Origin of the sequence: Tenacibaculum agarivorans, assembly GCF_001936575.1 — a bacterium.
GTDB classification, from domain to species: domain Bacteria; phylum Bacteroidota; class Bacteroidia; order Flavobacteriales; family Flavobacteriaceae; genus Polaribacter; species Polaribacter agarivorans.
The window spans coordinates 1-57,671 of sequence record NZ_MSMP01000016.1 but is presented as its reverse complement, the minus strand read 5'-3'; the positions used below and the strand labels follow the sequence as shown (position 1 = coordinate 57,671).

The 57,671-nt window shown below is 31.2% G+C and carries 45 protein-coding genes (1 of these 45 running past the window's edge); 20 read left to right on the top strand and 25 right to left on the bottom strand.

Going from position 1 to position 57,671, the window contains the following annotated elements; all coding sequences use genetic code 11:
• The 6 genes from BVC87_RS13360 to BVC87_RS13335 all read right to left on the bottom strand — a co-directional run.
• A protein-coding gene (locus BVC87_RS13360) for an AAA domain-containing protein (RefSeq protein ID WP_075342891.1) crosses the window boundary here: on the bottom strand, positions 1-165 show its start. It extends 2,814 nt beyond the left edge of the window; 165 of the gene's 2,979 nt are visible here — the first part of the coding sequence; the start codon lies at positions 163-165; its stop codon lies off the left edge, out of view.
• Between the two features lie 143 nt (positions 166-308).
• A complete protein-coding gene (locus BVC87_RS13355) occupies positions 309-722 on the bottom strand; it encodes a lipocalin-like domain-containing protein (protein WP_075342890.1) in 414 nt (137 codons plus the stop codon).
• A gap of 83 nt (positions 723-805) precedes the next feature.
• On the bottom strand, positions 806-1,141 hold the full coding sequence (locus BVC87_RS13350; protein WP_075342889.1) for a CCC motif membrane protein: 336 nt from the start codon (positions 1,139-1,141) through the stop codon (positions 806-808).
• A 13-nt stretch (positions 1,142-1,154) separates the two neighbouring features.
• Positions 1,155-1,454, bottom strand: a complete 300-nt coding sequence (locus tag BVC87_RS13345) for a DUF2752 domain-containing protein (RefSeq protein WP_075342888.1) — start codon at positions 1,452-1,454, stop codon at positions 1,155-1,157.
• 22 nt (positions 1,455-1,476) lie between these two features.
• Positions 1,477-2,463: a hypothetical protein gene (locus BVC87_RS13340; protein WP_075342887.1), complete on the bottom strand. Its 987-nt coding sequence runs from the start codon at positions 2,461-2,463 to the stop codon at positions 1,477-1,479.
• A 60-nt stretch (positions 2,464-2,523) separates the two neighbouring features.
• Complete coding sequence (locus BVC87_RS13335; protein ID WP_075342886.1) at positions 2,524-2,847, bottom strand: YbaB/EbfC family nucleoid-associated protein; 324 nt, start codon at positions 2,845-2,847, stop codon at positions 2,524-2,526.
• 64 nt (positions 2,848-2,911) lie between these two features.
• Here BVC87_RS13335 and BVC87_RS13330 point away from each other — a divergent pair, with 64 nt between their 5' ends.
• The 3 genes from BVC87_RS13330 to BVC87_RS13320 all read left to right on the top strand — a co-directional run bounded on the left by BVC87_RS13330 (position 2,912) and on the right by BVC87_RS13320 (position 7,090).
• A complete protein-coding gene (locus BVC87_RS13330; RefSeq protein ID WP_394331638.1) occupies positions 2,912-5,086 on the top strand; it encodes a S9 family peptidase in 2,175 nt (724 codons plus the stop codon).
• Positions 5,087-5,198: 112 nt separating this feature from the next.
• Entirely contained in the window at positions 5,199-6,194 is a 996-nt protein-coding gene (locus BVC87_RS13325) for a PLP-dependent cysteine synthase family protein (protein WP_075342885.1), read from the top strand.
• Positions 6,195-6,229: 35 nt separating this feature from the next.
• Positions 6,230-7,090 (top strand): glycosyltransferase family 2 protein, encoded by an 861-nt coding sequence (locus BVC87_RS13320; RefSeq protein ID WP_083629457.1) that lies wholly within the window; start codon positions 6,230-6,232, stop codon positions 7,088-7,090.
• A 169-nt stretch (positions 7,091-7,259) separates the two neighbouring features.
• Here the strand turns inward: BVC87_RS13320 and BVC87_RS13315 are convergent, their stop codons facing one another.
• Positions 7,260-8,534, bottom strand: coding sequence for an exo-beta-N-acetylmuramidase NamZ family protein (locus BVC87_RS13315; RefSeq protein WP_075342884.1), 1,275 nt, complete (start codon positions 8,532-8,534; stop codon positions 7,260-7,262).
• A gap of 4 nt (positions 8,535-8,538) precedes the next feature.
• Here BVC87_RS13315 and BVC87_RS13310 point away from each other — a divergent pair, with 4 nt between their 5' ends.
• From BVC87_RS13310 to BVC87_RS13300, 3 genes are all read left to right on the top strand, one after another.
• A complete protein-coding gene (locus BVC87_RS13310; protein ID WP_075342883.1) occupies positions 8,539-9,771 on the top strand; it encodes an ABC transporter permease in 1,233 nt (410 codons plus the stop codon).
• A 135-nt stretch (positions 9,772-9,906) separates the two neighbouring features.
• Positions 9,907-10,701 carry a helix-turn-helix transcriptional regulator gene (locus tag BVC87_RS13305; RefSeq protein ID WP_075342882.1) on the top strand — a complete coding sequence of 265 codons (795 nt, stop codon included), beginning with the start codon at positions 9,907-9,909 and terminating at the stop codon, positions 10,699-10,701.
• A gap of 63 nt (positions 10,702-10,764) precedes the next feature.
• Positions 10,765-12,099: a serine hydrolase domain-containing protein gene (locus BVC87_RS13300; RefSeq protein WP_075342881.1), complete on the top strand. Its 1,335-nt coding sequence runs from the start codon at positions 10,765-10,767 to the stop codon at positions 12,097-12,099.
• 53 nt (positions 12,100-12,152) lie between these two features.
• Here the strand turns inward: BVC87_RS13300 and BVC87_RS13295 are convergent, their stop codons facing one another.
• Positions 12,153-13,766, bottom strand: a complete 1,614-nt coding sequence (locus BVC87_RS13295; protein WP_075342880.1) for a CTP synthase — start codon at positions 13,764-13,766, stop codon at positions 12,153-12,155.
• A gap of 218 nt (positions 13,767-13,984) precedes the next feature.
• Here BVC87_RS13295 and rpmH point away from each other — a divergent pair, with 218 nt between their 5' ends.
• The 6 genes from rpmH to BVC87_RS13265 all read left to right on the top strand — a co-directional run bounded on the left by rpmH (position 13,985) and on the right by BVC87_RS13265 (position 23,336).
• The gene (rpmH, locus tag BVC87_RS13290) at positions 13,985-14,146 is read left to right on the top strand and encodes a 50S ribosomal protein L34 (protein ID WP_075342879.1); all 162 of its coding nucleotides are present in this window, start codon (positions 13,985-13,987) and stop codon (positions 14,144-14,146) included.
• A 104-nt stretch (positions 14,147-14,250) separates the two neighbouring features.
• Positions 14,251-17,103 carry a carbamoyl-phosphate synthase large subunit gene (gene carB / locus BVC87_RS13285; protein ID WP_075342878.1) on the top strand — a complete coding sequence of 951 codons (2,853 nt, stop codon included), beginning with the start codon at positions 14,251-14,253 and terminating at the stop codon, positions 17,101-17,103.
• 145 nt (positions 17,104-17,248) lie between these two features.
• Positions 17,249-17,704, top strand: a complete 456-nt coding sequence (locus BVC87_RS13280) for a MarR family winged helix-turn-helix transcriptional regulator (protein ID WP_075342877.1) — start codon at positions 17,249-17,251, stop codon at positions 17,702-17,704.
• An 8-nt stretch (positions 17,705-17,712) separates the two neighbouring features.
• Positions 17,713-18,837 carry an efflux RND transporter periplasmic adaptor subunit gene (locus BVC87_RS13275; RefSeq protein WP_075342876.1) on the top strand — a complete coding sequence of 375 codons (1,125 nt, stop codon included), beginning with the start codon at positions 17,713-17,715 and terminating at the stop codon, positions 18,835-18,837.
• 3 nt (positions 18,838-18,840) lie between these two features.
• Entirely contained in the window at positions 18,841-21,999 is a 3,159-nt protein-coding gene (locus tag BVC87_RS13270) for an efflux RND transporter permease subunit (RefSeq protein ID WP_075342875.1), read from the top strand.
• Between the two features lie 11 nt (positions 22,000-22,010).
• Positions 22,011-23,336 carry a TolC family protein gene (locus BVC87_RS13265; RefSeq protein WP_075342874.1) on the top strand — a complete coding sequence of 442 codons (1,326 nt, stop codon included), beginning with the start codon at positions 22,011-22,013 and terminating at the stop codon, positions 23,334-23,336.
• Between the two features lie 80 nt (positions 23,337-23,416).
• On the opposite strand, the gene BVC87_RS13260 is transcribed toward BVC87_RS13265, so the two are convergent.
• Positions 23,417-25,885, bottom strand: a complete 2,469-nt coding sequence (locus tag BVC87_RS13260) for a TonB-dependent receptor domain-containing protein (protein WP_075342873.1) — start codon at positions 25,883-25,885, stop codon at positions 23,417-23,419.
• A gap of 360 nt (positions 25,886-26,245) precedes the next feature.
• On the opposite strand from BVC87_RS13260, the gene BVC87_RS13255 reads away from it, so the two are divergent.
• On the top strand, positions 26,246-27,547 hold the full coding sequence (locus tag BVC87_RS13255) for a hypothetical protein (RefSeq protein ID WP_143569783.1): 1,302 nt from the start codon (positions 26,246-26,248) through the stop codon (positions 27,545-27,547).
• 80 nt (positions 27,548-27,627) lie between these two features.
• Here the strand turns inward: BVC87_RS13255 and BVC87_RS13250 are convergent, their stop codons facing one another.
• The 5 genes from BVC87_RS13250 to pyrR are packed head-to-tail and all read right to left on the bottom strand — an operon-like array spanning position 27,628 to position 30,734.
• Entirely contained in the window at positions 27,628-28,569 is a 942-nt protein-coding gene (locus tag BVC87_RS13250) for a ribonuclease Z (protein WP_075342871.1), read from the bottom strand.
• A complete protein-coding gene (locus BVC87_RS13245; protein ID WP_075342870.1) occupies positions 28,566-28,886 on the bottom strand; it encodes a T9SS type A sorting domain-containing protein in 321 nt (106 codons plus the stop codon). Before BVC87_RS13245 ends, BVC87_RS13250 begins: the two co-directional genes overlap by 4 nt.
• Positions 28,887-28,907: 21 nt before the next feature.
• A complete protein-coding gene (locus tag BVC87_RS13240; RefSeq protein WP_075342869.1) occupies positions 28,908-29,243 on the bottom strand; it encodes a hypothetical protein in 336 nt (111 codons plus the stop codon).
• A 4-nt stretch (positions 29,244-29,247) separates the two neighbouring features.
• Entirely contained in the window at positions 29,248-30,180 is a 933-nt protein-coding gene (locus tag BVC87_RS13235; RefSeq protein ID WP_075342868.1) for an aspartate carbamoyltransferase catalytic subunit, read from the bottom strand.
• Complete coding sequence (pyrR, locus tag BVC87_RS13230) at positions 30,180-30,734, bottom strand: bifunctional pyr operon transcriptional regulator/uracil phosphoribosyltransferase PyrR (RefSeq protein WP_075342867.1); 555 nt, start codon at positions 30,732-30,734, stop codon at positions 30,180-30,182. The genes BVC87_RS13235 and pyrR overlap by 1 nt, the downstream gene beginning before the upstream one ends.
• A 139-nt stretch (positions 30,735-30,873) precedes the next feature.
• On the opposite strand from pyrR, the gene BVC87_RS13225 reads away from it, so the two are divergent.
• Positions 30,874-32,502 (top strand): SulP family inorganic anion transporter, encoded by a 1,629-nt coding sequence (locus tag BVC87_RS13225; protein ID WP_075342866.1) that lies wholly within the window; start codon positions 30,874-30,876, stop codon positions 32,500-32,502.
• Between the two features lie 59 nt (positions 32,503-32,561).
• On the opposite strand, the gene BVC87_RS13220 is transcribed toward BVC87_RS13225, so the two are convergent.
• The gene (locus tag BVC87_RS13220; protein WP_075342865.1) at positions 32,562-33,269 is read right to left on the bottom strand and encodes a LytR/AlgR family response regulator transcription factor; all 708 of its coding nucleotides are present in this window, start codon (positions 33,267-33,269) and stop codon (positions 32,562-32,564) included.
• Between the two features lie 3 nt (positions 33,270-33,272).
• Positions 33,273-34,376, bottom strand: coding sequence for a sensor histidine kinase (locus BVC87_RS13215; protein ID WP_234974669.1), 1,104 nt, complete (start codon positions 34,374-34,376; stop codon positions 33,273-33,275).
• A 182-nt stretch (positions 34,377-34,558) separates the two neighbouring features.
• On the opposite strand from BVC87_RS13215, the gene BVC87_RS13210 reads away from it, so the two are divergent.
• A complete protein-coding gene (locus tag BVC87_RS13210; protein WP_075342864.1) occupies positions 34,559-36,877 on the top strand; it encodes an outer membrane beta-barrel family protein in 2,319 nt (772 codons plus the stop codon).
• Positions 36,878-37,204: 327 nt separating this feature from the next.
• Here BVC87_RS13210 and BVC87_RS13205 read toward each other — a convergent pair whose 3' ends face one another.
• From BVC87_RS13205 to BVC87_RS13180, 7 genes are all read right to left on the bottom strand, one after another.
• A complete protein-coding gene (locus tag BVC87_RS13205; protein ID WP_075342863.1) occupies positions 37,205-38,008 on the bottom strand; it encodes a class I SAM-dependent methyltransferase in 804 nt (267 codons plus the stop codon).
• 15 nt (positions 38,009-38,023) lie between these two features.
• Positions 38,024-38,677 (bottom strand): PA3715 family protein, encoded by a 654-nt coding sequence (locus tag BVC87_RS13200; protein ID WP_075342862.1) that lies wholly within the window; start codon positions 38,675-38,677, stop codon positions 38,024-38,026.
• A 78-nt stretch (positions 38,678-38,755) separates the two neighbouring features.
• The gene (locus BVC87_RS13195) at positions 38,756-39,199 is read right to left on the bottom strand and encodes a toxin-antitoxin system YwqK family antitoxin (RefSeq protein ID WP_075342861.1); all 444 of its coding nucleotides are present in this window, start codon (positions 39,197-39,199) and stop codon (positions 38,756-38,758) included.
• A 2-nt stretch (positions 39,200-39,201) separates the two neighbouring features.
• On the bottom strand, positions 39,202-40,953 hold the full coding sequence (locus BVC87_RS13190; RefSeq protein ID WP_075342860.1) for a M14 family metallopeptidase: 1,752 nt from the start codon (positions 40,951-40,953) through the stop codon (positions 39,202-39,204).
• A gap of 48 nt (positions 40,954-41,001) precedes the next feature.
• A complete protein-coding gene (coaD, locus tag BVC87_RS13185; protein ID WP_075342859.1) occupies positions 41,002-41,454 on the bottom strand; it encodes a pantetheine-phosphate adenylyltransferase in 453 nt (150 codons plus the stop codon).
• Between the two features lie 153 nt (positions 41,455-41,607).
• The gene (locus BVC87_RS23410; protein ID WP_159439356.1) at positions 41,608-41,778 is read right to left on the bottom strand and encodes a hypothetical protein; all 171 of its coding nucleotides are present in this window, start codon (positions 41,776-41,778) and stop codon (positions 41,608-41,610) included.
• A 27-nt stretch (positions 41,779-41,805) separates the two neighbouring features.
• A complete protein-coding gene (locus BVC87_RS13180) occupies positions 41,806-42,777 on the bottom strand; it encodes a D-alanine--D-alanine ligase (protein WP_075342858.1) in 972 nt (323 codons plus the stop codon).
• A gap of 110 nt (positions 42,778-42,887) precedes the next feature.
• Here BVC87_RS13180 and BVC87_RS13175 point away from each other — a divergent pair, with 110 nt between their 5' ends.
• Together BVC87_RS13175 and BVC87_RS13170 are read left to right on the top strand one after the other, a co-directional pair.
• Positions 42,888-43,445, top strand: a complete 558-nt coding sequence (locus tag BVC87_RS13175) for a PASTA domain-containing protein (protein ID WP_075342857.1) — start codon at positions 42,888-42,890, stop codon at positions 43,443-43,445.
• A 53-nt stretch (positions 43,446-43,498) separates the two neighbouring features.
• On the top strand, positions 43,499-44,527 hold the full coding sequence (locus BVC87_RS13170) for an RluA family pseudouridine synthase (protein ID WP_075342856.1): 1,029 nt from the start codon (positions 43,499-43,501) through the stop codon (positions 44,525-44,527).
• A gap of 593 nt (positions 44,528-45,120) precedes the next feature.
• Here BVC87_RS13170 and cmk read toward each other — a convergent pair.
• On the bottom strand, positions 45,121-45,816 hold the full coding sequence (gene cmk, locus BVC87_RS13165) for a (d)CMP kinase (RefSeq protein ID WP_075342855.1): 696 nt from the start codon (positions 45,814-45,816) through the stop codon (positions 45,121-45,123).
• A gap of 223 nt (positions 45,817-46,039) precedes the next feature.
• Positions 46,040-47,086 (bottom strand): type IX secretion system protein PorQ, encoded by a 1,047-nt coding sequence (gene porQ, locus BVC87_RS13160; protein WP_075342854.1) that lies wholly within the window; start codon positions 47,084-47,086, stop codon positions 46,040-46,042.
• A gap of 171 nt (positions 47,087-47,257) precedes the next feature.
• On the opposite strand from porQ, the gene BVC87_RS13155 reads away from it, so the two are divergent.
• The 3 genes from BVC87_RS13155 to BVC87_RS13145 all read left to right on the top strand — a co-directional run.
• On the top strand, positions 47,258-49,570 hold the full coding sequence (locus BVC87_RS13155) for a T9SS type B sorting domain-containing protein (RefSeq protein WP_083629455.1): 2,313 nt from the start codon (positions 47,258-47,260) through the stop codon (positions 49,568-49,570).
• A gap of 4 nt (positions 49,571-49,574) precedes the next feature.
• Positions 49,575-51,467, top strand: a complete 1,893-nt coding sequence (locus tag BVC87_RS13150) for a PorP/SprF family type IX secretion system membrane protein (RefSeq protein ID WP_075342852.1) — start codon at positions 49,575-49,577, stop codon at positions 51,465-51,467.
• Positions 51,468-51,586: 119 nt separating this feature from the next.
• On the top strand, positions 51,587-57,671 hold a 6,085-nt coding region (locus BVC87_RS13145), incomplete at its 3' end, for a hypothetical protein (protein WP_143569782.1).

Sequence of the window (57,671 nt, the reverse complement as noted above, 5' to 3'; positions counted from 1 at the left end):
TTCCGCATCAATTAATTGAGTGGCTTGTTTAGCATTGATAAAAGCATTGCTAAGATCCGAATTGTTTTGATGTTGTAAGTTTTTAATTTTAGCAATATCTACAGCTAAATTCTCGCTGTCTGTTAAACTATTTTTATAGTACTGTAGCCAGTTTTTATCATTCATTATAATCCCCCTTAATCTTATAAAAGATGGCGAAAATAATATAATTAGGAAAAGAAAATCTGTTTGTTGTTTTAGTTTTATTAACAAAAAAGCGAATTTAATTCAATTTAAATTCGCTTATTAAATATGGTAAATAACTTTATTTACTGTTTTCTCCAAGTAACAGAGCCTGATGTAAATTTAGTGTTATTATCTTCAAATGTGATAGTGAAAACTTCAGGGGTAGTTTCTCCTTCTTCTAAAACTTGATATTCATTATTACCATTGTTTAGCCAAGTTCCCGTTTTTTCTCCATCTGACTGACATTTTCCATCCATATCTGGTCCACCAACTAATTCAGATGTTGTAATTCCGTTAGCATTGAATACTAACTTAGATTGAGTAGTACATGTATTAGTACCATCAATTTCATCACCATTAGTATCTGTTTCTACTAATTTTTCTAATTTCCATGTTCCTATAATAGGGTCCAAATTATCTGCTTTTTCAGTATCATCAGAATCAGAACATGATAAAAAACTTAAAGCCGCCAGAGATAAAATTAAAAATCTTTTCATTATTACTTTTTTAAATTGGCGGCAAAAATACATTGTATCGAATTAAGATTTATTTTAAATTAGAATCTTAATTATTGAGTAGGTTATTGTAATTGCTCCAATTTTTCTCGCATTAATTCTGGATTTTGAAAAGCTTCCCAACCAATATACGCGAACATCCATATTATAATCATTAGATATAATATACTTAATACAAGACCTATGATTGCCAAAATACGTCCAGCATTTAAGTTGGAATAGTTACTATAGATACTAGGATTTGCATCATATAATGCTTTATCTTTTTTAAATAAAACAAGAGCTACAACTCCTAAAATAACACCGAAGATACCATAGCATATACAGCTCAAAATAGACAGTATTCCTAAGATTAAAACGGCAGTAGCATTGGGTAAATTTCTTTGTTCAAATTCAAACATGGAGTAAAATTTTTTAATTTAAAAATAAGTTTTTCATTTTCGCAATATAGGTAATAATTAAAATTAATACGTTAAGTATAGCAATTATGAGTATTAACTTTAAAGTGATTTTCTTTTTTAAAAGAAAATGGAGACCAACAACTAGTAATAAAGCTAAAGTAGAATACACGGCAGGAAACATTTGAAATGCATTAGAGAATTCGCCTTTTGAAACCATAATAACTGATCTTTGAAAACCACAACCAGGGCAATCTACACCAAATAATTTTTTATTTGGGCATGCTAGCATGTGATTTTCTGGTTTTACTTGCATAGGATTAGTTATTACTTAAATGTTAAAGACTGCATTTTCCTGTTTTAATATCATTATAGCTAAGGTTGAATTTGTTTCCATCAAAATAAACTCCGCCATTTTCGTAAAAGGTTTGCAATTGATTAAATATGGCACAGTAATTAGTTAGATTGATATTCTCTTTAAACTTTACATATTGTAAAGTGTTCAAATTTTCTAACCCGTTTAAATCAACTAAAGAATTATTAAAGGAAATCTCTAAGGAATTACATGTTTTTAACTTATTAAAACTTTTTAAAGAGTTTAAATTTTCATTAAAAAATAATTCTAAATATCCTATCTCTTTAAGGTTAGCTAGAAAATCAAAGTTTATTAGTTTTGTACTACTTAAACGTACTCGACCAGATACTGATTCTAATTGTGTAAAAGCATCCATTTTTTCTATAGAAACTTGATCTATAAAAATACTTAAACAAGTTTCTAATTGATTAAATCCTTCAACTTTTCTTAAGTTTGGATTACTAAGTATTTGTATATCACTTAATTTTTCAATTTGATTAAAACCTTTTATTTCTTGGAGGTTATAGTTGTACTCTATAAATACATAGATAATTGATCCATCTTGATATTTAGGATTTTCATCAAGAATATTATTAAAACCGATAATTCTTTGGAGATTAGTATTGCTTTCAATTCGCACACCTCCTTTTATAACCGTGTTATTAAAACCATTAATCTCAGTAACTTTATCATTATTGATTATAGTAAGTCTTCCTGTAATTTCTTCAATCTTATTTAAAGGAGATAAATCATAAATATCTGCAATTTTTGAATGTGGGTTAACTACAGGTTGATCAACAATGGAAAGAGATCCATCTATTCTAGTATAATTTTTAGAGGCAAAGTCTTCAATTTCTTTTTGAGAAGTTAATTTTACTTTACCTACAAAGGTTTGGTTTGTTAGATCATTTTCATTTGTGCAATTAGTAAATAATACTATCAGAAGAGATAATAAACTTAATTTTTTCATTGTTATTTTTAGTTTTTTACAATGTAAATGTAATTTTTTACTTCTTTTAATAAGTAAAAATTATTTAAACATATCCATTCCTGGAATATTTGGCATTCCACTTTTAGCAGCAATCGCCATTTCTTGCTCATTTATCTCACCAGCTCTTTTTAAGGCTTTATTTAAGGTTAAGATTAAATAATCTTCTAACTCTTCATTGTCTTGTAATAAGCTATCATCTATATTAATAGCTCTTATTTCTCTATTGGCAGTAACTGTAACTTTTAGTTTACCATCTGCACCACTTTCATCAATTAAAACAGAGTTTAAACGCTGTTTAGTTTCCTCAACTTTTTGTTGTGCTTGTTTAAGCTTATCCATCATTCCTGATAAATCTCCGAACATAACTGTTTGTTTTATAAAAAATTCTATGCAAAATTAGTATTTTACGGCTCTAAAATTTAACCAGATGAGAAAAAATCTAATAAAAAGTATTGCTGTTGGTATTACATTAAGTATTATTTTAGCGTCCTGCAAAAAAGGAAAGATGAAGAATATTGATACTATGCCTGTAGCTGAAAAAAAAGCTCACAAACTAGAGAAACACGGAGATGTTAGAGTCGATGATTATTTTTGGATGCGTTTAACTGATGCACAAAAAAATGCTGAAAATAAAGACGAGCAGACTCAAAAAGTATATGATTACTTAAATGCCGAAAATAAATACTTTGAAGATGTAATGGGGTATACCAATGATTTTCAAAAAGAATTATTTGAGGAAATGAAAGGTAGAATCAAAGAAGATGATGAGTCTGTGCCTTATAAAAGTAATGGCTATTTTTATATTACTCGATATGAAAAGGGTCAACAATATCCTATTTATTCTAGAAAAAAAGGAAGTTTAGAAGCTGATGAAGAAATCATGTTTAATGTAAATAAAGAAGCAGAAGGACATGATTATTTTCAGTTAGGTGGATTGAATGTTTCGCCGGATAATAAATTAGTAGCTTTTGCTACGGATACAGTGAGTAGACGTCAATATTTTATCAAAATAAAAAACCTTGAAACAGGAGAAATTTATGCTGATAAAATAGAAAATACTACTGGAGGTAGTGTATGGGCAAATGATAATAAAACATTATTCTATACCAAGAAAGATCCTGTTACCTTACGTAGTTCTAAAATATACAAACATGTTTTAGGAACAGATGCAAGTGAAGATGTATTAATCTTTGAAGAGAAAGATGATACATTCGGAACATTTGTAACGAAAACTAAATCTAAAAAATATATAGTAATTGGTTCTTATAGTACGGTATCTAGTGAGTATCAGGTATTAGAGGCTGATAATCCAAGTGGTACATTTCGTGTAATTCAACCACGTGAGCGTGATTTAGAATATGATATTGCACACTACGGAGATCACTTTTATGTAAAAACCAATAAAGACGGAGCAACTAACTTTAAGTTGATGAAAACTCCTGAAGACAAAACTACTAAAGAGAATTGGGTAGATGTAATTCCTCATAGAGAGGATGTGTTTTTTGAAGATTTCTCAATTTTTAAGGACTATTTAGTTTTAGAAGAGAGAAACAACGGGTTATTTAAGATTAGAATAAAGCGTTGGGATGGTAAAGAAGACTATTATTTGCCATTTGATGAAGAAACATATTCTGCTGGAGTGTACTCTAATCCAGATTTCGATACTGATGTGATCAGATATTCTTATAACTCAATGACTACTCCAAGTTCTGTGATTGATTTCAATATGAAAGATCAATCTAAAGAGATTAAAAAGGAGCAAGAAGTATTGGGAGGAAAGTTCAATAAAGAGAACTATGTAAGCAAGAGAATTTGGGTCACTGCTAGAGATGGGAAAAAGGTAGCATTATCAATCGTACATAGAAAGGATACGAAGATTGATAAGAATACTCCTATACTACAATATGCATATGGTTCATACGGATATACAATTCCTGATGGATTCTCAACTACACGTTTAAGTTTATTAGATCGTGGATTTATATTTGCTTTAGCACATATTAGAGGAAGTCAATATTTAGGAAGAGAATGGTATGAAGACGGCAAAATGTTACATAAAAAGAATACATTCAACGACTTTGTAGATTGTTCTAAGTATTTAATAGATAACGGTTATACTTCACCAGAACATTTATATGCAATGGGAGGTTCTGCAGGTGGTTTATTAATGGGAGCTATTGTAAACATGAATCCAGAATTATATAATGGAGTTATTGCAGCTGTTCCTTTTGTTGATGTAATTTCTACAATGCTAGATGATAGTATTCCGTTAACTACAGGTGAGTATGACGAATGGGGGAATCCTAATGATAAAGAGTATTACGATTACATTAAAACATATTCTCCTTATGATCAAGTAGAAGCAAAAGGATATCCAAATATGCTAGTAACTACTGGATTACATGATAGTCAGGTGCAATATTGGGAACCTGCAAAATGGGTAGCGAAATTAAGAGAGTTAAAAACAGATGATAATTTACTGTTTTTACATACTAACATGGAAGCTGGTCATGGAGGAGCGTCAGGAAGATTCGATGCTTTAAAAGAAACTGCTAGAGAATACACATTCTTACTGTCTTTAGAAGGTAAGTTAGAAAAATAATTATATTTTTGCGCTCGATTGAGTGAATGTGAATGGTATTATAAAATTATTAGTACACTCGATATTAAGTATATTAATGATTTTATAATACCATTTCTTCTTTAGATAAGGAATGAATAGAAATAAAGCAATAGTAAATTCGATTTTAGATTTAGTAGGGGAAACTCCAATAGTTAAATTAAATACCATTACTAAAGATCTACCAGGTGACTATTTTGCAAAACTAGAATCATTCAACCCAGGGCAATCTGCAAAAGATAGGATTGCACTTCATATTATAGAGAATGCAGAAAAGAAAGGTATTCTAAAACCAGGAGACACCATAGTAGAAACCACTTCAGGAAATACAGGTTTTAGCTTAGCTATGATTAGTTTGGTTAAAGGATATAAATGTATTTTAGCAGTAAGTGATAAATCATCTAAAAATAAAATAGATGTATTAATTACTATGGGAGCAGAAGTTCACGTTTGTCCTGCAAATGTGGCTGCAGATGATCCCAGATCTTATTATGAAACGGCTAAGAGAATTCATAGAGAAACACCAAATTCTATATATATCAATCAATATTTTAATGAGCTAAACATTGAAGCACATTATAATACTACCGGTCCTGAAATTTGGGAACAAACGGAAGGTAAGATTACACATTTAGTTGCTGCGAGTGGAACAGGAGGGACTATTTCAGGAACAGGAAGATATTTGAAAGAACAAAATCCAAATATTAAAATATTAGGAGTTGACGCTGTAGGTTCGGCTATTAAAAAGTTTCATGAAACAAAAGAATTTGATCCTAAAGAAATTGCTCCATATAAAATAGAAGGTTTAGGAAAAAATTTAATTCCAACTTCTACAGATTTTGATGTTATTGATATTTATGAAAAAGTCACAGATAAAGATGCTGCTTTTTCAGCTAGAAAATTAGTGAAAGAGGAAGGATTATTATGCGGATATACTTCAGGAGCAGTGGCACAAGCTACGCAACAATTTGCCGCAAAGAATATGTTTACTGAAGATAGTTTCGTAGTAATAGTACTACCAGATCATGGAATTCGTTATATGGATAAAATCTATTCTGACGATTGGATGAAAGAACAAGGTTTTTTATAATAAGTTAGATTTCTACAATACATTTCATACTTACAATGGCTAACGATTTAATTTTTTCGGTAATTATTCCTTGTTATAATGAAGAAAAATTTATAGTCTCTTGTATTCAATTGATTATTCAACAAACAGTAGTACCATATAAATTAATCATTGTAAATGATGGATCAACAGATAATACAGTTGCTGTAGTTAAGGAGTTTCAAAAACAAGTTGATTTTATTGAAATTGTAGATACACACAAACAACCAAGTTTTGAACCGGGAGCAAAGATTGTTCAAGCTTTTAACGTAGGTTTACAGCATCTTGATCATTGGGATGTGGTTTTTAAACTAGATGCAGATGTGAATTTACCCTCAAACTATTTTGAAAAAGTAATAGCTACCTATCAAGAAAACCCTAAGATAGGAATGGTAGGAGGTTTAATATATGTAGAAAAAGACGGAGAATGGATTTACGAAACTATCTCAGATAAAAATCATCTTAGAGGCCCTATAAAATCGTATCGTAGATCTTGTTTTGAAGCCATGAATGGAATTCGGGAATCGATTGGTTGGGATACGGTAGATGAAATCTTAGCACAGTTTTATGGTTACGAATTAAAGGTAATACAAGACTTGAAAGTAAAGGTGAATAAACCAACAGGGGCATTGTATAAAAAATCTCATGCAAAAAAAATGGGATTAGCTATGTATAAAATGAATTATGGTATAATAATAGCATTAATAGCTGCATTAAAATCCTCATTAAATAAAAAGAGTATTAAAGATTTTTTTGTAATCATAAACTCTTTTAATAAGGCCTATTTTTCAAAAGTTCCTAAAATTGTAAATAGAGAAGAAGGAAAGTTTATCAGAAACTATAGATGGAAAAACATTAAAGCTAAACTTAGGAATTAAAAAAATAATGTCAGCTCGATTGATTTTTACCGGTGATTGAGATTATCGAAACCAAAAGTAAAATTGTGCTGAATCAAGTCCTGAAAAGTTACCGAGAACATTGTAAAATGAATACATCTTTTTATAATAGATATTCAAATTCACATTAATTTAGCCTTGTGGTTACAATCTATTTATAAATTAAATACTTAGCACGAACTTTCTTAAAGTCTTTAAGGTCTTCTTCCCAAAATCCACGAATTTCTTTAGCCGTTAATCCACTTTCTATCTGAGCCTGTAATTTTTTCGTTCCTGCTAATTTTGTGAAAAATGGATTGAAAAATTTACTTGTTGTATTTTTAGTCGTATACTTTTTATAGAAATGCACTAGCCATTTGAGTTCTAAACGATCAAGCTGCTTTTCTTTACTTAGATCATATCCAAAGCATTCTTTTCCTTTATGTTTAGGATGTCTTGCTCCTTCTTTGGGTACAGGAATAAATGAATAAGGAGAGCTTCTAAATTGTTTATTAGGACTTCCAATTACTTGAAATTGTTGATCAGTTCCTCTTCCTACAGAAACTACAGTACCTTCAAATAAGCATAAACTAGGATATAAATTGATTGATGTACTATTAGGTAAATTAGGAGAAGGTTTAATAGGCAGGTTATATGCTGTGTTATGTGTATAGTTTTTTAGAGAAACAACGGTTAAATCGCATTGTATTCCATTCTTAAGCCATTGTTCTCCATTAATCATTTTTCCATACTCACCAATAGTCATTCCATAAACTATAGGAACTGGATGTAAACCCACAAAACTCTTGTAATTGCTTTCTAAAACAGGTCCATCTACATAATGAGCGTTTGGGTTTGGTCTATCTAATACAATTACGGGAATGTTATGTTCAGCACAAGCTTCCATTACGTAATGTAAAGTAGAAATATAGGTATAAAAGCGAACACCAACATCTTGTATATCAAAAACGACAACATCTATATCTTCCAGTTGTGTTGCGCTGGGTTTTTTGTTTTTTCCGTATAAGGATATGACTGGTAAACCTGTTTTAGTATCTATACCATCTTTAATAGATTCTCCAGCATCAGCTTTTCCTCTAAAACCATGTTCTGGGGCAAATACTTTCTTTACATGAATTTTATCAGAATTATGAATATAATCAACAAGATGGATAGAAGTAATGTCAGGGTTAAATTTTGATTTTTTATTAATTACAGAAGTTTGATTAGCCACAATCGCTATATTTTTACCAAATAGTTTAGGAATATAAATAGATGTTTGATCTGCACCAGTAAGAATAGAGGGAACGGAAACTGAAGAAACTTCCTTTTTTATATCTTTTTTATTGATATTGATTTTTGAGTTTTCACTCTTACAAACATTAAGAAAAAAAAGGATTGATATTAACAAGAATAAATATGTACTTTTGATTTGGTAAAAAAACATTTCTTTGAATTACGAATTATTTATTGCTAAACGTATAATAGCTGGTAAAGCGTATAAAAATAGTATATCATCTCCAATAATAAAAATAGCTATAGTAGCTATAAGCTTGGGGATTGCTATAATGTCCGTTTCTGTATCAGTTACTTCTGGTTTTAAACAAAAAATACGTGATAAAATAGCAGGTTTTAAAGGGCATGCTCAAATTACGAATTACGACAATAATAATTCTGATGTTTCTACAGTATCAATCGATTTGAATCAAGATTTTTATCCTGATTTTTCATCAGTTTCAGGAATTAAAAAAGTACAGCCTTACATTAACAAAGGAGGTATTATTAGAACAGCAACAGATTTTCAGGGAATTATATTTAAAGGAGTAGATGCAGCCTATGACTTTTCTTTTTTTAAGGATTTTTTAGTTGAGGGTAGGTTACCTAATTACAATCAACCAAGAAATAGAGAGATTTTGATTTCTAAACATATCACTGATCGTCTCAATTTAAAACTAAACGATACAATCCAAACTTGGTTTGAAAGTAAAACGGCATCGGGTTTTAAGATGAGGAAACCAGTAATTGTTGGGATTTATGAAACAGGTTTTGAAGAATTTGATGCCACTATTCTTGTTGGAGATTTAAAAGAAGTGCAACGTATTAATAAATGGAAGGAAAATGAAGTAGGAGGATTTGAAGTATTATTAGATGATTTTGATACGTTAAGAGAAAAAGGAGAGAAGATCAATCAAAATATAAGTCCCTTATTACAGTCTACTACATTATTACAAAGTTTCTTTCATATTTTCGATTGGTTAAAGCTATTTGATAATAATGTTTGGTTTATTATTGGTATTATGATTCTAATAGCTGGAATAAATATGATAACAGCTTTGTTAGTTTTAATATTAGAACGTGTGCAAATGATCGGAATTCTTAAAGCTTTAGGTAGTAAGAATTGGGAAATACAAAAGATATTTTTATACAATGCATCCTATCTAATTCTAAAAGGGTTATTTTGGGGGAATTTAATTGCATTTGCGCTATTGTTTATCCAAAAGTTCTTTAAAATAATTACGTTGAACCCCAAAACATATTACGTTTCTATTGTACCAGTAAAAATAGATGCTTTTTATGTAATTGCGTTAAATATAGGTACCTTACTATTATGTATGTTAATGTTACTCATTCCTTCAATAATAATAGCGAAGATTAAGCCTTCTAAATCTATAAAATTCGAATAAAAATTTCTGTCAGATTTTCATTTAATACTTTTAGAAGCAAGAAATTTTATTTTCTAGTTAGGTGAGGTATTGAAATTAGTTAATCTTTATTACTAATTTGATTGTCTTAATTCTCTATTAATTTTAAAATATACCATGTATATACAAAGTGTTAATCCTGATCTTAATATAAGTCATTTGGTCAAAGAATATTATTATTTTTCTAACCATGAAGTCTCTTCTAAATTTGTCCCTATTATTGATGATTGTTGTTATGATTTTATTTTCTTTAAAGAAGCAAATACTATTTTAGAATATGGTGTTAATAAAAAGCAAATTAGAATTTCCAAGAAAATATTCACTATTCATAATCTTACTCCACCTTATAAAATTAAATTTGAAAATTCACTAACCTTTTTCACCATTAAATTACAACCTTGGGCTAAAAATTACTTTTTCTCTTTCATAGAAGAGCCTGGAGTTATTGATTTGGAATATCTAGATAACGAATTCACTCAATTTTATGATGGGATTTTCACCATTGAAAGCATTGATAAAAAATTTAAATTGGCTGATCAACTTATGAGTAAGAAAAGTATAGTATTAAATGAAGTCTCTTTTTTTATTAGGGAGATATGTGAGTATATATATGTTGAAAAAGGTATAGTTACAGTGGAAGATATAAGTGAAAAGTTTCAAAAATCACGACAGTATATAAATAAATTATTTAAACAAAATGTAGGTTATACTTTAAAGAAGTTTATAACAACTGCTAGAATACTAGACTTAGTTAAATTCAAAATAAAACAGCAAGATATTTCTTTAGTAACACTTTGTTATCAATACAATTATTTTGATCAATCTCATTTTATAAAAGATTTTAAACAAGTTTGTGGAGTAGCACCAAGAGCTTTTTTTAATGATCTTCCAAAATTTTTGCAGAGGCATTGAGCTATGTTCCATTTTTACAATTTAATGAGAAAAAATCATTTTTAATTTGTGAAAAAACATATCATGAAAATACTTTTAAAAATAACTTTTTTGAATTTGATTTTAATGTCATGCTCATTAGGAAAAAAAGAAAACAATTTAACTACTATAAAAAATGAAAATATAGATAGTCTCTTTTGGTACTCGAATGTCTATTTAACTGAACTTACAAGGTTGAATAAATTTAATGGAGTCGTGTTGCTAAAAAAGAAAGGGAAAGTTGTACTGAAAAAGTCTTTTAACATGACTACAGATACTAATGCTAAAATATATGTTACTAATGATAGTCAGTTTGATATACGATCTATATCTAAATTATTTGCTAAGGCAAGTATCATAGTGTTAGAAAGAAAAGGAAAACTAAAAAAAGAGGATAACCTTATTAAATATGTACCTAGTTTTCCAAATGGACATAAAATAACTATTGAACATTTAATGAGTAATACTTCTGGCTTACCCAGAGAGTTTAGTCAAACTAATAAAGCAAATATCTTACTTACTTCAGATGATGTTATATACTATGCATCAAAAGAAAAATTAGAATTTGAACCAGGTAAGCAAGAACTGTATTCCAATGTAGGTTTTCAACTACTTTACTATATTATAGAGCAAGTAACTCATAAATCGTATGCGTCTTTTATTAAAGATACATTTTTTACTCCTCTAAAAATGAACAGTTCGGGGGATAATTTTGATAGAGAACTAAAATATTTATCGAATTATGCATACGGTCACTTTTGGAATGAAGATAAGCGTTTACAATGTGAAGAACACCTCCCAGAAGATGATATGCGAATGGGGAATTTTTATTCTACAGTCAACGATCTATCTAATTTTCTTTTGAGTTTAGAGGATAATAAGTTTAGGTCTTTACGTCACGATAAGATTATTGCTCATGCAGGCGGAACTAGAGGAAAAAGAGCATATGTTGAGAGAGATTTTAAAAATGACCATACTATTGTTTTTTTAGCAAACTATGATGGTATACCTTTTGAGCAATTGGTAAAAGATTTACAAAATATACTACGAGGAAAAAAAGTAGTTATGCCAAAAGCAGTAGATAGAAAATCAGTTTTTGTTGCTGAAAGTATTTTAAAAAAGTATATAGGAACCTACGATTTTGTTGATATTGGTCATTTACTGATAACATTAAAGCTTGATAAAGGTAATTTATATTTATATCAAAAAGAAAAGAATAAAGGGATGCTATATTCAGAAAATGATACTATTTTTTTTCATGATAAAAATTCTGATGAATCTTTACAGTTTATAAAAAACTCTTCTGGATCATTTGATGTATTGATGGATTTTCAGGGTATACAATGGAGGGGAATTAAGGTGAAAAACACGCTTAAATAAAAAAGCTCACAAGTTTAAAATCTTGTGAGCTTTTTGTATTTCAAATGTATTTATTATTGTTTTGAATATTCAATAGCAGCTGTAATAAAGCTCAAGAACAAAGGATGTGGATTTAAAACAGTACTCTTATATTCTGGGTGATACTGTACTCCAACAAACCAAGGGTGTGAAGGTATTTCAACAACCTCAACTAAGCCAGTCTTAGGGTTAATACCTGTGGCTTTCATACCAGCAGCTTCTATTTGTGCTTTAAATTCACTATTGAATTCATACCTGTGACGATGTCTTTCACTGATATCGGTAGTTTTATACGCATCAAACGCTTTAGATCCTTCAGTTAATTGACAATCCCAAGCACCCAAACGCATTGTTCCTCCCATATTGGTAATATCTTTTTGCTCTTCCATTAAGTTAATAACAGGAGAAGAGGTATCTTCATTCATTTCAGTAGAATTTGCATCTGAGAGTTGTAATACATTTCTAGCAAATTCAATAACGGCCATTTGCATGCCTAAACAAATCCCTAAGAAAGGAATATTGTTTTCTCTTGCATATTTTACAGCTTCAATTTTTCCTTCAATACCACGCTCTCCAAAACCAGGAGCAACTAAAACACCATCTAAATCTTTTAATTGTTCATTAATGTTTTTAGTTTCTAATTCTTCAGAGTGAATCCAACGAACATTTACTTTAGTTTCATGAGTTGATCCCGCATGAATAAAAGCTTCTGTAATGGATTTATAAGAATCATGGAGTTCAACATATTTTCCAATTAAACCAATTTCAATAGTATGTTTTGGATTTTTATACTTTTTTACAAAGCAATTCCATTCTACAAGTTCTGGTTGCTTATCAGTAGAAAGATTTAGTTTCTCTAATACTACTCGATCTAATCCTTCTGCAAACATCAAATTAGGTACATCATAAATCGTTTCAGCATCCAAAGATTGGATCACATCTTGTTTCTTAACATTACAGAATAAGGCTAATTTACGTTTAATGTCTTGAGAAATCTCATGTTCAGATCGACACACTAAAATATCAGGTCCAATACCACTTTGCATTAATAATTTTACAGAGTGTTGTGTAGGTTTTGTTTTTAACTCACCAGCAGCAGCAAGGTAAGGTACAAGAGTTAAATGAATAACAATAGCATTGTCTTCACCTAGTTCCCATTGTAATTGGCGAACCGCTTCTATGTAAGGTAACGATTCAATATCACCAACAGTACCACCTATTTCAGTAATTACAATATCATAATTACCAGTATTTCCCAATATTTTAATACGATGTTTTATTTCATCTGTAATATGTGGAATTACTTGAACCGTTTTTCCTAAAAACTCACCTTTACGTTCTTTATCAATTACAGATTGATAGATTCTTCCTGTAGTAACATTATTAGCCTGTGAAGTAGGTATGTTAAGAAAACGTTCGTAGTGACCTAAATCTAAATCAGTTTCTGCACCGTCATCAGTAACATAACATTCACCGTGTTCATATGGATTTAAAGTTCCAGGATCTATATTAATATATGGATCTAACTTTTGAATTGTAACAGAATATCCTCTTTCTTGTAGTAATTTAGCTAATGAGGCTGCAATGATACCTTTTCCAAGTGAAGAGGTTACACCACCAGTTACAAATACATATTTAGTGTTGTTCATGTAGTATTATGTTTGGGCAAAAGTAAGAACAATGACAGATTTAGCAATAAAAAATGATAGAAAAATGACTGCTTTTGGAACTGAAAAAAAATAATCGAAAAAAAAATGTTTCAGTACTTGTTAAAATGAAAAACTGTTGTATATTTGCCCACGCTTTTAGCAGTCGGAATTTCACTATTAGCAAAGTAAAGTTTAGAAGATAATAAGATTTATTTACAATGAGTAAAAGAACCTACCAACCATCAAAGAGAAAGAGAAGAAACAAACACGGTTTCCGAGAAAGAATGGCTTCTGCTAATGGTAGAAAAGTATTAGCTAGAAGAAGAGCGAAAGGAAGAAAAAAATTAACGGTTTCATCTGAATCGAGACCGAAGAAATAATGATTATGATCATTTATATATAAGGTGTTACTTTTTATTAGTAACACCTTTTTTTATACCTAGTCAAATTTTATATTTTTACATAAACACGAAAAACAACACAAATGCCTAAGAGAGAAGAGCTAAAATCGATTTTAATTATTGGATCAGGACCTATTGTAATTGGTCAAGCATGTGAATTTGATTATTCTGGGTCGCAAGCCTTACGTTCTTTAAGAGAAGATGGAATTGAAACTATTCTAATCAATTCTAACCCTGCTACAATTATGACGGACCCGTCAATGGCTGATCATGTATACTTATTACCATTGAATACGAAGTCAATAATTAAGATACTTAAAGAACATCCGCAGATTGACGCAGTTTTACCTACAATGGGTGGTCAAACAGCACTTAATTTATGTATTGAGGCTGATGAAAAAGGTATTTGGGAGGATTTTGGAGTAGAAATTATTGGAGTAGATATTGATGCTATTAATATCACAGAAGATAGAGAGAAGTTTAGAGAGTTAATGGGTACAATTGATGTTCCTATGGCACCTCAAGCTACAGCTACTTCATATTTAAAAGGAAAGGAAATCGCTCAAGAGTTTGGTTTTCCATTATGTATTAGAGCTTCTTTTACATTAGGAGGAGCGGGAGCTTCTATAGTATATGATGAAGAAGAGTTTGAAAAGTCATTAACTAGAGGTTTAGAGATTTCTCCAATCCACGAAGTGATGATTGATAAAGCAATGATGGGATGGAAAGAATACGAGTTAGAGTTATTACGTGATGATAATGATAACGTAGTAATTATTTGTTCTATCGAGAATATGGATCCAATGGGAATCCATACGGGAGATTCAATTACAGTAGCTCCAGCAATGACATTATCTGATAAAACCTATCAGAAAATGCGTGATATGGCGATTAAAATGATGCGTAGTATTGGTGAATTTGCAGGTGGATGTAATGTTCAGTTTGCAGTGTCTCCAGATGAAAAAGAAGATATTATCGCTATTGAGATTAACCCACGTGTATCTCGTTCTTCTGCTTTAGCAAGTAAGGCTACTGGATATCCAATTGCAAAAATAGCGTCTAAGCTAGCTATAGGATATACATTAGATGAATTAGATAACCAAATTACAAAATCTACTTCAGCATTATTTGAGCCAACGTTGGATTATGTAATCGTAAAGATTCCACGTTGGAATTTTGATAAATTCGAAGGTTCTGATAGAACTTTAGGATTACAAATGAAAGCTGTTGGAGAAGTAATGGGAATTGGGCGTTCTTTCCAAGAAGCATTACACAAAGCAACTCAATCTTTAGAAATTAAACGTAATGGTTTAGGAGCAGACGGAAAAGGGTATAAAGAGTATAACCAAGTAATTGAGAAGTTAACTTATGCAAGTTGGGATCGTGTTTTTGCAATCTACGATGCTATTGCAATGGGGATTCCTTTAAGTAAGATTTATGATATCACAAAGATTGATATGTGGTATTTAAAACAATACGAAGAGTTATTCAACTTAGAGAAAGAAATTTCTACATATACAATTGATACTTTAGACAGAGAATTATTACTTGAAGCTAAACAAAAAGGATACGGAGATCGTCAGATTGCTCACATGTTAAACTGTTTAGAGAGTGAAGTATATAAGAAGCGTGAAGAGTATAAAATTAAGCGTGTTTATAAATTAGTAGATACTTGTGCCGCTGAATTTAAAGCGCAAACTCCTTATTATTACTCAACATTTGAGCAAGAAATAGAAACGGCAGATGGTGAAAGATATGTTGCTAATGAGAGCGTAGTTTCTGATAAGAAAAAAATCATCGTTTTAGGTTCTGGACCAAACCGTATCGGTCAAGGTATCGAGTTCGATTACTGTTGTGTTCATGGAGTATATGCTGCTAAAGAAGCAGGTTACGAAACGATTATGATTAACTGTAACCCTGAAACGGTTTCTACAGATTTTGATACAGCTGATAAGTTATACTTTGAGCCTGTATTCTGGGAGCACATCTATGATATCATCAAACATGAAAAACCAGAAGGTGTTATTGTACAGTTAGGTGGGCAAACTGCCTTAAAATTAGCTGAAAAATTAGATCGTTACGGAATTCCAATAATTGGAACAAGTTATAAGTCTTTAGATTTAGCAGAAGATAGAGGAAGTTTCTCTACTTTATTAAAAGATAACAATATTCCTTACCCAAGATTCGGTGTAGCAACAAATGCAGATGAAGCTTTGGCTTTAGCTGATGAGTTAGATTTCCCAATCTTAGTTCGTCCCTCATATGTATTAGGAGGTCAAGGAATGAAGATTGTAATCAATAAAGAAGAATTATTAGAGCACGTAGTAGATTTATTACGTAAAATTCCTAATAACAAATTATTATTAGATCACTATTTAGAAGGAGCAATTGAAGCAGAAGCTGATGCAATTTGTGATGGAGAAAATGTGTATATCATTGGTATTATGGAGCACATTGAACCATGTGGAATTCACTCAGGAGATTCAAATGCAACATTGCCACCGTTCAACTTAGGAGAGTTAGTAATGGAGCAAATTAGAGAGTATACAAAGAAAATCGCTTTAGAATTAAATACGGTTGGTTTAATCAACATTCAGTTTGCAATTAAAGACGATAAAGTATACATCATTGAAGCAAACCCAAGAGCTTCTCGTACGGTTCCATTTATTGCTAAGGCATACAAAGAACCATATGTAAACTATGCAACTAAAGTAATGTTAGGAGATAAGAAGGTTACTGATTTTGATTTTAATCCAGAATTAGAAGGATATGCAATCAAACAACCAGTATTCTCATTTAACAAATTCCCTAACGTTAATAAGAAACTAGGACCAGAGATGAAGAGTACAGGAGAGAGTATCTTATTCATTGATAGTTTACGTGATGATGATTTCTACGATTTATATTCTAGAAGAAAAATGTATTTAAGTAAATAATTACTTAATTATGATTTATAATTTAAACCTGAAGAATACTCTTCAGGTTTTTTTATGCCGTTTTTTAACAGAAAGTTAACTTGTTGTATATGCAACTAAATTAAACCTTAGCTGTAATTTTGCATCTTATAAGTTAGAATCTTTTATGGGATTAGAAAAGACATTGGCGCCTTGGTTAGGAAAAACAATGAAGATGATAGACAATCATATTCAGGAGATATTTCATGAGAAAAATATTCGTTTGACCAAAACACAATGGGTGCTTTTAAAAAAACTACATGAGAAAGATGGAGTGCCACAACAGGAACTGGCTTTTTTAACAGGAAGAGATAAAACATCACTGACAAGGCTAGTAAATACCATGGAAAAGAAAAATTTAGTTGCTAGAATTCCTTCAAAATTAGACAAAAGAATAAATCATATTTTTTTAACTAAAAAAGGAGAATCTTTATTTAAAGAAACATTACCCATTATAGAAGATTTTGTAACGTCATTGCAGAGAAATATTTCTGAAGAACAAATAGAAGCAACTATAGAAGTCATAAAACGAGTACAAGAAAACTTAATAGCTAATTCAATAAACAGTTGTAGTAACAACTAAATATACACATGAGAAAACTAATCATTTCTGGAATAGGGCTTGCCATATTGGCCTTATCGCTTTTACTATCTAATTATTTTAAAAATAGTAAGAAAAACTTTAAACCAAAAGCGACAAAAATAGAGAAAACAGTTTTTGTTGAAACAGTAAAAAATGAAGAAATTCCAATCAAAATTACAGCAAATGGTAATTTAATAGCAAAGCATAAAGTAGAGATTTATTCTGAAGTTCAGGGAGTTTTACAAACAGCAGGAAAAGATTTTAGAGTAGGTATTGCATATAAAAAAGGGCAAACATTATTGAAAATCAATAATCAAGAATTTTATGCGTCGATTCAATCTCAACGAAGTGCTTTACAGAATTTAATAGCTTCTATTATGCCCGATATTCGATTGGATTATAATGAATCATTTGTGGCTTGGGATGCTTATTTAAAAAACTTTGATATTAATGCTATCCTTAAACCATTACCAGAGCCAAAGTCAGATAAAGAAAAGTACTTTATTTCAGGAAAAAATATTTACACTACCTATTACAATATCAAAAATTTAGAAGTTCGATTAGGGAAATATAATATCAGAGCACCTTTCAATGGGGTTTTAACTGAAGCTTTAGTAACTAACGGAACATTAGTAAGGACGGGACAGAAGATGGGAGAATTTATTGATACTTCAGTTTTTGAATTGCCTTTAGCGGTAAGTGCAAGTTTTGCTGATATTTTGAAAAAAGGTAAAAAGGTAGTATTACATAATCTTGAAAAAACAAAAACATGGGAAGGTAGCGTAACAAGAATTAATGGTAAGATTGACCAAACTTCTCAAACAGTACAAATCTTTATAGAAGTAAAAGGAGAAGGATTACGAGAAGGAATGTATTTAGAGGCTAGTGTTGCTACGCAATCTGTGCCAAAAGCTATAGAAATTAATAGAAAGTTATTAGTAGAAAATAAATCATTATATGTGGTGAAAGATAATGTACTAGATCTAGTAGATATACAACCTGTTCATTTCAATGAAAATACGGTGGTTATAGAAGGATTAGTTGATGGAATGCAATTAGTATCTAAACCAGTAGCAGGAGCTTATATTGGAATGCCAGTGAAGCTTTTTTCTGAAACTAAAGCTAAAGAATAAGAAATGAGGAAAACAATAGCATATTTTATTAAATACCCTGTAGCAGTTAACATTATTATTATTGCTTTTGTAATTCTAGGGTATTTTGGATTTTCAACACTAAAATCTTCTTTCTTTCCATTAACTAGGGCAAAGTTTATTACAATTAATGTAGTATATCCAGGAGCTTCTCCTCAGGAAATAGAAGAAGGTGTAGTACTAAAAATAGAAGATAATTTAAAAGGTTTAGTCGGTGTAGATAGGGTAACCTCTACATCATCAGAAAATACAGCCAATATTACCGTAGAAACCTTAAAAGATTATGATATTAATGTAGTTTTAGCAGATGTAAAAAACGCAGTAGATAAAGTGCCTAACTTTCCTACAGGTATGGAACCACCTGTAGTAGCCAAAGTAGAGAATGTGGCAGAAACCATAAGCTTTGTGGTTACAGGAGATAAAATTCCATTAAAATCGTTAAAAGACATTGCAAGAAATATAGAAAACGATATCCGTAGAATTAATGGAATTTCTCAAATTACAGTTTCAGGTTATCCAGATGAAGAAATTGAAATTGCAGTACGAGAGAATGATTTAATTGCTTACAATTTAACATTTAATGAAGTGGCTAATGCAGTGTCATCTGCAAATATTTTAACCACGGGTGGATCGGTTAAAACTGATGCTGAAGAATATTTAATTCGTGCCAATAATAGATCATATTATGGAGATGAATTAGATAATTTAGTGGTACGGGCTGATGCATCTGGTAGGATTATCCGATTAAAAGATGTAGCTACAGTTCAGGATATTTGGAATGAAACACCGAATCGAAATTTTTATAATGGAAATTTAGCAGTAAGAGTTCAGGTTAGCAATACCAATAGTGAAGATTTATTAAGCTCAGCAGCAAAAATTAATACCTACGTAGAGAAGTTTAATGAAGAACATCAAAATGTAAAAATAGAAATTACTCGTGATTCATCTATAACACTAAATCAACGTACAGCATTATTATTTAAAAATGCATGGCAAGGAATGTTATTAGTGATGTTGTTTTTATCCTTATTCCTACGACCACGATTGGCATTTTGGGTAGCAGCAGGGTTACCTGTAGCATTCTTCGGAATGTTTATGCTAGCAGGATATTTCAATATTACCATTAATGTATTATCATTATTCGGAATGATTATCGTAATTGGAATTTTGGTAGATGATGGAATTGTAATTTCTGAGAATATTTATCACCATTTTGAACAAGGAAAAAATCCGATTCGAGCAGCTATAGACGGGACTTTAGAAGTTGTACCACCAATTATTTCAGCAATAACAACTACAGTGTTAGCATTTTCAGTTTTCTTCTTTTTAGATGGAAATATTGGAGAATTTTTTGGAGAAGTAGCCACGGTAGTTGCATTAACATTAATACTGTCGTTGGTAGAAGCATTAATTATTCTTCCAGCTCACGTTGCACATTCAAAGTCTTTAGATAGAAATCAGAAATTATATAAATTCAATAAGTATGCAGAAGATGTCATGGATTTTATGAGAGATAAACTCTATGCTCCAGCATTAAAATTTGTTTTAGAATTTAAATTGTTTGGTTTAATTATACCTATAGCATTATTCATGATTACGATAGGCGCATTTAGAGGAGGTATTATAAAAGGAACATTTTTCCCTTCAATTGCTAGTGATCGTGTATCTGTGAATTTGACGATGCCTCAAGGAACTAATGAGAAAATTACCGATAGTATTATTTCCGTAATTGAAGATAAGGTTTGGGAAGTTGAAAAGGAATTTACTAAAAAGTATGGTAATAATGGAGAGCCTGTAGTAGAGAATGTATTAAAGCAAATCGGACCTGGATCAGCAAGAGCGTCTTTACGAATTAATCTATTGCCAGGGGAAGAAAGGACATTTGGCTCAAGAGAAATTACTAATGTAATAAGAGATAGAGTAGGAGAAGTATATGGAGTTGAATCATTAACCTTTGGTTCTGGAGGAAATTTTGGAGGTAGTCCAGTTTCTGTTTCATTATTGAGTAATAATATTCAAGAATTGAAAGCAGCTAAATTGGAGTTAAAGGAAGAACTGAAAAAAAATCAGGAGCTTAAAGATGTTACCGATAATGATCCACAAGGGATCAAGGAGATTAAAATTCAGTTAAAGGATAACGCATATCTATTAGGGCTGAATTTAAATGAAGTAATGTCTCAAATACGAAGTGGTTTCTTTGGAAGACAAGCGCAACGTTTTCAGAGAGGACAAGATGAGATTAAAGTTTGGGTAAGGTACGATAGGAAAGAACGCTCATCTATTAAAAACTTAGATGATATGCGTATCGCTACACCATCAGGGAATCGAGTGCCTCTAGAAGAAATAGCTACTTATGAAATAGAAAGAGGAGAAATATCAATTAATCACCTAGAAGGACAGAGAGAAATTAAAGTAGAGGCTGATATGAAAGATGCGCAAGCTAGTGCTACAGATGCATTAACTGATATTCAAGGAAGAATTATGCCTCAAATCACAGCAAAGTATCCATCTGTAACTGCATTATACGAAGGACAAAATAGAGAAGCATCAAAAGTTTCTGGATCAGCTAAAATAGTCGGGCCAGTAATTTTATTATTAATTTACATAGTGATTGTATTTACATTCCGTTCCTATGGTCAGCCTTTTATGCTACTGGTTATGGTGCCATTTAGTTTGATTGGTGTGGCTTGGGGACATTGGATACATGGTTTTGCTGTAAATATTTTATCTATGTTAGGTATCATTGCTTTAATTGGTATCATGGTAAATGATGGTTTGGTACTGATTAGTAAATTCAATAGCTATTTAAAAGAAGGTATGGAATATGAAGAAGCGTTATTTGCAGCAGGGAAATCAAGATTTAGAGCTATTTTCTTAACTACAATTACTACGGTAGCAGGATTAGCACCTTTGATCTTTGAAACTAGTAGGCAAGCACAATTCCTAATTCCGATGGCCATTTCAATAGCTTATGGAATTATGATCGCTACATTTTTAACCTTATTGACATTACCCGTGTTATTATCTATTTCAAATTATGTTAAAGTATATATTACTTGGTTCTGGGAAGGTCAGAAACCGACTAGAGAAGAAGTAGAAAGAGCAATTAAAGAATTACACTCAGAAAACGAAGAGTTAGCATAAAAAGATTTTAAATGAAAAAAACGATAGTAGTTATACTTGGACTTTTAGGAATGGGCAACTCTTTATATGCTCAAGAGTTACTAAGTAAAGAAAAAGCTGTAGCGTTAACCTTAGAAAACAATTATGATATACGTATTACTAAGAATAATGTAGCAACAGCTAAGAATAATAAAAGTATTTATAATAGTGGTTATTTACCTACGGTAACAGGTGATGCTGGAGCTAATTATAGTAATAATGATTCAGATTTAGAATTTCAGGATGGTACTGTAAATTCTGTAACAGGTGCAGAATCTAAATCTTACAATGCTTCAGTAGGTTTAAATTATATTCTTTTTAATGGGTTTAATAGACAAAATACCTTTAAAAGATTAAAAGAGAGTTATAATCTAACAGAATTACAAGCGCGTCAAGTAATGGAAAATACTCTAATTACATTATTTATTGCGTATTATGAAGTAGGTAGGTTAACGGAAAATGAAATAACTCAGAAGCAAGCTTTGGAAATTTCAAAACAACGCTTACAAAGAGCTGAATATGGTTTTGATTACGGGCAAAGAACAAAACTAGACGTATTAAATGCGAAAGTAGATGTAAACAATGACAGTATTACTTATATCGATATTCAAAGACAATTGAAAAATGCTAAACGTGATTTAAATGTAGTATTAGGGAGACAAGTGAATACTCCTGTTGTTGTAGATACAAATGTTTTATATAATGAAGATTTAGTATTAAATACTATAGTAACTGAGGCAAATAGGAGTAACGCAAGTTTATTACAATCTCAAAAAAATATAGAATTAAGTAAATTAGATGTAAAAATTAATCGATCAGGTTGGATGCCTAATGTAAGTTTAACGAGTTCTTATGCGTGGAATAGAAGCAATAGTGATGCAACTAACGCATTTAGCCCAATAAGCAATACCCGTACAGGTTTAAATGCAGGAGTAAATTTATCTTGGAATCTTTTTGATGGAGGTCGAACTAAAACGAGTGTTACAAACGCTAAAATTACCTTAGAAACCCAGCAAATTCGTAAAGAACAATTACAAGAGCAGTTATCACGTGATGTGAATAACGCTTGGGAAACGTATCAGAATAGTCTATTTTCTCTAAAAGTACAAGAGCAAAATATAACTACAAATACACTAAATTTTGAACGTTCTAATGAACGTTATAAACTAGGACAGATTTCTTCAATAGATTTTCGACAAGCACAGATTAATCTTATTAACGCTAAATTGAATAGAAATAATGCTAAATATGTTGCTAAAAATGCAGAATTACGTTTGCTTCAATTAGCAGGTAGTTTATTAGATAATACTAACTTTTAAGTTAACTCTTTTAGTTACTTCAACAAAAAAACCGAAGCATATGCTTCGGTTTTTTAGCGTATTGTTTTAACCCTTCAAAATTAAAAGAAACCTCCGCCACCTTGTTTCTCGTTATTGTCTCTTCTTCTTCTAGATTTCGCTTTGTTTTTTCCTCCACCAAATCTATAGTTGAAGCCTAAATATGCAGTTCTACTTTCCCATTTAAATCGTCCATTTTGTACAAATGGATTATCAGAATCAAACTTAAACTGCATTGTGTTAAAAATATCATTAACTCTAAATGTTAAGTTACCTTTTCCTTTAAAAACAGAATAATTAGCGCCAATATTTACCATTTTCATAGGCGCAACTTCCCATTGAATATCTTTTTGTCTACCGTTATACATAGCAAATAATTGTAAACGTAATTTCTTAGATAGAGTAAAGCTATTACTAATTCTAGCATTAAATACTTCGTTTTGAACTTCTAGTCTAGGTGCAGATGGATTAGATAAATCAGCTATACCAAACTGTTTTTGAGAATAAAAATCCATACTTGCATTAGCTCTCCACCATTTCGCTATTTTGTAATTTGAAGAGAGTTCAACTCCATAGGCATCAGTGTCATCAAAATTTTGGAATGTTAATATCTGACGAACATTAGAGACATCAGTAGGATCACTAAATGTTACTCTAGAGATTACATCGTTTATATTTCTATAGAATGTCCCTAAAGTAATCGAACCTCCTTTGATTTTTCTAGTATAATTAACTTCTAATGAGTTGGTAAATTGTGGTACTAAGTTTTCGTTACCAATAGAAGTAATTAAAGGAGTACTCCATTCTCTAATAGGGTTTACTTGTTGTATACTTGGTCTATCAACTCTTCTACTATAACTGAATTGAAATTGGTTTTTTTCTGAAGGATTATAGGTGAAGAAAGCTGAAGGATATACGGTGAATATATCATCTGTTACTACTTCAGTGGTTAAAACTGAGTTGTTGTTTAATCCAGTAAAATTAGCCACAATATCATATTGTTCAATACGAGCACCTAATTGCATAGTAAGTTTTCCAAATTGGTGTCCATAATTTACATAACCAGAATAAATCTTTCTGTCGTAAGTAAAATCAGAATTTCCAATAGGAGTTACACCAGTAATTGTATTTCCACTTATAGTATGCCTTTCTTGGTTTGTAATATTTGTATTGTTTGTTTCATTACTTCTATATTCTAAACCTAACTCTAATTTTCCTTTTTTTGAAATTGGATTGGTGTAGTCTAAATTGATTAATACATTTTCTCTTTCATTATTAATGTCATTGAAATAGTTTAAAAGTCTATAATCTTGATCTGTAGGGTTTAAGAATGAATCTGAATTTGTTAAAAATTGAGGAGAATCATTAATAGAATATGTAGATTCGAACTCTATGTTATGTCCCTTATCATCAAAATCATGTTTATAATTTACATTATAAATTTGGTTGTGACTTTCGTTATCTTGAGAGTTAGGAGAATTATTAGTAAGTACTCCTGTATTATCTGTAATTAAAACTCTACCAATGGCTAAATTATCAGACCAATTTTGTGTTGTGTAGAAAGAAAAAGTATTCTTATCGTTGATATACACATCTGCACCTAACTTTAGTAAGTGAGATTCATTATCACTATCGAAAATAAAATCTTGAAAGTTTGTACCGGGTCTGTCAACAAAACCAAAATTGTATCTGTCACCACCATTAAAACCATAATTACCGAAGAAATTAACATTTCCAGTTTTATAATTCATGTTAGTAGATGCATTATATCTTACAAAATGTCCAGTTTCTATTCCTGTATTTATAGTTCCATTGAATCCCATATTGGCATTCTTGTTTAGAATAATGTTTATAATTCCACTCATTCCTTCAGGGTTATATTTAGCAGAAGGATTGGTAATTAATTCTACACTTTTAATTGAAGTAGAAGGGAGTTGACGTAGTAATTGAGCAGCTGGTATGTTGGTTGGTCTTCCATCAACTAATACACGAACATTTTCATTTCCTCTCAAGCTAATATTCCCTGTTTGACTATCAACACTTACTGATTGTACATTGTTTAACAGTTCTGAAGCGGTAGCCCCGGCTGAAGTTAAATCTTTTCCTACATTAATAACTTTTCGATCTACTTTTTGAACTACAGTAGAAGTTTCTGCTCTAACCTCAACTTCTTCTAAAGTAGTAGAGTCTTCTTCTAAAGCAATGGTTCCAAGTTTAAAGTTTCTATTTTTAGAATCTACCGTTATACTTTTAACAACAGATTTATATCCTATAAATTGAATTTCTACACTATTTTTTCCTAAAGGAATTTTGTCAATATTAAATATTCCCTTTTCGTTTGTAATTCCTCCAGTTATTACTTTCTGAGAAGCATCTTTAATAATAATATTAACATATGGTAGTGGTTCTTTCGAAATTTTATCTATTACTTTTCCTGACACTTTACCTGGTTTAGGTAGTTCCTCTTTCTTCATTTGAGCAAATGAAGCTGTACTTATCATTAGTATGATTAAGTATAATACGTTTCTCATTGTTGGCATTTTTAGTTGTATATAATGCCTAATAGACCTGATAGAGAAAAAAATGTTACCTCTTTTTATATTCTTTAAGTTTTATTTAACTATAATTAACAAATAGAGAAATATTTTTTAGATTAGTAGAGAAGTGTGTTTTGTATGTGTTTGGTATACAGTTTTTTAAGGCGTATTTTGTTGTTTTAAGTGAATGTGGAATTTGTAATAATAGACTACATAATCGATTAATTTTTATAATAAAATTATCTATGTAAGTAATTGTTTTACATAGTATTAACTTTAGTGTTAAAATTGAATAGTATGTATAGGGGGTTTTAGTTAAGTGTTGTATTATTTTAAAATCAAAACACCATAAAGATGCATACAACTACACAAAAAGAAGTAATGGACTGTAGATCCTACTTTACACTAAAATCGCAATTCATTCTTTTAAAATCACTAAGTGTTTGCCTAGTGATTTCATCAATACTATTCATAGCTTGTAGTAAAGATGATGACTCAACTACTATTGAGAATTGTCCAGAAATATCACTAGTTGTAAAAAAAGATACTAATGATAAAACAAAAGTGAATATACAGGCGGCATCATCTATTGCTGATGGAATAACATATACATGGAAAGTTATTGATCAAAAAGGGAGTCAAGAGGTAAAAGGGAATACCGATGGAAGTCTTTCTTGGGAAGTGAAAGAGGATGTAACTAAGTTTTGTGTCATAGTAAAAACGCCTGATTGTGCTGAAGGTATTGAAAAATGTATCACATATACGTCATCTTGTGAAAATAAGGAGGAGATAATTGATACTAAACCATGGACAGCTTTTTCAAAACCAGTATTTAAAGATGGTTATATGTATTATGCTAAACAACAAGTAAATTTTCTTAATGTTTCAAAGTTAGCAATCTATAAATTAGATATTTCTGATAAAAATGCGAATCCCATAAAAATTATTGATATTGAGAAGAATATATTCGGACAAGTAAGGGATTTAGTATTCAAAGATGATATTCTTTATGTATCTGCAGCCAATCATATTATTTTCTCAAAAGTTTATAAGATAGATACTAGTATGGCAAATCCAATATTAGTTGAAGTACTGGACTTAAAATTTAAAAATCAAATTTTAGGAATGATAATAAAAGGGAATGATATGTATTCAGTAAGCTTTATAGGGGCAAAACTTTTTAAGGATGATATAACTAAACCAAATTTAGAATTGAATGAGTTGACTACTTTTGGTAAGAAAAGCCCCCATGAAGAAAAAACATGGACGTTGGATATGGCATCAAAAGATAATGAGTTGTTTGTGTTAGCAAGAAGTAAAGAAGATGGTTATCATATTATTAAAGTAGATTTAAACGATGCTAGTTTAAAACCAACAATAATCGTTTCAAATATGGGAGAATCACGTAGAATGGAATTGTATGAAAATGATTTATATCTACTTTTTCGAGATAGTGATGCAGATTATAATTTGACAGGTAGTTGGATAGGGAAAGTAAGTATTTTGGATAACCCTACTTCGCTTGTTAAAGTTAGCAAAGATTACAACTTTGAACTTCATGATTTTTCTTTTTACAAAGAATTTATGTACATGTCTATATTAGATGCAGGTAAAGAAAAATTTGAACTAATCAAAATTCCTATTTGTTCACTATAATCAATTTAGATTATAATTTTAGTTAAAAGGAGTTCCTCAATATCAAACTTTGGTGTTGAGGTTTCTTTTTACGAAAAAGACTAGTTAATTACTTCTTCAAAGACAGTAGAAGTGGTATATTTTTTTCCAACTTCCGCAAGCTCTACACTTTTAAATACAGTTTGCGCTTCTTCTTTAAAAAGTTCTAAGTTGTTATATCGACTTGAGTAATGCCCCACTATTAATTTGCCTACGTTTGCGTCTCTAGCAATAGTTGCAGCTTGTTCCGCAGTAGAATGTTTTGTTTTTTCACACAAATGCTCTAGTTCTTTCAAAAAAGTAGCTTCGTGGTATAGTAAATCAACATCTTTAATAATTGGTATAATATCAGGTTTATACATTGTATCACTACAATAAGCATAACTTTTTGGCTTTTCAGGACTAATAGTTAGTTCTTCATTAGGAACAATTTCTCCTGAACTTAAGATGAAATCTTTTCCAGCTTTTAAATTGTGATAATCACAAATCTCAATTTCATCGTATTGTTTAATATTATCTAAATGTAGATTTCTAGGTCTTGGTTTCTCCGTGAAAAGGAAACCATTTGTATATACTCTATGGTGCAAAGGAATAGTGTGAACAGATACTTTAGCATCTTCGAAAATGAGTTCACTTTTAGTTGAAGATAACTCATGAAAAACAATGTTATATCTCACATGAGACATAGAAAGTTTTAGTTGTAGTTGTGTAACTTCTTTAATTCCTTTTGGGCCATAAACATGTAGATCTTTTTCTCTGTTTAAAATACCATAAGTAGACAAAAGTCCAATTAATCCGAAAAAATGATCACCATGTAAATGTGAAATGAAAATATGATCTATTTTAGAAAAACCAACTTTGTACTTACGCATTTGACGCTGCGTTCCTTCTCCACAATCGATTAAAAAATGACGATTGTTTATTTCTAGATATTGAGATGTAGGGTATGCATTTACTCTTGGAGTAGCAGAATGGCATCCTAAAATAGTTAACTGTAAATTCATTCAATCACAAAACGTTTAGAAATTATTTCATTGTTCGTTTGTATAGCGTAAATATAAATTCCAGTTTTTAAGTTTCCTCTATTACAGCGAATGGTATTTTTTCCTTTCTCTGCGATAAATTCTTTAGAAAAAACAGTTTTTCCAATTACATTTTTTACGCTTACCTGAACTTTTTGTTTGTTAGTTGAGTTAAATGAGATGTTGGTTATTGAATTGTAAGGGTTTTGAGAGGCTACTAGCTTATTCACAGACTTTTCTTGTGAAAGCATTCCTAAAGTGCTGGAAAAGCATAGTAGTAATAGTATTTTTTTTATCATATCGTGTGGGGATTGTTTGTACTAAAAACCTAAATCTCTCTGAATATTCTCCATTTCTAAAACGTCTTCGGCTTCCTGTAATGTAGGAACGATATTGAAATATTCTGGAAAACTATCAACATCAACATTTGGGGATATTAAGACAAAAGTTGTGCCGTTTTCTTGATGAAAATCAACATATTTCAAAAATAAAGAAAGATCAGAGTTTTGAACTTTTAATTTCGACGAAAGGTAAATAATTATATTATTTTCAGCAACTTTAGAATGATTAGTTGAGAAAAAATCAAGAAAATCATGAAAATCACCTTCCTCATTTGAGGAAAATAATACATAATCATCTTTAGTTTCAATTTTCATGATATTATCTTTTTATTTGCTGTGCTATAAGATATAAAACAGCCATACGTACTGCCACTCCATTTTCTACCTGATTTAATATGATAGATTGTTTACTGTCTGCAACATCACTGGTTAATTCTACACCACGGTTAATAGGTCCTGGATGCATAATTACAATATCCTTGCCAATAGTGTCTAAGATTTGCTTATTGATACCAAAAAGTTGAGTGTATTCTCTTGTAGAAGGGAAGTATTTGATATCCATTCTTTCATGTTGAACTCTTAACACGTTTGCTACATCACACCATTCTAAAGCCTTTTTTAGATTGGTTTCAACTTCTACACCTAAACTTGAGATGTATCTTGGAATTAAAGTAGTAGGCCCACACACCTTGACTTTAGCCCCTTGTAACTGTAAAGCGAATATATTAGATAACGCAACTCTTGAGTGTAAAATATCACCAACAATTACGATTTTTTTCCCTTTTAAATCTGAATTTAAAGCTTCTCGCATTGAAAAACTATCTAGTAATGCTTGTGTAGGATGTTCATGAGTACCATCTCCAGCATTTACAATCCTAGCATCTACATGTTTAGATAAAAATACACCAGCTCCTACATTACCATGTCTCATCACTACAATATCAACCTTCATTGATAAAATATTATTCACGGTATCAATTAGTGTTTCTCCCTTTTTTACAGAAGATTGTCCTGCAGAAAAGTTAATGACATCAGCAGATAACCTTTTTTCAGCAAGTTCAAAAGATAATTTTGTTCTTGTACTATTTTCAAAGAACAAATTAGCAATAGTAATATCCCGAAGTGATGGAACTTTTTTTATGGGACGATTAATAACTTCTTTAAAGTGGGATGCAGTTTCAAAAATGAGCTCTAAATCATTCTTGTTAAGATATTTTATGCCTAATAAATGTGGTACACTTAACTGCTTCATTAATTCGTCTTAGGTTGTTTTTGTACTAGGTATATTTTGTCTTCAGTATGAGTTTCTTTCCAGTTTACTACTACTTTCTCTTCATTAATAGCATCTACCTGACGTCCTCTGTAGTTTGGTTGTATTGGTAAATGTCTACTAAAACGTCTATCAATCAGTACTAAAAGTTCAATACTGATTGGCCTACCAAAAGCTTGTAGTGCTGTTAATGCTGCTCGTACACTTCTTCCTGAGTATAAAACATCATCAATAATAACTACTTTTTTATTTTCAATTAAGAAATCTATTTTAGTAGGTGTTGCTTCTAAAGGTGCATCTTTTCGTCTAAAATCATCACGATAAAAAGTAATATCTAATAAACCTAATTGTAGGTTTTTAATTCCATAATCTTCAGTTAGGATCTTTTTCAGTCGTTGAGCTAAAAAAGTTCCTCTTGGTTGCAAACCAATAAGAACAGTATTAGAAAAATCGTTGTGATTTTCGATAAGCTGGCATGCTAATCGATGCAGAATAATATCAATTTCTTTAGACGTAAGTAGTGTTTTTCCGCTCATTTTCTGCTATCAATTTTCTTGATAGTTACAGAGTTCAAAAGTAGTATAAAAAAGTATCAGCACAAAATTAAACTTTAAGAAACCTCTATCGGTGAAATAATATCTATATTTGCCCTCTTTTGAAACTAACGAAAAGATTATGACTGAGTTTATTACCAAGAGAGTAGGGAATGTACGTAATGATATTTTATCAGGAATTACGGTAGCATTAGCATTGGTGCCGGAAGCTGTAGCTTTTGCCTTTGTAGCAGGAGTGGATCCTTTAGTAGGGTTATATGCAGCATTTATGATTGGTTTAATTACTTCAATTTTTGGAGGTAGACCAGGAATGATTTCTGGAGCAACAGGTGCATTAGCAGTGGTGATGGTGAATTTGGTAAGTGAAGGAAATGCTATGGGAGCAGCTGGCGAAAACTTAGGTTTATATTACCTGTTCTTAACCGTAATATTAATGGGAGTTATTCAAATGTTAGCTGGAGTTTTGAAACTGGGAAAGTTTGTGCGATTAATTCCACATCCAGTAATGATGGGATTTGTTAACGGTTTAGCTATTGTAATCTTTTTATCTCAATTAGGAATGTTTACTAAAAAAGTAGCTGGAGAAAAAGTTTGGTTACAAGGAACAGAATTATGGTTAATGATAGGTTTTGTAGGGTTAACCATGTTGATGATGTGGGGATTGCCTAAAATGAAAGCTACTAAAAAGTTACCAGAAGCTTTAATTGCAATATTAGTAGTGTCTGCAATCGTAATTTTTTCAGGATTAGATATGGCAACTGTTGGATCTTTTATTCGTGAAGGTGGAGGAGAAGGTTTAAAAGGAGGTTTTCCAGTTCCAGTATTAGAAACATTCACAAAAATTCCTCTCAACTTAGAAACCCTTAAATTTATATTTCCTTACGCATTAATTCTTGCAGCAATTGGGTTGATAGAAAGTTTAATGACGTTAAATTTAATTGATGACTTAACAGAAACTAGAGGTGATTCTAACCGTGAATGTTTAGCGCAAGGAGGTGCAAATATTATAACAGGATTGTTTGGAGGTATGGGAGGTTGTGCCATGATTGGTCAATCTATTATTAATATTAAAGGTGGTGGACGCGGAAGATTATCAGGAATTACAGCGGCTGTATTTTTATTGATGTTTATTTTATTCGCTTCTTCTTTAATAGAACAAGTACCTATTGCCGCGCTAGTTGGTGTGATGTTTATGGTAGTGATTGGAACATTTGCATGGAGTAGTTTTAGAATTGCTAGAAAAATTCCTGTAGCAGATTTAGTAGTATTAATTTTAGTATCATCACTAACGGTAATTTTTGATTTAGCTATTGCTGTTATTGCAGGTGTGATTGTTAGTGCTTTAGTGTTTTCTTGGGAAAATGCAAAAAGAATTAGAGCACGTAAGCGTATGCGTGAAGATGGAACAAAAGTATATGAAATTTGGGGACCTTTATTTTTCGGAAGTATTTCTTCATTTAACGAGAAGTTTGATGTGAAAAATGATCCTCAAAATGTAGAAATTGACTTTGTAGAAAGTAGAGTTTCTGATCATTCAGCTTTGGAAGCGTTGTTTGTTTTAGTTGAAAAATATCAAGCAGCTGGCAAAACTATTAAATTGAAACATTTAAGTGAAGACTGTAAAGTGTTAATGTATAAGGCAAGTAATAAATTTCATAATGTGATTATAGAAGATGTAGATGATCCTAGATATCATTTAGCGGCAAATCCAGAAGCTTTTCCAAAATCACTAAGAGAATATAAATTTTAAATAGAAAATCCTGCATTTAGCAGGATTTTTTATGTAAAAAACATCACGTTTTCATCATACTAATGTTTAAACGTATTTAAGAAGTTAATAACATGATCTCTATAACTTATACCAATAGGTATTTCTATGGATTCAATATCAATAGTATGTGTAGTAAATGCAGTTATTTTTTCGGTGTTTAATAAATAAGAACGGTGTACGCGTAGAAAGTCTTCACTTTTAAGTTCTTGTTCAATGTCACTTATTTTATATTTAGAAACAATACGTTTATCATTTGCTAGATGAATTTTGATATAATCTTTTAAACTTTCAATATATAAAATATTGTTAGTAAATACTTTATGATGTTTGTTTCCTGATTTTATAAAAATAAACTCATTCGTTTGTTGTTTAGCTTTTGAAAGTATTGGAATATTGTTCCTATGTAATTTATCTACAGCTTTTAAAAAACGTTCAAATGTTATCGGTTTTAAAAGATAGTCGATTACTTCTAAATCGTAACTTTCAGTAGCATAATCTCTATAAGCCGTTGTTAAAATAGTAGTTGGTGGATTTTTTAATGTTTTTAAAAAATCGATACCAGTCAAATTAGGCATTTTTATATCTAAAAATAGTACATCTATCTCTTGTGTATTAAGCTTCTCAAAAGCTTTTATAGCACTATTACAAGTAGCTACAACCTCTAAGGAATCAATTTTAGAAATATGATTCTCCAAGAGCTTTATAGCTAAAGGTTCATCATCTACAAGTAAACATTTTAATGCCATGTATTATGGAGTAATAGTTAAGGTTACACTAAATTCATCTGATGTTTGATCAATATCTAAATTATAATTAGTTGAATAAATTAGGTCTAATTGTTTTCTAATATTCAACAATCCGATGGTTTTTTTATCTTGACTTTGATAATATTTAGAGACTGAATTTTTAACACAAAATACTAGTTTTTTATGATAACTTTCTACAGCAATAGTAATAGTTGGAGAGCCATCGTCTTCACCAGCACCATGTTTAAAAGCGTTTTCAACCAAAGACAATAAAATTAAAGGAGGGATGTCGACTTCTTCAATAATGTTAGTATTGATTGATATTTGTAAACGCTCATCATAGCGTAATTTTTCTAATTCAATATAGTTTTCAATCAAGGTCAATTCACTTTGTAGAGGGACAAGTTTATGATCACTTTTGTATAAAACTTGATCCAAAATTTCAGAAAGTTTAGCAATAGCATTAGATGTTTTTGGTGAATTATCTATAGATAACGAGTATATGTTATTTAACGTATTAAATAAAAAATGTGGATTTAACTGTCCCTTTAATGTTTTAAGTTCTATTTCTGCTTTTTCTTTAGCCAATTTGAGTTTCTTTTCCTTTTCTTTTCCTTCATCTAAAAAAAACTTAAAGGCTATAAAAATAGAACTACTAAGTAGAATGTTTGGGATATACTTTTTAAATAACCATTTCAATTGCGTAAGTATTTCTAAAATAGATTCTTGGTTAAAAGGATGGGGAATAGTTAATGGTTCTGCAACATATACAATAAGGATTCTACTAATGACAGCTAAGAGATAGATAACTACACAAAAAATGATGATAGCTAAAAAATACTTTTTTGTTTTGATATACTTCGGTATCCAAAAGTAAACGATAAAATACGAAGCTACAATTTTAACTATGAATCCACAGCTATTATAAATTAATTCATCTTTAATTTCAAGATTAAGATCTTTATCGTTTAGTATAATTAAATCCTGTATAAGAGATGAGCTAAATAGAAAAGTCCAGAAAAGAATGTGTTTAACTATTCTGTTTTTCTTAACGAAATCTATAATTTTACTAATCATTTCCATTATTACAAAAGTAAACCTATTCATAAGATTTAAAATTAACAATCGACGAATTTGAATCTTTTTATCCTTAATTAGTGTAAATTGTCGATGAATTTTTTATTGTTTATGTATAGCTATAAAACGTCGATTAATTACCCTAATTAGTCTATTTGCTTCATTTCACTTTGTTCTTCATTACATCTTTGTTTCGAATTAAAAACAAAACAATGAAGAGAAGTTTTTTTTTACTGTTGTTTGCATTACAAGCAGTAGTAGTTGTATCACAAATAGAATTAAAAGGGAAAATAGTTGAGCAAAATACAAGTCAACCTTTAGAGTTTGCAACTGTAATTATTTTAAAAGTAAATTCAGAAGAAATAGTTACGGGTACTACAACAAATTCAAAAGGAGAATTTTCACTAGCACTACAGCCAAATACATATGATGTTAAAGTAGAATTTATTGGTTTTCAACCGTATATTCAAAAAGGTATTTCAATTCAACAAAACACTACGTTACCTAGTATTAAACTACAAGAAAGTACAGAACAACTCGACGATGTTGAAATTGTGGCTGAAAAATCTACAACCGAATACAAATTAGATAAACGAGTATTTAATGTAGGGAAAGATCTTTTGTCTAAAGGAGGTTCAGCAACTGATATTTTAAATAATGTACCTTCCGTTACTGTTGGTATTGAAGGTGAAATTAGTTTACGAGGAAATCCAAACGTACGTGTTTTAATCAATGGAAGACCATCGGTACTTACAAATAATAATGGTTTAGAGCAGATTTCTGCTGAAACTATAGAAAAGATAGAAGTAATAACTAACCCGTCTTCAAAATACGATGCTGAAGGAACAGCGGGGATTTTAAATATTATTTTAAAGAAAAATAAAATAGGCGGATTAAGTAGTTCGTTGCAATTAACAACAGGTCACAGAGCGAATCATGGAATAAATTATAATGCCAATTATAAAACAGAAAAATTCAATGTATTTTCAAATTTTAGATATCGCTATTTAAATTTTTTAGGAGATGCTAGTTTGTTTAGAACAAATTATGAAAATAATACACCAACTTCATTTTTAGATCAAACGATTTTTCGTGATAGAAAGCGAAAAGTATTTAATTTATACGTGGGTAGCGACTATTATTTTAACGAACAAAATACCTCAACTTTCAGCTATTATTACAGAAGGAATACCAATGAGAATGCTGTAGACTTTACGTTTAACTTTTTAGATGAATTTAAAAATATAGATACTGTTTTAACTACTTCAGAAAATTATAAAGAGCCACAAACGGCGAATAGAATTGAGTTAAATCATGTAAAAACATTTGCCAAAAAAGGACAAAAATTAACGTTAGATTTTCAATACGACTTCTGGAATGATGATGAAAATGAATTTGTAGAACAGCGAAACAATAATAACATAACCACATTACAAAGTAGAGATATAGAAAGTAGTAAGGATTTTTTATTTCAAACAGATTTAAAACTACCGCTTACAGAAAAAACACATTTAGAGTTAGGAGTAAAAGGAGAGATAAGGAATATTGATAGTGATTATAAAGTTTGGGATAACGAAGTACTCATTGATAGCTTAGATAATTTGTTGAAATATAAAGAACGAATTTATGGTGCATATATTCAATATGGAAATAGAAAGAATAAGTTTCAATATTTACTAGGGTTACGTGCAGAACATTCAAATACAGGAAGTACGGATCGAAAAAATCAGTTTCGAACAGATAAAAGTTATACAGACTTATTTCCTACAGTACATTTAACGTACAGTTTTAACCAGAAAACAAATGTGCAACTTAGTTATAGTAGACGTATTCGTAGACCAAGATTTTGGCAATTAAATCCATTTGGAGGAATAGCTGATAGGCGAAATATTCGTATTGGAAATCCTGATCTAAACCCGATGTATACTCATGCATTTGAAATTGGTTTTTTAAAGCGTTGGAAAGGTTTCACACTGAACCCTTCAGTATATTATCAAAAAACGGTACAGCTATTTGAAACACTAATTACTTCAAACGGAAATGGAGCCATTATATCAAAACCAATTAATTCAGGAGAAGAAAATAGGGTAGGAGCAGAATTGGCAATTCAGTATTCACCTTTTAAATGGTGGCGTTTATCTAATGAATTTAATTTTTATGCATTTAATCAAAAAGGAATTTACAACTTTAACGATAATGCTTGGTATACCCGTTTAAATTCTAATATTCGATTGTCAAAATTCAATATTCAAACAAGTTTTGCTTACCAAGGGGAACGAAATAGTGGACAGACACTTTCCAAGTCTATATATAGAGCTGATTTTGGTATGAGTAAAGATTTATTTAACGATAAAGCTTCTGTAACCGTAAATGTGCAAAATATATTCGATTCATTAGTTCAAGAACAATTCATTGTAGGTGAAAATTACGATATAATCAATAGTCAAAAATTTAGTGGAAGAAGGTTTAGTGTAACGTTTACCTATCGTTTTAATAGAAGTAAAAAAGATAGAGATCGTTTACCTGATTGATTTAACGTGAATCTTGGATAAGAAATTCTTGTCAGTTCGAGTGATTTTTACAGAATGATAATGAGGTGAAATTGTACTGAATCAAGTTCAGCAGAGCTATCGAGAACAACGTATTTACTTCTCGATACAAAATTCATTTTCGTTTTACTCTAATGAATTTTACTCGAAGTGACACCCTTATTCTTAAACGAGATTCACGTTAATTCAATTTATACAGTTTGAAAGTTCAAAGCTGAAAGTCTTTGCGAACGGACCCTGAGTTTGTCGAAGGGGAGGTGAAGCAATCTTTCTCTTAAAAAACGAGATTTTAGTTATTAAATGAACATATTACTTCATGAAAATCCAAACGTCTTGTTGAGGAGTATCGTTTTTTATTTCTCCAGGAATATGTTTCAGAATCTTTAATTTATTTTTTGAAGCAATTTGATGCATAAAAGAAGGAGGTTGATACGCTGCAAACAATCGATTTCCTTCTTTTTTAAAATCATGTATAATTAAGTCTCCACTCGTGTAAGCTAGTTGTTCTTTTTCAGTAAGTTTAAATTTGTGAGCATCTCCATGAGTGGTAAGAAATAAAATCCCATTAGGTTTTAATATACGATAGAGTTCTTCAAACCATTTTTGATGTTGTTCTAAGGAAAGATGTGTGAAAATTGATATACCGTAAACAAAATCAAATTTTTGATCTTCATAGGGCAGAGGAGGAGTGACTTGATTGAGTTGAAAATCAATATTTTTAAGATTTTCCTGACACCATTTTACGTATTTAGGATTATAATCACAGCCAAAATAGTAATTAGTATTCCCTGCTATTTTAGGTAAATGTCTTAAGATACGCCCTGTGCCACATCCCCAATCTAAAATAGCACTATTTTCAAGTAATTTAAATTCACTAACCAATTCAATAAGCCACATAGCAGTGGGGAGTCCATTGGTATAATACTTTTTATAATTTAATTGAAATGTTTCATAAATATAAAAATCGGGAGGGAGTTTTATATTAGGATTTTCACGTACAAACTGATTATTGATGTGTCTATTTTTAAATTTTAGACGATAAAAATTAAGCTGTTCGATTAGAGGTAACAGGTTAAGTTTAGCTAAAAATCTTTTGATTACAATTTTTTTCATTTTCTAACTTTTAAGCTAATTATTTTGCTGTTTATAAACTGTACCATTAAACTTTAGTATTGATTTTTGATACGAAGTTTTTTCATCATCAACACATTCGTCAGAGTCATTAGTAGAGGTTTTTCTATTGGTAATTTTAGTGTTGATAACAATATCAAAAAAATCATTGGTTTTATTTTTAGATACAATTAAAAATTGTTCTTCATTAACAGACCACCCGTCACATTGCATATCCCATTCTCCTACATATTCTTTACTCGTGAATTGATCTAAAATAGGTGTTAATTTTTGATCGTTTTTTAAGAATAAAGTGAGTGTCTCAGTACTGTATGGATTGGGTTTAGATTGTGTATAAAAAGAAGAGCGAATAGCAAAAGCTCTTTGATTTTTACTAAGTATGTAAGGAGCTGTATCTATTGTGATTGTAGAAAATATTAACGCATCAGATGTCCAATATGAAGATTGAAAATATTTGGACTTAATTTTGTTTGTATTACTGTCAACAATTAAAATATATCCATGGTATTCCGCCTCCATTTCATCTTCCTTAACAATTTCGGGAATAACAACTATAGTTTCATTTTTGGAATATGGTAATTTTTTAGAAACAGTCATACCTGTAGCACATTGTTCTTTTGTTAAATGTAGTTGAGATAATATCTTATTCAAGTCAATAGTGTTTTGACTAAAAATAGTGTAGGATATTAGTAAAGATAGTATGAATAAAATTTTCTTTTTCATTAAACATTACTTGTTATGTAAGTGATTTACATTGTTATCTTTCCCCGTATTTTTGATTAGTGTATTGTGCTCCCAGAGTTGTTCTTTCCATAAAGCGCCATTTTCTCGAAAGATTTTCCAAGTACCATGTTTGATACCCTTTACGAAATACCCTTCGGCACTTAATTTCCCAAATTCAGATTCATAAACTTTCCAAAGTCCTTCTCTTTTATCATCTACCATTGGTCCTTCACCTGCTAATTTTCCATTTGGGTGGTACCATTTCATATCACCATTAGCTTTACCATTAATATAAATACCTTCAGAAGCTAATGTGTCATTCTCCCAATATTCTTTTCTAATTTCATGTTTGGATTCAATTGCTTTTATTTCTTTTTCTTTGACTTTTTTTGTTTGACAGTTCCAAGAAAAAACAAAAAGTAAAATACAAAAAGCGAAAGATTTATACATTACTATCGAATTTTAAAAACAGGTAATCTCATATGAGATTTTTCATAATGCGGAGTTTTCATATAAATCCAATTTAATTGCGCTCTTGAACTTTTGTTGAAAGTAGTATCGACCTTCATCTTAGTATCGAATTCAGCTTTAATAAGCGGATTTTGTTTTAAAAACTCTTCTGCTTTATCTTCAAAAACATAAGAAGAAAAACCTTCTTTACGTTGTAAAATAGTATCAAAGAAATTCCAATTAAAAAAACTATCAACAGCTTCAGCTTCCAACGTTTCTATTATATATCGAACACCATTTTGAGCTGTAGGAATTAGATAGTCTCCTTTTAAAAATTGAATTGTTTCTGTTGATCTATTTATTTCAGTATTATAGTGTAAATAATGGCCCTCAAAAGGAGTTGTAACAGTTTCAAAGCTTTTGATATGATCTACTTCAACATTTAAAATAGTATCTTTTTTAAAGCGTGTAAATTCAATTTTATTATTCTTTAATCGTTCAATCACTTTACGCCAACCTTGAGGGATAATATATGCTTTTGGTATGGTAATCTCTTTAGTAACTTCAAAGTTATTGTAATATTCAATGTCTTTTTCATAAGGTTTATTTTTGTCGTAAAACAATCGCTTTCCGTTAGTAACTTTACTATTTATGTATTCTCCTTCATAACCTTTAAATCTAAATTTAGTAGGATTTTTTCTGTCAACTTTATACTGTATAGGATATTTCTTTTGATTGATGATTTTCTGTGCAGCATTTACTCTTAATTCTTTGATTTTTTTTGAATTTATTTCCGTAAAATCAAGCATAGAAAATAGCAACTCATAAGTTTGCTCAACACGAGTTTTGTAGGGTTTTAGCATATGTGTTTCTACCATCATACCAAAGGTGTTAAATAACGTAGTATAACCAGTTGAATAACGTGGTGAGTCCATAAATTGAGACCAGCCTTTGTCTGGAGTACTACCCCAAACATTAACGTAAGGCGTAATAGGGATTCCTTTTTTTTCTAATGAGTTTTCTAAATATGGTCTGATATTATTTTCTAAAAATACACCTAGTTCATTCCCTAATTTATTATGTTGGGTGAATAAATGTGTGATAGCATATTGATAATCCGCACCGTTACTCACATGATTATCGATAAAAACATCAGGATTTACAGTGTGAAAGATCTCAGCAAAAGCTGCTGCATTTTTAGTGTCTTGTTTTACAAAATCTCGATTCAAATCAAAGTTTCTAGCATTTCCTCTAAACCCATATACTTTTGGTCCATCTTGATTTGCTCTGGTATGAGAATTTCTATTTAAGGCTCCTCCTATGTTATATATAGGAATAACACATAATAAAGAGTTTGCGTACGTTTTTTTTAAAGAATCATTTTGAACAATATCTCTTAACATCATCATAGAAGCATCAATACCATCAGACTCTCCAGGATGTATTCCATTATTGACAAGGATTTTATTCTTTTTGATGTTTTTAATTTCATTTCTTTCTGTTCTACCATCAGTATTTAGAACAGCCAAGTGCAAAGGTTTTCCGCTATCTGTTTCACCGTATTCTAATACTGTGATTTCTGGATACGTATCAGCTAATTTTTTATAATATGAAATTACTTCTTGATATGTTGGCGTTTCAGTTCCTTTTGAGGTTTCAAAAAGTGTAGTAAAATCTTTATTGAGTTCATTTTCTTTAGTTTGATTACAGGAAAAAAATGAAAGTAAAATCAATGAAATAATATATCTATTCATATGATTAACGTATAAGTTTAGTTGATTTATGTTTGCAGAGTCAAGAATTTAAACTCTTACTGAGTCTGGTACCAAACCTGTATAATCTCCATCATTTCGTATCACATCTCTAACAATTGATGATGAGATATAACTTTTTCCTGAAGAAGTTAATAAGAAAACAGTTTCAATTTCTGATAGTTTTCTATTGGTGTGAGCAATAGCTTTTTCAAACTCAAAATCTGCAGGATTTCGAAGTCCTCTTAAAATAAATTGAGCATCTATTTCTCTACAAAAATTAACAGTTAATCCTTTATAGGTAACTACTTTAATTTTAGGTTCATTCTTAAAGGCCTCTTCTATAAATTGTTTGCGTTTCTCTAGTGGAAACATATATTTTTTATCAGCATTAATACCAATAGCAATAATGAGTTCATCAAATAAAGTAATTCCTCTTTCTATAATATCTAAATGCCCTAGTGTGATAGGGTCAAATGATCCTGGAAAAATAGCACGTTTCATATATTTCAATTATCAATTATCAATTATCAATTATCAATTATCAATTATCAATTATCAATTATCAATTATCCTAGAATTATATCTTAATAAGAACAGATAATCTTTAAAATAAAATTATTTATAATTTAGCATTGTATTTGTTATGATTCAATTTTAAAAAATACACTTAACTTCCAACTTCCAACTTCCAACTTCCAACTTCCAACTTCCAACTTCCAACTTCCAACTTCCAACTTCCAACTTCCAACTTCCAACTTCCAATTTCCAACTTCCAACTTCCAATTTCCAACTTCCAACTTCGATTTCGACAAGCTCAATCTCCATCTTAGTTTTAATTCAACTTTTAACTTATTATTTTAACGCACTTTCAATAGCATTATCAAATAATTCAGTTAAAGAAATTCCTGCTTCTTTGGCTTGTTGTGGTAGAATACTTTCTTCAGTAAGTCCAGGTACGGTATTCATTTCTAAGAAATGAGGTTCTCCTTTAACCAAAATATACTCTGATCTAGAAAAACCACTCATATTTAAAACAGTGTATACTTTTTTAGCTATGGCATTTACCTTTGTTTCTTCTTCAGGAGTTAATCTAGCAGGAGTAATTTCCTGTGATTTTCCTTCGTATTTCGCTTCATAATCAAAAAAGTCATTCTCAGATACAATTTCTGTGATTGGTAATACCTTAGTTTTGTTTTTATATTGAATTACGCCTACCGAAACTTCTGTTCCGTCTAGAAAACTTTCAATAAGAATTTCATCATCTTCTTTATAAGCTTTTTCAATTCCAGATAGAATATCTTCTTTTGTATGCGCTTTCGATATTCCAAAACTAGAACCTGCATTATTAGGTTTTATAAAACAAGGAAGTCCAACTGTATTGACAATGTCATCAACAGTAATAGTATTTCCACGATTTAAGTACACCGATTTTGCTGTTGGAATATTATATTTTCTTAAAATACTTAATGTATCTCTCTTATTAAATGTTAACGCCATTTGATAAAAAGAAGCCGAGGTATGTTGTATACCTAACAAGTCAAAATAAGCTAGAATGGTTCCGTTCTCACCAGGAGCACCATGAATAGCATTAAAAACACAATCAAATGTGATTTTCTTGCCATCTTTTTCAATAGAAAAATCGTGTTTGTTTACAGGTATCTTTATATCGTTATCAACGTAGAACCAACCTTCTTTAAGAATATGAATGCAAAAAGCATTGTATTTATTTGTGTTTAGATGTTTAAAAACAACATTACCGCTTTTAAGCGAAATGGCTACCTCAGAAGAATAGCCACCCATAATAATGGCAATATTTTTTTTCATTTTTAGTTTTTGATCTTATAAACTTACCAAAAATAGTATTTTAAAAATTGATGTTTCTAAAATACTATTATTTTTAATGTACATTTGTTGCATCTTTCAAAAAATCAAAAATGAAATTATTACACTTTTTAAAAAGTAAGACATTTTTTATTCAAGTTGGAATTGCTATAGTAGGATTATTAGCTTTTATTTTTATGTTACAATGGTGGTTAGGATACACTACAAATCATAACCAAAAAATTCAAGTTCCAAATCTAGAGAAAAAGACATTAGCTGAAGTAGAACAGCAATTAACAGAGTTAAATTTATCGTTTGTTGTTATTGATAGTGCTAGTTATAATCCTGACTATCCAAAAAAATCAGTAATCGACCAAAATCCTGAAGCAGGAGATTTTGTTAAAGATAGACGTAAAATTTACCTGACATTAAATCCATCTAAATATAAAGATGTAGCGATTCCAGATTTAAATGGAAAAACTAAACGTCAAGCAATAACTCATTTACGTTCTATAGGTTTCACAGTAGGGAAGGACTATACTTATGTACCAGATATAGGAAAAGATGTGGTAAGAGGTTTAAAATATAAAGGAAAGCAGATTGGTTTAGGTGATAAACTCCCTAAAAAATCTGTCATCAACCTTATTTTAGGTGATGGTTCAAAAAACTAACAGACCAATCATTCATTGAATAACTATTAATTGATAATTGAGATTACCGGATAATGCAAGAGAATCATGATATTCAGGATAACGAAGATTTGTATGAACATTACAGGTTTGTAGCTACTGAAGGGCAAGAACCACTTAGAGTAGATAAATTTTTAATGAATTTTATTGAAAATGCTACACGTAATAAAATTCAACAAGCTGCAAAGGCAGGAAATATTTTAGTTAATGATATAGCGGTAAAATCAAACTATAAGGTTAAACCCAAAGATGTAGTTCGTGTGGTGTTATCTTACCCTCCACATGAAAATTTATTAGTTGCTGAAGATATTCCAATTAACATTGTATATGAAGACGATGATGTAATAGTGGTTAATAAAGAGCCTGGTATGGTTGTACATCCAGGACATGGAAATTATTCAGGGACTTTAGTGAATGGTTTAATTCATCATATAGAAAACTTACCTAAAAATAGTAATGAGCGTCCAGGTTTAGTACATCGAATTGATAAAGATACTAGTGGTTTATTAGTAATTGCTAAGACAGAGCATGCCATGGCACATTTGTCAAAACAGTTTTTTGATAAAACTACAGAACGTTTATACCATGCATTAGTTTGGGGTACTGTTGAAAATGATTCAGGTACAATAGAAGGTCATATTGGAAGAAGTCAGAAAGATAGAATGCAAATGACAGTATATCCTGATGGAGAATTTGGTAAACCTGCAGTTACACATTATAGAGTACTAGAACGTTTTACATATGTTACTTTAGTAGAATGTAAATTAGAAACAGGAAGAACACATCAAATCAGAGCTCATTTTAAATATATAGGTCATACTTTATTTAATGACGAACGTTATGGAGGTGATCAAATATTAAAAGGAACTACATTTACCAAGTACAAGCAATTTGTAGATAACTGTTTTAAAGTTTTACCTAGGCAAGCATTACATGCAAAAACGTTGGGTTTTGTACACCCTACCAGTGGAAAAGTAATGCAATTCAATTCAGAAGTGCCTGAAGATATTGAAGCGTGTTTAGAGAAATGGAGAAGATACGCAGTAAATTCAATAGAAGAATAAGTGACGAAAATCGAATCAGTGATAATTTATGGGAATGGAAATTACAATCTTGAAATTTACAGTAATTTCAATTGTAAGAATTACTTATTTTTCAGGTTGCAGTGAGAAGTTTTTTACCTTAAATAACTAGCAAAATAGTAGAGATTGAAAGTTAGTTTATAATACGACTTTTGGAATACAATTTCGTTTAAACATTTTGTCACTTCGAGTGAAATTATTCGTAATTAAATGAAGAATAATTTTGTATCGAGAAGTAGTAGTTTTGTTCTCGATACATTTTTTACTACGCTAACGCTTCATGAAAAATACTCGAACTGACATATGCGAAAGAATTAATCGTAAATCGTATAACATGTTGTACATTAAATACTATCCAAATTAAAAAATGATAAAGTAACTATTCAATTTAAATATTTCGTACATCTAAAATCGTATCATTACTATTTTACTTTCTATATTTTTAAATTGAGTCGATAGCAAAATAACCCCTATAAAATACGTTTGATTCCGAAAATCCCAATCGCTGAGAATCGCGTATTTGAAAATAAAATATATTTAGATACGAATACTAAATTTTCAGGCGGTTGAAAAAATTAGCTTTTTATTCTTTCTTTTACTAAACTCATAATTCTTTCAAACTGTTCTTCCAGTCCCATATCAGAATTATCAAATTCAATAGCATCATCTGCTTTGATTAACGGAGAGTCTTCTCTTGTAGAATCAATACGATCTCTTTCTTGAACGTTATGAAGGATGTCTTCGTAGTTAACATTATCGCCCCTGTCAATAAGCTCCTTATATCGTCTGATCGCTCTTTTATCTGCGGAAGCAGTCATAAATAATTTCAATTCAGCATCAGGAAAAACAACTGTGCCAATGTCTCTACCATCCATTACTATACCTTTATCCTTACCCATTACTTGTTGTTCTGAAACTAACTTTTTTCTAACGGCCGAAATGGCAGAAACTTTACTAACCAATTTAGACACATCTAACGTTCGAATTTCTTTCTCTACATTTTCATCGTTTAAATACATTTCAGCAAAACCAAGTGTGTCATTAAAAACAAATGAAAGTCTTATGGAATCAAGATCATTAATGAGTTTATCTATTTCAAAAGAATTAGCGTCAATATATTGTTTCCTCATGGCATAAAAAGTTACTGCTCTATACATTGCACCTGTATCTACATATATGTAGTTCAATGTTTTAGCTAATTGTTTGGCAATAGTACTTTTTCCAGTAGATGAAAACCCATCTAAAGCAATGATAATTTTGTTAGCGCTCATTAAATGTGATTAATTGGCAACAAAGATAAAGCTTAGCTTGTTAATTTGACTCGTAAAATTTATAGTTTTTCGTCATGAAAAGTCAAAATACCAAGATATATGGGAAGCACAGGAGTTTTTTTCTGAAAGAATTGTAGTCCAATTTTGAGGAATAAAATTTTGAGCATTTCCAGATAGTACAGTTAGTTTGGCTTTGTAATAGAAATAGTATGAATTTTTCGGGTTAATACTTGGTAGGCGCAATTTCTGTTCTGTTCTTATTTAAATCAATAGAAAGTCCGAAGGTGCTAACATTAGAAGCAGAATGAAATCTTGAATACGCATAGTTTAATTTGATTTTATTCATTCGCAAACCAAAACCAAAAGAGATACCACCAAAGGTTCTTACATTTTGTAATTGTAACTCTTTTCCTCTTCTAAAATTGTAACCAATTCTAACATTAACAGCTCTTTTTGGAAATAATTCAGCACCAATTATAAAATGTCGTAAAGCATTATCAATAAAAGAAATTTCTTCCTCTGTAGTATTGCCATCCAAATCAGTAGTTTGATTAGAAGGATTAGGAACGCTAATATCCCATTGTTGTAAATTATCAACAGTCAAATACCAACGTAAAGGTAAGTTTTCAGGTAGGTAAGAAGCTCCTATAGCAACTTCAAAAGGTAAGTTTTCACTTTCTCCGTTAAAAGTACTCAATTGGGTACCTATATTTCTCATGACAAGCGAAAAAGTATAAGGTTTTAACGCATTATAATATATGGCTCCAAAATCTAATGCTAATCCTGTAGAAGAAAAGTTAGCAATAGAAGAATAGATGAATTTAACACTAGTACCTATATAAATATGAGAGTTTGGAATTTGGTATGAAGTTCCTAAGGCTAAAGCAATATCACTGGCATTAAAAGTTCCTGTCTCATTTCCATCTACATCTGCTTGAATGAATTCACCATAATTTACATAAGTAATATTAGAATGAAATGTTTTAAAAATCCCTGAGAAATTATGAGCATAAGAAACTGATCCGATAGAAATGCCAGCTAAAAAACTAGAATAATTAGCAGATATTTGTTTGTTTAAATTTGAATTGATAGTTGCAGGATTCCATGTGGGTTGATCTACATCATCAAGTAAATTAAGCGTTTTTCCACCCAGTGCAGTTTGTCTAGCGTTAGTAGAAGTATTCAAAAAAGAAAAGATAGAAGTACCAGCAACTTGAGCATGTGAAACTAAGGCGAAAAAAATACAAATAAAAAAAAATTGCTTTAACATTTTTTTAAGATCATATAATAAGTTCGTAAAATTAACGTATTAATTTTAACCGTAGTGTTATAAAATTTAAATTATAGGGATAAAATTTGTATTTACAATAAAATGAATATATTTGTATGTTATATATGTTAACTACATATAGTAAATTAGGTTTAATAGTCCCCGCTTATTATGTATAAGTACAGTAAAACAAATATTAAGTTGCTTATTCTTATACTGCTATGCTTTTTGTGTAGTGGTACTTATTTGTTTGGGCAAACTACAATTCAAAAGCCAATGCTTTTTTCTCCGGTGACAGGTAATCCGATTACTTTTGCTTGTGCATCTACTGGAGCTAATCTTTTTCAAGTTAGATTTGATGTTTCAGGAGCTAGCTTAGGACCAGATAATACCTATACAGTAATTCTTTCTGACCCTAACGGGAATTTTGATTCAGGAACTCAAGATCTTGGAAATTTTAAGAGTAATAGTCTTTTTAATGTAACTACTAGTTTTGCTTTTCCTGCAAATACATATGGGGCTAGTTACAGAATAAAGATAGTTTCTAGTCATCCATTACCAGATGGTCTAGAAAGTGTGCCTTCAGATCCTTTTGAGGCTTATTTTATTGATACAGATCCGGCTACAGGTCGACTAGTTTTAGATGATGGAGATGGTGATTTTGGAGATGCTGTAGTAATATGTGGAGGTGCGCCTGTAGATATCTCGGTGAATATATTAAATCCTGATTTTACCTACAGATGGTTTAGAGTAAATCCAACTACTGGTGCTGATGATGTGATTCCTGGACAAACGGATTCTACGTTACAAGTAACACAACCAGGAACATATTTTGCTGCAGTAGAGCGCGGAGCATGTACAAATTCCAGTGCAGCTAGGTTAACTACTTCAAATAGGTTAACTGTCACTTCAGTGTCTCCAATGGGATTAACAATCCAAGATAGTAGTGGAGCTGATCTTACTACGGTAGAAATTTGTGCTAACGAGACTTTTGAGTTGAATTCAAGTGTCACAGGTGATCCTACACTGAATTATATATGGTATAAAGACGATGTGCCTATTACAGGATTGCCTAGTAATGCTACGTCATATACTATACCGGCTAGTAATCAGTTTGGTGTATATCGACTTGAAATAGAGGTAGGAGGATGTATTAGTAATTCTCAAAATGTAACTATACAACAGCGGTCAGGTTCTGATTTTGATATTGATATACAAAGTAGTGCTACTAGAATCAGATTACCCAGAGAGACTATTGAATTAACGGTAGATCATAATGCAAGTTCAGAGACAATTCAGTGGTTTTTAAACGGAAATCCTATACCTGCTTCTAACAATGCGTTATTAAATGTTGTAGGAGAAGGAGTATACTGCGCTGAAGTAGTAGACAATTCTACGTCTTGTCCTTTTTCGAAAAAAACAGAAGAAATCACAGTGGTAGATGCTGTAGACTTAGATGTTGCTATCAGAACGGCAGAGAATTACACAGAATGTGAAAATGAAAATACAGTACTATCTATTGTAGGGATAACTGCAACAGGTACAGATGGTAATGATTATAGTTTATCTGAAGATCAAATAGATTTTTTAACCGCAGATTATTTGCAATGGGTAAAAGATGGAACTGGTATTAGTGGTGCAACATTGGATACTTATACGGTAGGTTCGTATTTAGACAATGGTTCATACACATTAGATGTTGAATTAAGTGCTACTTCAACAATAAGTTCTGATCCTCTAGATGTATTATTAGGTTTAGGTAATGTTGAGGTTATGTCTTCTTCAGTGTCCAATAATTTATGTCCAGGAGAAACAATAACATTTAGTTTAACAACTGTAGCTGGTTATACATACAGATGGTTTAAAGATGGGTCTGAACTAACCGTTGCTGATCCTAGTAATGTTGTAATTGATGAAATAGGTTTATATAGTGTGACTTATGAAGGTTTTGGGTGTCTTACAACTATAGCAGAGATTAATGTTTTAGAGTTTGATGATTCAGTATTAGAAGTAAGTCCATCAAGCACAGCAGTGTTATCGCCAGGAGAAACAGTAACAATAACAGCATCAGGAGCGGATTCTTATGAGTGGTTTGCAGAAGATGGAACATTGTTGTCTACCACAGATGCATTAGATGTTGTAAGTTTAGGTACATTTACGGTGATTGGAACCGTAGGAGGCTGTACAGCGCAAAGAGAAATTAATGTAGTTGAAGATGATGGTAAGTTAATAATACCCAACATACTAACTCCATTTAATGGGGATGGTATTAATGATACTTGGGAATTACCAAATAGATTTGCATTCCAAACGAATGTTCAGGTAATTATTTATAATTCAAGGGGAAATGAAATTTTAAATACCATGGATTATCAGAATAATTGGCCTGAAGAGAATAATTTAAAAGACGGAATGTTATTCTATTTTAAAGTTTTAAAAGACAATAATTTAGTTAAAGCGGGGACAATCTCCATATTGCAATAAGTATATGGTAAAGAAAATTACGTTATTAGTACTATTAACTTTATGCTCTCTTACTAGTTTTTCACAGCTAAGTATAGGTGAGGATGAGTATAATGGGTTTTCTGCTAGGAGCTTTATGAAATTTAATAATTTCATGACAGTTCCTACATTTTCATTATTACATAGAGAAACAGCAACAATAGAAGCTATAAGTAGAAGCTCAAATATTGAGTTTCAAGACGCAGCACGTTTACACATTGTTAGTTATTCAGGAAAAATGCAAGATAATGTAGGGGCAGGGATAGCTGTTTTTCAACAAGATATAGGAGTCTTTAAAGATTTCGGTGCTATGGTAAATTATGCATATCAACTTAAATTAGGAGAGAAAAATAAACTTACGTTTGGATTCAATTTTTTCTACAGTAGAAGAGGAATAGATAACCCAAGAGTTTTAAGTAATACAGTTGATCCATTGATCAATAACTATCAAGATAAACCAGTAGTGGTTCTACAGCCAGCAGCAACAGTTTCATTTGGGAAATTGGATGTTGGACTATTTTTTGAAAATCTAGGGGATTTCAACTTAAAAACTAGCGAATTTGTTACAGGATTTGCAGATAAAACCATTTCTGCACATGCTGCTTATACATTTGATTTTGTAAATACCTCAGGTTTATTACAAGGTATGCGGGTAAGAGCATTAGGTATAGGTAGAAGAACAAAAGTAGATGGGTTTTCTTATGCTGCAACTGCTTTAGCAGATTTACCAAAAGTAGGTTGGCTAAAAGTAGGTTATGATAAGTCTTTTGGACTAAATGCAGGTTTTGGTATCAATTTAAATAAAAAACTTTCTATTGGTTTTGCATATGAAAAGCAAGAAAATTTAAGTGGAACTAATGAAGTAGGTTTAATTTATAAATTTGGTAGAAGTAGACTAAGATCTAGAAGAAATCCAAATGTTAAGGTTATTATTCCAGAAAATAATCCTACACCAACTATTGAGCGTAGAGAAGAAGAGTATAAAGATCCTGAGCATAATGATTTATCTGATGAGGTAAGAATAGCTCAAGATTCAATTAATAAGTTAAATAGAAAAGTTGATGAAATTCTTAAACGTTTAGAGAATCAACCAACAAATACAACTACTATTATAAAAGAGGTAACTCCAGAAACACCTAAGGCGCAACCGACTGAAGATAGAGATCAATCGTTGCCAAGACGATCTAGCAAGCCATGGAGACAAAGTTCTACTACGACTAGAGGTGGTGGTGGAACTATGTACTATGTTGCTTTTGATCAGTTTAGAGATATTAAGAAAGCAAAAGCAGAGGTTGAAAAACTTAGGAAAAGAAAAATAAAAGCAAGATATGTTAGAGATCCTAAGTATAATGTATATGTAGTGTATTTCAAACGCTTTGGTAAAAAAGAAGAAGCAGAAGAACTTGTAGATGAAGTAAATGGTTCTGGTAAAAAAGGTTTTGAGAATGATAAAACTAGCGGAACATCGGCAAATGATATTAGTAGTTTAAAAGCTGCTACAGGCGGAGGTAAAGGAGATAAAGGAGCTGGAGGTAACAACCTATATGTAATGAAAGTTACATTAGGGGCTGAAGGAGAGTTAATTAAAGAACCAAAATCGCAAGGATCTGCTAGAGTAAGAACAATGAAGTTAATGGATGGTTTAGAGCCAGGTTACTACCTACAAGTAGGTGTATTCTCTAAGAAACCGTATGCAGACAGATTTTTAGATGAGTTAGAAAATGATAATATAAATGCTGGATATTTCTTGAATCCCAAAACAGGTAATAGACACATTTACATACATAAAACAGATGATAGAGCTGAAATAATTAAATTGTTTAAAAACAATTTAAATGGAGCCTATTATGATCGAAAGAGTATTATTCAAATAAGATAATGGTTTAAGTCAATTGAGAATTATGAAAAAATCATTATATTTAAATGAAGTGAGCTTTTTAGTGTGATTTATATTTTACGTATTAGTTTTTAGAAAATTTTACTTAGTATCCCCAAAAAATGAAGACAAAATTACTTTTTATCATTACAGTCTTTAGTATGATGATGAGTTTTTCTCAGGAAGAGAAGAACATATCATTTACCCCATCAGCTAAAGCAAAAAAAATACCTGAAATTCAGGTAGATAATCTGTCTAAGGAAATACAGTCAAAAAAAGGAATCGTTATAAACGAAGTTCCTGCAAATAATGTAATGGCAAGGAGGCTTCCTGATACTCCATTTACACAAAGGCTGGCCACAGGTGGTATAAATATAAAAGGGGATATCACTTTTGTAGGTAATAATATCTTAAACAGAGATTACACAAACCTTGTTACATATACAAGAAGTGCAACTCAGCAAACGCTAACTGATTTTTGTGGTTTTACGTATACAGATTATGTATATACTGAAACAACTGATCGATTAACTGCAGATATAGCACATCCTAATAATACTGAAGAATTATACTATTTTGCGGGATTCACATTTTTTGGATGTAGGGAAAGTTACAGAAGAATAAGAGATGATATTGTTAATTTTAACAATGGAGATTTCGATATGCAATATATAGATGTGGATGACCTAGAGGGGATTACAGGTAATGGGGATACATTTTCTTCTTCTAAATCTACATTAACATTACCTGCTTGTTCTAGGGTAGAATATGCAGGATTATATTGGGCTGGAATTTATCCATATAATAATTGGTCAACAGAGGGGGCAAGAGAAGGAGATTATAGAGATATAAAATTCAAATTACCAGGACAAAATTATCAAGATATTACAAGTGATGAGGTGATATATGATAGTGGTATTACACAACAACGACCCTATGTCTGTTATAAAGATGTAACCACTATGGTACAATCCCTAGCTAATCCAAATGGAGATTATTTCGCAGGTAATATTAGGGCAACGGTTGGAAATGACTTTAATTATGGTTTAGGAGGTTCTGCAGGATGGGTGATGGTTATCATTTATGCAGACGAAACAGAATCTAGTAAAAACATTTCTATTTTCGATGGATTCTCGACTATTGACGGTACTAATAATACAGATGTTTTATTTGATGGATTTACTACAATTCCAGCAGGGCCAGTTAGAGCTCAGTTTTTAACTGCTGCATTAGAAGGAGATGGTTTTATTACTGGAGATAACTTCCAGATTCAGAATACTTCTTCGGTTTTTGTTGATGTAACAAATACAAGAAACCCGTTGGATAATTTCTTCAATGGTAGTATAACAAAGTATGATGCTTTTGATACTAATAGAAATTTAGATAGTGAAAATACATTAGGATTTGATGTTGACTTATTTGAGTTAAATAACCCAAGTAATACCATTATAGCCAATGGACAAACAAGTTTTACAGCTAGATTTACAACATCCGGTGATGTGTATTGGCCATTTTTAAATGTAATGGCTGTAGAAATTATACAGCCTGATGTTCAGTTGGTTAAAACGGTGACTGATGCATCAGGAACACCACTTCCCCACAACGATCCTGTAAATTTGAATGATGAATTGATATATAATATAAATCTTCAAAATATAGGTACTGATGATGCTATCAACACAGTAATAACAGATCAATTACCAAAAAATATTCAGAATTTTGATCCATCAACAGATTTAACTTTACCTACAGGTATTTCTTTAGTTAGTTATGAAACACCTTCTGCGTTGAATGGTTTTCAGGGAATACTAACATTATCTGTAGATGATTCCTTAGTAGAGGAAGGTGGTTCAGATCATAATATAGAAATAAGAGTTCGAATTGTTAGTGATTGTAGTTTACTAACAGATGTATGTTCTAATGTAATTGAAAATAGGGCATCGGCAAGTTATGAAGGAAGAGAAGGAGGAGTAGTTGTATCCAACTCATTAAGTTTCTCAGGAGTAGATGCCTGTGGTTTTGGAGAGGCTAGGTCAACTAATGTTTTAGCTGATATAGCAACATGTGCGACTAATGCGCAAAGTGTTACTTTATGTGGGGCTTCAGTAACTTTACCTGGAGGAACTGGTTTTTTATCATATGAATGGAGAGATGCATCAGGTACAGTAGTAAGTACAAATCAAGATTATGTAGCAACTGCAGTAGGAACATATACGGTGACTAGAGTAAATCCACCGGGAGTACCAGCAGGTTGTGTGGCATTTGATTTAACATATAATGTTGGTCCATTTGGTTCAGGAACCAATCCTTTGATAGCTATAGCAGATAGAACAGTTACTTGTGTAAGTGATGCTACTTTAGAATTATCAGAAATTTATTTATGTGGTGATTCAGATTCTCGTACTATAGCTACTGGAGTTGGAGCACCAACTACAGTTACTTGGCAAGAACTTAGTGTTCCAACAAGCCCAGCACCAGATGCAACATGTCCAGATATTAATGGAACATGGGTAGATGTTGCAACAGATCCAAATAATCCTACAAGAAATTTTTCAGATGCAGGGCAATATAGATTAATAATTGAAGAATCAGGAGGGTGTTTTGACCGTTACTATTTTAATGTATTCAAAGGAACAATTAACCCAACTATAGTCCCACAAGATATTATTTGTGGTAATGCGGGTAGTATAACTATAAATAATGTACCAGCTGGATATGAATATGCACTAGTTAATGCAGGGGCTTCTGCTCCAGCAGCTTCAGCTTACCAAACTTCTAACGTATTTTCTGTAACTACAGCTGGTAGTTATGATGTGTACATTAGAAATACATCAATTTCTTGTGTATTCCCTTTCTTTAATATAGCTGTAGGTTCTGTTGATTTAGATGTTACAGTCAATACAACACCAATTTTATGTGATGGTGATTCGGGAGAAATTAATGTGCAAGTAGCCTCAGGTTTACCAGCAACAACTCAATACATATATAATATTGTAAATCCTGGAGGAGGTTCAGCAGGTAGTTTTGGACCTACAACTGATCGTGCCAGAACTTTTACAGTAAATAGTTCAGGTATATATACTGTTCAGGTAACGACTACAGATTCTGCAAGTACAGTTACGTGTTCTTTTTCAGAAGATACACCAGAATTTACAGTACCTGCGCCTTTAAATTTAACTGCGGTTAATACAAAAGATATAAACTGTAGTAACGGAATTATAAGTTTAACAGGTAGTGGAGGAACTGCATCAGATCCTGATGCTATATGGCTTGAAGCAGAATGTGGTACAGTAGGAGGACGTTGGGATAGTATAAATGATACAGATGCTTCAGGTGGTACTTATGTTACTATTCGTTCGGGTAGCAATAGTTTAGGTAGTGCTCCAACTAATGCGAATGGACAAATAACATTTAGTGTTGATATAGCTAATGCAGGTACCTTTAGTCTTTGGGGAAGAGTCATAACGCCGACAACTAATGACGATTCATTTTGGATTACGGTGGATGGTGGCACCCCATTTAGATGGAACGGTATTGGACCTACAAGTACTTGGGATTGGTTTCAAGCGAATACATATACTTTAAGTGCTGGTACACATACGATTACTATTGGTTTCCGAGAAGATGGAGCTTTATTAGATAAATTGTATTTAACAAGTTTAGGAGATACTCCATCAGGGATGGGAGGAGCTTCTAGCAATTGTGCTGGTGCAGGGCCATCAGTATTAACATATGCACTTTGGTCATACACTCCAGCAACAACAGCAACAGCATCTGCAATTTCGTATACAGATGTTTCAGGTATACCAGCAACTTTTAACGCTACAACTTTAGAAGGATTTACAACTAATACTACATATAGTATACCTGTAGGACAAGAAGGTACATATGAGTTTATTATTATAGATAGTAACAACTGTACTCAAATATCATCTCCTGTAACAATAAGCCTGGAGGATCAATTACAGTTTAGTGAAGTACATACCGATGTTACTTGTCCTGGAAATAACGATGGTAGCATTACTATAAATACAGATACACCACCAGGATTAATAGGGTATTCTTTAGAATACAGTATAGATGGAGGTACTAGTTTTCAAACAAGTAATGATTTTACTGGATTAGGAGTAGGAAGTTATACAATTACCGTAAGAGCTACAAAAGGAACTTCTATTTGTCCATATACAGTAGGTCCGATTTCAATAGATGCTACTTCAGCACCAACAAGTACAGCAAGTTTAACAAGAGATTCTACTTGTCCTCAGCCAAATGGAACTATTACATTTACTAATGCAACTGGAGGATCAGGATCTGGTTATCAATATAGTGTAGATAATGGTGTCACTTGGCAGTTTTCTACAATATTTAATAATATTACTCCAGGAACATATAATTTACAAGTAAGAGATTCTAACGGATGTAGTAATCCTGTATTACCAGCAATAGTAGTTGAAGCACATCCTGTGATTCCTGATTTTACAAATACTATTGATTATAATTGTGATGGTACAGCAACAGTAACATTAATAGCACCAGCTACACCTTCATTAACATATACCTATAGTATAGATGGTGGTACACCACAAGCTTCTAATGTATTTACAAATGTAAATCCTGCAGCACATACTTTTACAGTAAGAGCTGATAGAGCTTGTCCTAGAGATTTCATTATAAATGTATTACAAAATCAACAATTTAGCGGAAGTATTGTATCCTCTAGCAATTTAGAATGTAATGCTTCAGATAATGGTACAATAACAATTCAAGCTAGTAACTTTAATGGAGGAAATTATGAATATTCTACAGATGGAGGAGCAACTTGGGATTCTACTTCTGACAACCCTTATAGAATTCCTGGATTAGCAGCTGGAACTTATGATGTTAGAATTAGAGAAACTTCAGGTTCAATAGTTTGTGAATTAAATTTAGGTACAGTTACTATTACTCAACCAGATTTATTATCTGTTACAGGAACAATAACAACAAATCCTAGTTGTTTAGGAGGTACAGCAACAATAAACGTACAAGGTAGTGGAGGTACTCCTCCATATGAATATAGTATAGATAATGGAACAACTTGGCAAACATCAACAGTATTTTCAGGATTAGCTCCTGGTACTTATACTGTTAGTATAAGGGATGGGAATAATTGTACAGAGTGTGGTTGCTCTACAGATCCATTTACAAATGGAAGTTTTGAAAATGTTGCATCACCATTTACTACTTATATAATAACAGACGAAAATAATGTTGATGGATGGGAAGCTGATGCTGATAATAGAATTGAATTATGGAGAAGTGGAAATGGAGGAGTTCCATCAGCTGATGGAGAATATTTTGCAGAATTAAATGCAAACTTACCTTCAGCTTTATACCAAGAATTTTGTACCATACCTGGTGATGTAATTAATTGGTCTTTAAATCATAGAGGTAGAAGTGGAGTAGATGTAGCTGAAGTAAGAATCGGAGCAAGTTTAGCAACTCCGAATTTTACAGAAACTATGACTGATGGAACTTCAGCTTGGGGTTCATATTCAGGATCTTATACTGTTCCAGCAGGACAAACAACAACAATAATTTCATTTGTTGCTATTTCAACAGCTACAGGGAGTTTATCTATAGGGAATTTTATAGATAATGTCAGAATGACAGTCAATGCAGTAGGTTGTACACCTTTTGAAATTACCATTCCTAACCCGACAAATCCTACTCATACTGCAACACCAACGGTTTGTTATGATGGAAGCAATGGTCAGATTGTAGTTAATGCTTCAGGTGGTTCAGGAAGTGATTATAATTTCAGTATTGATAATGGAGCGACTTGGGTAGTTCCAAGTCCAGCATCATCAAGTTATACTTTTACAGGTTTAACTCCAGGTAATTATAATGTACAAGTAAGAGATGGATTAGGTTGTGTTTCAACGACATCAAACCATACTATAAATTCAACGTTAACCGCTACAGTTTCAACAACTCCAGTTACATGTAATGATGGCGAAGTAGAGATAACGGCAAGTGGAGGAAATAATTCTTATGAATATTCAGTTGTATCTTCAGGAGGTACAGCGAGTTACGTAGCAGGAAATACTTTTGCAATTGCTACCGCAGGAAGTTATGATATTTCAGTTCGTGATGGTTTAGGCTGTACTTATGATGAGACTATTACAGTTGGTTCAGTAACGAGTCCAAGTGTAGTTGTAACGCCGA

Excerpts from the sequence above, each read along its gene's own strand:
- BVC87_RS13305 (WP_075342882.1), top strand. The coding sequence starts at position 9,907 with ATGTATATACAAAGTGTTAATCCTGATCTTAATATAAGTCATTTGGTC.
- BVC87_RS13335 (WP_075342886.1), bottom strand. The coding sequence starts at position 2,847 with ATGTTCGGAGATTTATCAGGAATGATGGATAAGCTTAAACAAGCACAA.
- BVC87_RS13260 (WP_075342873.1), bottom strand. The coding sequence starts at position 25,885 with ATGAGAAACGTATTATACTTAATCATACTAATGATAAGTACAGCTTCA.
- porQ (WP_075342854.1), bottom strand. The coding sequence starts at position 47,086 with ATGTTAAAGCAATTTTTTTTTATTTGTATTTTTTTCGCCTTAGTTTCA.
- BVC87_RS13325 (WP_075342885.1), top strand. The coding sequence starts at position 5,199 with ATGAATAGAAATAAAGCAATAGTAAATTCGATTTTAGATTTAGTAGGG.
- carB (WP_075342878.1), top strand. The coding sequence starts at position 14,251 with ATGCCTAAGAGAGAAGAGCTAAAATCGATTTTAATTATTGGATCAGGA.
- BVC87_RS13170 (WP_075342856.1), top strand. The coding sequence starts at position 43,499 with ATGCAAGAGAATCATGATATTCAGGATAACGAAGATTTGTATGAACAT.
- rpmH (WP_075342879.1), top strand. The coding sequence starts at position 13,985 with ATGAGTAAAAGAACCTACCAACCATCAAAGAGAAAGAGAAGAAACAAA.
- BVC87_RS13240 (WP_075342869.1), bottom strand. The coding sequence starts at position 29,243 with ATGAAAATTGAAACTAAAGATGATTATGTATTATTTTCCTCAAATGAG.
- BVC87_RS13175 (WP_075342857.1), top strand. The coding sequence starts at position 42,888 with ATGAAATTATTACACTTTTTAAAAAGTAAGACATTTTTTATTCAAGTT.
- BVC87_RS13180 (WP_075342858.1), bottom strand. The coding sequence starts at position 42,777 with ATGAAAAAAAATATTGCCATTATTATGGGTGGCTATTCTTCTGAGGTA.
- BVC87_RS13195 (WP_075342861.1), bottom strand. The coding sequence starts at position 39,199 with ATGTATAAATCTTTCGCTTTTTGTATTTTACTTTTTGTTTTTTCTTGG.
- BVC87_RS13190 (WP_075342860.1), bottom strand. The coding sequence starts at position 40,953 with ATGAATAGATATATTATTTCATTGATTTTACTTTCATTTTTTTCCTGT.
- BVC87_RS13245 (WP_075342870.1), bottom strand. The coding sequence starts at position 28,886 with ATGATAAAAAAAATACTATTACTACTATGCTTTTCCAGCACTTTAGGA.
- BVC87_RS23410 (WP_159439356.1), bottom strand. The coding sequence starts at position 41,778 with ATGGAGATTGAGCTTGTCGAAATCGAAGTTGGAAGTTGGAAATTGGAA.
- BVC87_RS13350 (WP_075342889.1), bottom strand. The coding sequence starts at position 1,141 with ATGTTTGAATTTGAACAAAGAAATTTACCCAATGCTACTGCCGTTTTA.
- BVC87_RS13225 (WP_075342866.1), top strand. The coding sequence starts at position 30,874 with ATGACTGAGTTTATTACCAAGAGAGTAGGGAATGTACGTAATGATATT.
- BVC87_RS13235 (WP_075342868.1), bottom strand. The coding sequence starts at position 30,180 with ATGAAGCAGTTAAGTGTACCACATTTATTAGGCATAAAATATCTTAAC.
- BVC87_RS13150 (WP_075342852.1), top strand. The coding sequence starts at position 49,575 with ATGGTAAAGAAAATTACGTTATTAGTACTATTAACTTTATGCTCTCTT.
- BVC87_RS13320 (WP_083629457.1), top strand. The coding sequence starts at position 6,230 with ATGGCTAACGATTTAATTTTTTCGGTAATTATTCCTTGTTATAATGAA.
- BVC87_RS13275 (WP_075342876.1), top strand. The coding sequence starts at position 17,713 with ATGAGAAAACTAATCATTTCTGGAATAGGGCTTGCCATATTGGCCTTA.
- coaD (WP_075342859.1), bottom strand. The coding sequence starts at position 41,454 with ATGAAACGTGCTATTTTTCCAGGATCATTTGACCCTATCACACTAGGG.
- BVC87_RS13220 (WP_075342865.1), bottom strand. The coding sequence starts at position 33,269 with ATGGCATTAAAATGTTTACTTGTAGATGATGAACCTTTAGCTATAAAG.
- BVC87_RS13255 (WP_143569783.1), top strand. The coding sequence starts at position 26,246 with ATGCATACAACTACACAAAAAGAAGTAATGGACTGTAGATCCTACTTT.
- pyrR (WP_075342867.1), bottom strand. The coding sequence starts at position 30,734 with ATGAGCGGAAAAACACTACTTACGTCTAAAGAAATTGATATTATTCTG.
- BVC87_RS13315 (WP_075342884.1), bottom strand. The coding sequence starts at position 8,534 with ATGTTTTTTTACCAAATCAAAAGTACATATTTATTCTTGTTAATATCA.
- BVC87_RS13270 (WP_075342875.1), top strand. The coding sequence starts at position 18,841 with ATGAGGAAAACAATAGCATATTTTATTAAATACCCTGTAGCAGTTAAC.
- BVC87_RS13340 (WP_075342887.1), bottom strand. The coding sequence starts at position 2,463 with ATGAAAAAATTAAGTTTATTATCTCTTCTGATAGTATTATTTACTAAT.
- BVC87_RS13300 (WP_075342881.1), top strand. The coding sequence starts at position 10,765 with ATGAAAATACTTTTAAAAATAACTTTTTTGAATTTGATTTTAATGTCA.
- BVC87_RS13265 (WP_075342874.1), top strand. The coding sequence starts at position 22,011 with ATGAAAAAAACGATAGTAGTTATACTTGGACTTTTAGGAATGGGCAAC.
- BVC87_RS13205 (WP_075342863.1), bottom strand. The coding sequence starts at position 38,008 with ATGAAAAAAATTGTAATCAAAAGATTTTTAGCTAAACTTAACCTGTTA.
- BVC87_RS13215 (WP_234974669.1), bottom strand. The coding sequence starts at position 34,376 with ATGAATAGGTTTACTTTTGTAATAATGGAAATGATTAGTAAAATTATA.
- BVC87_RS13250 (WP_075342871.1), bottom strand. The coding sequence starts at position 28,569 with ATGAATTTACAGTTAACTATTTTAGGATGCCATTCTGCTACTCCAAGA.
- BVC87_RS13210 (WP_075342864.1), top strand. The coding sequence starts at position 34,559 with ATGAAGAGAAGTTTTTTTTTACTGTTGTTTGCATTACAAGCAGTAGTA.
- BVC87_RS13330 (WP_394331638.1), top strand. The coding sequence starts at position 2,912 with ATGAGAAAAAATCTAATAAAAAGTATTGCTGTTGGTATTACATTAAGT.
- BVC87_RS13295 (WP_075342880.1), bottom strand. The coding sequence starts at position 13,766 with ATGAACAACACTAAATATGTATTTGTAACTGGTGGTGTAACCTCTTCA.
- BVC87_RS13155 (WP_083629455.1), top strand. The coding sequence starts at position 47,258 with ATGTATAAGTACAGTAAAACAAATATTAAGTTGCTTATTCTTATACTG.
- BVC87_RS13280 (WP_075342877.1), top strand. The coding sequence starts at position 17,249 with ATGGGATTAGAAAAGACATTGGCGCCTTGGTTAGGAAAAACAATGAAG.
- BVC87_RS13355 (WP_075342890.1), bottom strand. The coding sequence starts at position 722 with ATGAAAAGATTTTTAATTTTATCTCTGGCGGCTTTAAGTTTTTTATCA.
- cmk (WP_075342855.1), bottom strand. The coding sequence starts at position 45,816 with ATGAGCGCTAACAAAATTATCATTGCTTTAGATGGGTTTTCATCTACT.
- BVC87_RS13345 (WP_075342888.1), bottom strand. The coding sequence starts at position 1,454 with ATGCAAGTAAAACCAGAAAATCACATGCTAGCATGCCCAAATAAAAAA.